Consider the following 43,682-nt stretch of genomic DNA (forward strand, 5'->3'; position numbering starts at 1 on the left):
GAGCGACCGTCTACCGTTATCCGCGTGAGTGCATTTCCCTGCAGTGATGATGTCCTTCCGGAGTCCGTGGCACTGCTGCCGCTGCCCGAGGTGGCCGACAGACTCGGGCTCGTGGTGACCCGCGTCCATCAGATGCTGCGCGACCACCAACTACTCGCCGTCCGCCGTGACGGCGTCGTGAGCGTCCCCGAACGATTCTTCGACGACGACGGGGTGGTCAGGTTCCTGCCCGGCCTGATCACCGTGATGAAGGACGCCAAATACACCGACGAGGAGATTCTGGAATGGATCTTCACCGAGGACGACAGTCTTCCCGGTACGCCGGTCGACGCGTTGCACGGGCCGCTGGCGCGTGAGGTCATCCGTCGCGCCGCTGCTGACCCGTTCTGAGTAAGCCGCGCACATAGCACAGAGTCATATGGTCGCTGAACGATCTAGACCAGCGACCATATGACTCTGATCTTCACGCGCCCCTCCGGGTGGCAGCGGCGAAGTGCCGTGCGGCCACGCGGAGGCGGTGGTGGCGGGGAACTACGGCGCGGTGGCTGAAGATGGCGTAGTCGGCGGCTTCGATGCGGTCGAGGATGTTTGCGTAGAGGACGGCGGCGGTGCGGATTGCCGGGCGGACTCGTGGTTCGAGTAGGTCTATGCCGGGTTCGGCGTTGCGGTAGATGTCGCGGTTGATCGCGATGAGGTGGGCCAAGGCTCGGCGGACTCGGGGATCGGTGCGCCGGGTGTGGCGGCAGTGCATGAGCAGGTTGTGGTCTACGCCGAAGGCGGCGAGCTCGTCGGTGGGGAGGTAGACCCGGCCGCGGTCGAGGTCTTCGGCGACGTCGCGCAGGAAGTTGGTGAGCTGGAACGCTTCGCCGAGGGCGGCGGCGGGCGGTTCGGCTTCGGCGATCGGGCACACGGTGCCGAGGATGGGTAGCACTTGGAGGCCGATGGCGGCGGCTGAGCCGGTCATGTATCGGCGCAGCTCGATCATGGTGGCGTAGCGGTCGCGGAAGTGCGCGGTGCCGGGGACGTCCATCCGCATGGAGTCCAGGAACGTCCAGAAGTGCTGTGCGCCTATGTCGTAACGGTGGATGGTGTCGGCGACGGCGAGCAGGATCATGGAGCGCGGGGTTCGATCCCGAGCGGTCGGTGCCGAACTCTGCCAAACCTCTTGCGGCCCAGCAGCTCCCTGATCGGGCACACCGAGTTCCAATGCGATCCGCAGCTGCTTCTCGATCAGATCGAGCTCACCGGCCGGACCGTGCTCGGGTAGTTCGCGCTCCCGCGTATCCCCCGGATAATGCTGTGCGACATCGGTTTCCGCATGATCGACGATGTCGTCCACCATCCGGGCAAACGCATACAGCGCATGCACCGCCGGCCGACGTTCCGCCGACAGTAACCGCGTCGCCAGAAAGTAGGTCCGCCCGTGCTCCGCCGCGATCCGCTTGCATTCCCGATACGCGTGCGCGAGCTCGGTGGTGTGCCGGCTTGCGGCGTACGGCCGGCCCGCGGCATGCGGCCCGCCGCGAATCATGACCGTGCGTGCGTGGCCGGGTCGATGCTCGGCGGTGTGGCCCGCAACCGCAGCGGGTCGACCTTGCGCAGCGACATCGCGGCCACCACGGCGGCGAAGGTCGCCAGCGCGACGTGCATGAAGCTGTACAACCCGATCGAGCCGTCCGGTTGGAACACCAGCATCAGCCAGGTACACAAGCCGACCAGCACCATCAATGTCGTGGTGGAGAGCGCGAATCCGGCGGCGAGCGCCAGCGGCCACGAGTAGTACCAGGGCAGCGCGGCGGGGGAGAGGATGACGATCCCGACGAACGCGATCAGGATGCCGAATACGGCCTCACGCTCGCTGTGCCGGAAGCGCCACCAGGCCCACACGAGCACGGCCACCAGGGCGATCGCACAGATCCCCCTGGTCACCGCGAGGACCTTCCCCGAGTCGAACGAGGTCACCCAGCCGACCGCGTGCATCATGATCGTCGGCAGCGACAGCCAGTTGATGATCTTCTTCGATCCGGATAGCGCGGTGAGCCAGCCGATGCCGACGCCCGCGATGGCCGAGGCGGCCGCGAAGACGAGGGCGAACACGGTCAGCCCGAGCCCGGCGATCTTGGCGAACATCAGCGCGGGGTGCGGCATGTCCTCGGTGGGTTTCGCCGCGTCGTGTGGTTTCTCGCTCTCCGGCAGGTTCTCCGGGTCGCGCCCGGCGCGCTGCGCGGCCCGCTTCTCGCGTTCGTGCAGCATCCAGATCCACACCAGGAACGGCAACGCGATGCCTGCCGTGGCCTTGATCGCCACCCCGATGGCGACCACCACGATGCCCGCCACATGGTGGCGTTCCAGCACCAGCGCGATGCCCGCGCACATCAGCCCGACCATCAGCATCTCGTTGTGCACGCCGCCGAACAGGTGGATGAGCACGAGGGGGTTGAGCACGGCGAGCCACAGGGCGACGGTGGGCTTGCCGCCGAGGTGTTTGGTCAGATAGGGCACCGCCCACATCATCAGCGCGAGGCCGGGCAGCATCACCAGCCGCATCGCGATGGTGCCCGCGACCACGTTGTCACCGGTGATAGTGGTAATGCCGCGGCCGAGCAGCAGGAAGATCGGGCCGTACGGCGCGGTGGTGAGCTTCCACACCGGGCTGACGTTGTCGAGCAGCACGCCGGGGTTCTTCACCGGTGCGTCGACGTAGGGGTCGTAACCGTCACGCAGCAGCGCGCCCTGCGCGAGATACGAGTAGACGTCCTGGCTGAACATCGGCACCGCGAACAGCAGCGGGGTGATCCAGATACCGACGATCGCGCGTAACTCGTTGAGCGTCACGCCCGCATCGAGCCGGTCGCCCTTGCCGATCGTGGTGCGGCCGAGTCGCACCCATGCGGTGATCATCAGCAGCACGCCGATCCAGATCACGATGGTGGACAGGGCGTACCCGTGGCCGAACCGTAGCCAGGACAGGTGCAGCGCCTCGAGAATCGGGTCGCGCTTGCGCGTGCTACCCGCGCCGAAGCCACCGAAGGTGATCATGATCGCGCCGTAGAAGCCGAGCATCGCGGCGTGCCCCTCGGGGCTGCGCAGGAAGACGGCGACTGTGCGCATCCACGACCGCACACCTGGTGGCTCGGCGGTGGCCGATTCGCGCTTCGCTGCGGTGTTGGGTGCTCGGCCGGTGATTTGTGTCAATGTGGCCTCTGCGGCGCGCGTTTCGGGGGATGCCATCTGGTGTCGGTCCCCCCGAATGGTCAGCGGTCGCAACCGCGAGTGAATAGGTCGGCGCCTAGTTTACGGCGTCGCCGGGAACACTATCTCGCTGGTACGCGCGGTTTCATCTCGAGCAGGATGCGTATCGCCGGTAATACGGTTTGCCGCCAGTTTTCCGGACAGCACCGCGGTTGGCACCCCGACGCCCGGCGTGGTGCCGCAACCAGCGATAACTACGTTGTCGCTGGTGCGCGGAAAATTGCGCGAGCGAAATGGCCCGGTCTGCCGGAACAGGTGCGCCGCGGAGAACGGAGTACCGGCCAGCATGCCCTGGTCACGCCAGGTCTGCGGGGTGTCGAGATGGTCGACGGTGAATTGTGTGGCAATACCGTCGTAACCCCGCCTTTCCAGTTCGTCGAGCAGCTCACGCAGGTACGCCGGGCCGATTCGGGCCCAGTCCAAGGGCGCGGCATCCAGGTTCGGGCAGGGCGCCAGCAACGAGAACGGTTCGTGTTGTCCGTCGGCCCGGCTGATGTAGAGGCCGGGGTCGGTGAGCGCCGGACGGGTCAGCAACAACGACGGGTCGCTCATCAACCGGCCCCGTCGCCCCGCGATCTCGGCGAAGGTCTGGTCCCACGCCGCACCGAACTCGATGGTGTGGTGGGCCTGGACCGGCCAGGTGCGCGCGATCTCGGCGGGCACCGTGCCGTGCGCGACGACCGCGGAGGGTGCCGCGCGCAGCCCGCGACGGCGGCGCACGCCGTAGCGGTCGACGGAGCCGAGGTCGACGGTCAGCACCAGGGCATCGCAGTCGAAGGCGCGGCCGTCCGCGGTGCGCACCCGCTCGGCCCGCCGGCCGGCGTAGTCCACCGTGGTCACCTCGGTGCCCAGTTCCAGCGTGCCGCCCGCGGCGGTGAACGCCTCGGCCATTGCCGCCGCGATGGCCCGCATCCCGCCTTCGGGGTAGTAGACACCGAGCGAGGTGTCCATGTGCGGGATCGCGCCGTACACCGCGAGCGCCTGCGCGGGCGGCAGTCCGGCGTAGAGGGCCTGGAAGGTGAACAGGCGCGCCAGACGCGGGTCGTTCAGGATCCGGTGCACCTTCGGTCCCAGCCTGCCGAACCCGCCGAGGCGCACCAAAGCCGCCAGCGCCCTGCGCTTTTCGGGCACCCGCAACATGTCCAGTGGTGAATCGAAGTTGGTGTCCATGAACTCGGCGAACTCCGCCGCGTAGATCCGCGCCAGCCAGTCGCGTAGTCGCCGATAGCGCCGCGCCTCCGCCGGGCCGCACACCAGGGCGACCTCCTCGGCCATCGCGTCGGGGTCGGCGAACACCCGCAGCGTCGCGCCGTCGGCGAACTTGGCGTGATAGCTCGGCGCCAGCTGATGGATGCGCAGCGCGGGCTTGCAGGTCTGCGGCGTCCGCCCGACCGCGGCCAGCGCGTCGGTGATCAGCTCCGGCAGCGTCAACACGGTTGCGCCGGAATCGATCTCGTAGTCCGGACCCTGGTAGCGCCCGACCCGTCCGCCCGGATGGTCGGCTCGCTCCAGCAGCGTGACCTTGCGGCCCGCGCCGGTGAGATACAGCGCGGCGGAGAGCCCGGCCAGCCCGGCACCGACCACGACAACGCGATCCGTGGGCCCGGCAACGGTTTTCACCGAATGGGTGGTGCGCTGCCGGTCACGATCGGGTGTGACGATCGGCATACCCCGGACGAGCAGTGGAAGATCGGCCTCGCGTCGTCGCGGCGCGCGAGTGCTCTGTGCGGTCTCGGGCTTTCCCGTCTCGGGATAACCCTGAGCGCCACCGTCTTTCATACAGTTCTCCTCTTCACGCACGCATCGGGTCGACGCCGGCACCGAGCCGGGTTACCCAGCCGGCCGGTCGCGCAACCACTTTCAGGCTGTGCGTTTGGTCGCCGCCAAAGCCATGGCGCGCAACCGCTCCTTCGCGGCCGGTGTCGCCGTGCTGGATTCGATGGCGGCCAGTCCGGCGTCGGTGAGCTCGGTGATCCGGCGCTCCACCTCGTCCACGGCACCGAGATCGGTGATGACGGCGCGCAGCCGCGCGACCTCCTCCGGTGCCAGATCGGTGCCGATGCTGGTGCGCAGCAGCTTCGCCGCGGCCGGGTCGGCCTCGTCCGCCCTGGCCAGCGCCTCGGCGAGTAGCACGGTGCGCTTGCCCTCGCGCAGGTCGTCGCCGGACGGCTTGCCGGTGACGGCGGGATCGCCGAACACCCCGAGCAGGTCGTCGCGCAGCTGGAAGGCGATGCCGATGTCGGTGCCGAAGGTGCGGTAGGCCTCGACCAGCCCCTGGTCCGCGTCGGCGATGGCCGCGCCGAGGTGCAGCGGGCGTTCGACGGTGTAGGCGGCGGTCTTGTACCGGTTGATCCGCAGCGCGGCCTCGACCGATTCGTCGGCGCCCGCCTCACCGTGGATATCGAGGAGCTGGCCACCGAGCACCTCGGTGCGCATGCCCGCCCACACCGGCGCGAACCGGGCGATCGCCGCCGGGTCCAGCCCGGAGGCGTGCACCATGTCGTCGGCCCAGGCCAGCGCCAGGTCACCGACCAGGATCGCGACGCTGGCGCCGAAGTGCGCGGAGTCGCCCGCCCAGGCGCGGTCGCGGTGGCGCTGCTCGAAGTCGACGTGCACCGTCGGGAAGCGGCGGCGGGTCCGCGAGGAGTCGATGATGTCGTCGTGGATCAGCGCGCAGGCCTGCACGAGTTCCAGCGCCGAGCACGCGGTCAGCACCGCGTCCGCGTCCGGTCCGCCTGCGTCGCCGCCCGCGCCGAGCCAGCCGGTCCAGGCGAACGCGGGCCTGGTGCGCTTGCCGCCGCGCAGCACGAACAGCTCCAGCGCGTCCGCGGCCTCCACGAAGACCGGGCCCAGCTGCTGGACCAGGCCGCGCCGGGTGGCGAAGAACCTGGTCAGGGCGTCTTCCACGGCGGCGACGAAGGCCGGCGTACCCGGCTGGGGTGCGACGAGCTCCGCCGCGGAGGTGCGGTGAGGCGTCTGGGTACCGGATCCGGCGGACAGGGGAGCCTCCAAGGTCGTGCGGTCGTGGACGCGTGGTGCCCGGCACTGCCTGTCGCGTCCCGGTGCGGTCTGGTCCGAAGAATACGCGTACTCGTCGGTACGACCCGTGAGGGCCACCGGCGGTCACCACTACACTGAATCAGTGACTTTCGACAATGCGCGGGGACGCTCGACCCCAGGCCGTCCGCCCCGGACGCACCCGAACGTCTCTGGAACACCGTCGGTTGTACAGAGTCTGCGGGCCCACTCCGGTGCGGCGGTGCCGTTCTCGGTCGAGTTCAATCCGCCCCGCGATGCCGCCGCGGAGGCTCGGCTGTGGCGTGCGGTACGCCAGTTCGAGCGGATGCATCCCGCGTTCGTCTCGATGACCTACGGCGCGGGCGGGTCCACCCGCGACCGCACCGTGCGGGTCACCGGCGAGCTGGCCCAGGAGACCACGCTGCTGCCGGTGGCGCACCTGACCGCCGTCGAGCACAGCCTCGGCGAGCTGCGTTCGCTGGTCGGCTCCTACGCCGATTCGGGCATCCGCAACATCCTGGTGCTGCGCGGCGACCCGCCCGGCGACCCGCTCGGCGAATGGCAACAGCACCCCGAGGGTGTCGCCTACGCCGAGGAGCTGGTGCGCATCGTGCGCGATCTCGGCGACTTCCACGTCGGTGTCGCCTCGTTCCCGCAGGGCCACCATCGCTCGCCGGACCTGGACTCCGATACCGCCTTCCTGGCCGCGAAACTGCGTGCGGGCGCGGAGTATTCGATCACCCAGATGTTCTTCGACGTCGAGCACTACCTGCGACTGCGCGACCGGATCGCGAAGTTCGACCCGATCGAGGGCGCCAAGCCGATCATCCCCGAGCTGATGCCGATCACCTCGCTGCGCACGGTGGCGCGGGCCGAGGAGCTCTGCGGTCGTGCGCTGCCCGCCGCGGTCCTGGACCGGCTGAACAAGGCCGCGGGTGACGCACCCGACGACAACCAGGCCGCGGTGCGCGAGGTCGGCATCGAGATCGCCACCGAGATGGCGCAGCGGCTCATCGATGAAGGCGCGCCCTGCCTGCACTTCATCACCCTGAACTTCGCCAAGGCGACCACCGAGGTGCTCACCAACCTCGGCTACGGCGTCACCGCCGCGCCCATCAGCGCCTGACCACCTTCTGATTTCCCGCACCGGCAATCGCATGCGATTCGGTATGCGGGAAATCGGAAGGTGTGCGGTTACCAGCCCGGGTTACCGCCTAGAGGGACGTTGACATAGCTGGGTGCTAACGGATCCAGTTGCAGGTGTTGAGGTTTGAGCTCGGTCGCGTCCAGCATCGGACGGATGGGCAGGCCCTTCGGGTAGTTGCCCGCGAAGAGGTCGATCCGAAGCCGGTGTCCCGGTTGCAGGATCGCGTCGGTGGGGGCGAGGCCGAGGTCGAGTTGGGTGGGTTGGCCGGGGACCATGGGCTGCCGGGCGGCCAGCGACATTACCGGGAACGGGTCGGTGTAGGCCCCGTCGGGGGAGCGGCGGCTCTTGCCGTCGTCGACGGCGCGCATCGAGGACAGCAGCTGCCCGGTCGTCAGCGTGACCGAACGGCCGTCGGGGGCAACATCGTTCAGCGTCGCGGTCCAGTAGCCGTCGGTGGCGTCGTGCACGGTATTGAGGTGCACCGCGATCGGTCCGGAGATCGTGGTCGGCTCGGCCACCGGCGGGCTGGTGAAGGTGAGCCCGCTGATCTCCTGCACCCTGGCGTCTTTGCCGCAGCCGGAGAAGACGAGGATGCCCGCGGTGCCCTGCACCGCGTCGGTCGAGCACAGACTGGCCAGGCCGGGCGCGACGGTGAGGCGCGTGGTTTCGGAAGTCGGTGCCGCCGTGAGGGTTCCGTCGTGCGCGCTGATGGCCGAGGTGCCGCTCGGTGCCGCGGACAGATACAGCCGCCGGTGGTCGGCCTCGGCGCGTGGGAACTGCTCGGCGCTGGTCCAGCCCCCACCCTGCTGCCACAGCGTCACCGGACCGTACCCTTCGATGCCGTTGTCGATTCCCTTGAGCCATTTGTCGAACCAAGCGCGCTGCAACACGTCGATCCGCGGCGGTTCGCCGTGGCGGCCGCGCATATCGAAGCCGGTGTTCACGTGGTAGCTGTTGCCCATGATCAGCTGCTTCTGCCCCGGCGGCAGTGGAATGTCTTGGTAGATCCGGGGTTCCCCGTTGGCGAAGTTGTCGTGCCAGCCGCCGATCACCATGGTCGGCACGGTGATGCGCTCGGGATGTCCGAGCCATGCCTGGCGGATCGGGCTGTCCGGGTCCAGGACTCGCTGAAGCTGTGGCTGGACCGCGTCGAACGAATCGGTGCTCATCGTCTGGATGCCGACGTCCATGAACGACATCGGGCTGGCCAGCCGGTCGGTCAGCCATTGCATGTCGAAGTTGCCCTGCATCAGCGACATCAGGTCGGGCAGGAACTTGGCCACGTTCACCGCGAGCAGGTAGGGCAGCAGGATGCCGATGGCCGCGCCGCCGGGGGCGATCATGTCGCGCACCAGATCGTTGCCCGGCACGACCGGGACGATGGCTTTCAGTGCGGGCGGCTGCTTTTCGGCGGCCTGCACCTGATTGATCCCGGAGTACGAGGCGCCGGTCATCCCGATGTTGCCATCCGACCAGGGCTGCGCCGCGGCCCACGCGATCACCTCGGGGGTGTCCTGCTGGTCCTTCGGCCCCCACGGCTCCCAGATCCCTTGGGAGAAGCCGGTTCCGCGCACATCCACGACGACCTGGGTGTAGCCGCTGCGAATCAGGTTGGGGTCCACCGCGAACGCCCGCCCGAACCCCCCGCCGGCCACCCGCGTCGCATCCGTCAGCGCCTCCAGCGGTGTCCCCGGCAACTCGAAGTCCCGCAGGAACCCGACCACGGCGTCGGAGAGCATCGGCACGGACAGCGCCGTCTGCGCGACCATCGACAACAACTTGGTGTAGGGCGTCAGATTGACGATCGTCGGCAGCGGCGTCGCGATCGGACCGTTCGCATCCGCCGGGCGATACACATTCCCCTTCAGCACCGTGCCGTCGCTCATGGTGATCGGCACATCCCAGTCGATGTGCATCCCGGGGTACCGCTGCGGACCATCGTGCACCGCCGCCCACGCCGCAGCACCCTCGGGCGCGGCGGGGGCGACGGGCGCCACCAGTACCTGCGAAACCGCAAGCAGCGCAAGCAGGCCGACGAAAACCCGGGTCCATCGGCGGGCTGGAGCAATCCTCATTGATATCTCCCTCTCCTGATCCGCCAGAAGAATACATGCACGCCTGTATGTTTCTGGTCGATCGTGGGAAATGTGGAGAAATGACGAAGAGCTCCACCTCGACCTGGGCAATCCGCCGAAGGCCTCCGCCCGCGGCATAGCGAAATCGGTTTTCGGCGCTGCCAATTTGTCCCGTACCTATTCGCCTCGTGTACAGGAGGCGAATAGGTGCGGGACGGGGATCAGGCGGCGCGGGCCGCGCGGATTCCCCAGGCGTCGGCTAGTAGGCGGTGCGACTCCAATCGGTCTTCGTGGCGGTGGGTGATGCTGGTGACGAGGAGTTCGTCGGCCCCGGTGACACGCTGGAGTGCATCCAGCCGTTCCGCCACAGTGCTGGGCGCACCGACGAATTGGGTGGCGAGTCGGTCGGCGACCAAGCGGTGCTGCTCCGGGGTGAGTGGGGTGGCGATGGCGGGGTCGAGGTAGTCGGCCGCGCCCGCGCCGCTGCGGATGCTGTGCACCCAGTGGCCGTAGGTGGCGGCGTGGTGCCGCGCGGTGGCGTCGTCCGCGGCGACGACGACATCCGCCGAGACCACCACGTACGGCTCGGCCAGCAGCGCGGACGGCCGGAAGGCCGCGCGGTAGGCGTCGACACCGTCCAGGGCGGTGCCCGGCGACACGTGGTACGCCGCCGCGAACGGCAGTCCGAGCTGTCCGGCGAGCTCCGCGCTCTCGCCGCCCGAGCTGCCGAACAACCACAGCTCGACCTGCGCACCCTCACCCGGAACGGCATGCAGCGCAACGCCGTTCTTGCTGACGAAGTGGCCGCCGAGCAGTGCCCGCACCTCGTCGACCTGCTCGGCGAAGTCCAGTGCCTGCGCACCTTCCTGCTGCAACGCGGCGGCCGAGGCGAGGAATTTGGTCCGGTCGGCGATCCGGCCGGGATCGAAGGGCGGCGGAACCACCACGCCGTCCCGGATCTGGGTCCGTCCGGTTGCGGTGTCCACCTTGGGATGTCCGCCCTTCGGGTGCGCCGGTTCCGCGCCGTACTGGCTGCGCCGGTGCCCGGACCGCCCGAGCCCGAGGTCGAGGCGGCCGGGGTACAGCGCGTCGATGGTGCCGAACGCTTCCACGATCGATGCCGAGGTGTGGTGACCGACCTGAACGGCCGCCGACCCCACCCGAATTCGTGAGGTGGCCGCGGCGACGAGTCCGATCAGGGTGATCGAAGCGGAACTGGCCACCGACACGAAGTGGTGTTCGGCCAGCCAATACCGGTGGTAGCCCCACTGTTCCGCGTGCTGCGCGAGGTCGACGGTGTTGCGCAGCGCCTGCTGCGCGGTCGATCCGGCGCTGATCGGGGACAGGTCGAGGATCGATAGCGGGACACTCATGAATTCCGCCCCAACCGTGGATCCTGCTCGCCCGCCTCGATCGCGACGCGCAGCCGGTTCTCGGCGGGCGCGACCGGGCAGGTCGCGAAATCGGTGAAGGCGCAGGGCAAATTGGCCGCCCGGTTGAAATCGAGGCGCACCGTGCCATCCGCCTCCGGTGCGCCGATCGCGAGCGAGCGGGCCGCGGGATAGGTGGTGATGCCGCTGGTCGCGTCGGTGAACAGCAGCCGTAGGTCGGTCGGGTCACCGAACGCGACGACCCGCTCGGTGGCCTCGCCGATGGTGAACTCGATGGTGCCCGCGGCGGCATGGTGGTGTTCCAGGCCGTCGACCACGGCACCGGTGGTCACCGTGCGCTGCTCGTCGAACGGTGTGAACCGCCCGGTCACCACCCAGCGCGGATCCGGTGCGTAACTGGGGATTCCGTCGAAACTCGCCAAGGTCGGTGCCGCCGGGTCGTGCACCCGGACGGCGTACAGACCGCTCCGGCGGATCACCTCGAGCACCCGGCGCTCGTGCCGCACAGTGAGGCCCGGCGCGCCCTCTTCGGGCTTGATGATCCGCACGCCCGCGATGCCGACACCGTCGACCTCCAGGCGGTCGGCGGGCTGCGCGGTGATGAACACCTTGTTGTCGGTGACCCACCAGGTGCCCGGCACGTCCGGCAGCCGCTCGGGTTGGTCGGTGAGCCAATGCAATCCGGTCAGGCTGAGGAAGCCCAGCGGGTCGCGCAGCTGCGCCACCCTGGTGTGCTGCCAGTCTGCCCACTCGGTGGCGAAATCGGTGCTGATGCTGGTCGTCATGACGCTCGTGCTCCTTCGTGGACGGTGCGGTGGCGGTGCGGATGGCGCAGCCCGAGATGCTCGCGCAGGGTCGTGCCGGTGTATTCGGTGCGGAAACTGCCGCGCTCCTGCAGTTCCGGGACGACCTTGTCGACGAATTCGTCGAGCCCGCCCGGCGTGAGGTGCGGCACGAGGATGAATCCGTCGCTGGCGTCGGCCTGGACGTAGGTGTCGATCTGTTCGGCGACCGCGGCGGGCGTGCCGACGAACTGCTGGCGCGCGGTGACCTCGATGATCAGCTCACGGATGCTGAGGTTCTCGGCCTCGGCCCTCGCCCGCCAGGTTTCGGCGACCGCGCGAGGGTCCTTGGCGTGGCGCACCCGGCCGCGGGTGATGTCGACGTTGTCGGTGGGCTCGACGTCGGGCAGCGGTCCATCCGGGTCGTAGCCGGAAAGCTCACGGCCCCAAACCTGTTCGAGGAAGGCGATGGCGGTCTGCGGGCCGACCTGCTGGAGGCGGATATGGCGGGCCCGCTCCTCGGCGTCCTGCGCGCTGTCGCCGAGCACGAAGGTGGCCGCGGGCAGGATCTTCAGTTCGTCCGGTGTCCGGCCGTATTTCGCCAGCCGGCCTTTGACGTCGGCGTAGAAGCGTTGTCCCGCTTCGAGCGTGCCGTGCCCGGTGAAGATCGCGTCGGCGGCGGCCGCACCGAACTCCCGGCCGTCGTCGGAGTCGCCCGCCTGCAACAACACCGGGTGCCCCTGCGGGCTCGGCGGCAGCACGAACCGTCCGGCGATGTCGAATTGCGCGCCGCGGTGCCGGGTTTCGGGGACCTCGCGGGCGAACACTCCCGCGGCCCGATCGATCACCAGGGTGTCGGCGGCCCAGCTGTCCCACAGCTTGCGGGTCACCTCGACCACCTCGGCGGCGCGCTGGTAGCGCTGGCCGTGTTCGAGATAGCCACCGCGGCGGAAATTTTCGCCGGTGAACGCGTCGGAGGAGGTGACGACGTTCCAGGCGGCGCGGCCGCCGGACAGATGGTCCAGCGAGGCGAACTGCTTGGCCAGCTCGAACGGCTCGTTGTAGGTGCTGTTGATGGTGCCGGCGAGGCCCAGCTTGTCGGTCACCCCGGCCAGCGCGTTGAGCACCGTGAAGGTGTCCGGCCTGCCCACCACGTCGAGATCGTGGATGCGCCCGCGGTGTTCGCGCAGCCGGAGACCCTCGGCCAGGAAGAAGAAGTCGAACAGGCCGCGTTCGGCGGTCTGCGCCAGGTGCACGAACGACTCGAACTCCACCTGACTTGCCGAGGCCGGGTCGGCCCAGACGGTGGTGTTGTTGACGCCGGGGAAGTGGGCGGCGAGGTGGATCTGCTTGCGGGGTTTGCCGGTCACGACGGCGTACCTTCCTGGATCGTGGTGCTGTCGGCATACCGGCTGGCCGGCCGGGGGAGACCGAGGCGCTCGCGCAATGTGCTGGCGGACAGTGGTTTCCGGGTCGACGCGCGGAGCCGGTCGACTGTCGCGGGCACGGCGAGCGGGCAGAGAACGACGCCGTCGGCGGCGGCGGAAGCGTCGATGGCGCCCAGCAATTCGCGCAGTGTCGCTGGAGTGCCGATGTGGCGCAGGCTGGTCGAGGTGCCGGGGTCGGCCCACCGATCGAGCTGGATGACCTCCGCATGTGCGGAATCCAATGAATCAGCCAGGTGGAGTTCGATATCCAGCAGCACTCGCACGGCATCGGGGTCGCGGTCCGCGGCACGCACCGCCGTCCGCAGTGCGGTCCGCAATACTCGAGCAGCCTCGAGATCGTCTGCGGCGATGCGGATCAGGTCGGCCCGCTGTACCGCGACGCCCGTGCTCGCGTCGTCCTGCGCCCGCACCGCCACGATCGACTGACCCTGCGGCGAGCGCGGCGTGATCGACGGCCCCTTCACCGAGAAGTTGTCCCCGGCGAAGTCGATGTAGTGCAGCTTGTCCCGGTCGATGAAGCGCCCGGTGGGCACATCGCGGATCTCCGCGTCGTCCTCCCAGCTGTCCCACAACCGGGTGACCACCTCGATCGCCTCGTCGGCCTCGTGCCACAGCGACGCCGCGTCCTGCGCGTCCTTACGGCCGAATGCGCGTGCCTGCTCCACACCTTCGGATACGGTCACCTCCCACCCGGCGCGCCCGAACGAGGCGAAATCGAGACTCTGGATGGCCTTGGCCAGATGGAACGGCTCGGTATGCGTCACGGCGCCCTGCGGAAGCAGGCCGATGTGACGCGTGGCCGCCGCGACCCGGGCGGCGATCGCCACCGCGTCGAGCCTGCCTCGCGTCGCGGCGGGCCCGCCCGGCTGCAAGCCGAACGAGTCGGGCACGAATACCGCGTCCACTCCGGCCTTTTCGGCCGCGGTGACGGCGTCGACCCAGTACGCGCCGGTGAACAAATCCTCGGCCCGTGAGTCGTCCCGCCGCCACGACGCCGGGTGAATTCCCGTCCCCGCCAGCTCGACCGCGAGGAAGAAGTCGGAATCGGCCATCAGTAGGTTTCCTTCCAGTTCAAGCACTGCCGGGCCGCGGGATGCACACCCGCCGCGTCGGGGGCGAAGAAGAATGCGTGCTGCCACAGGTCGGTGGCCGCGGTGCGCTCCGGCACATGTGTGCGCCACCAGCGCTTCGCCCGGGCGGGCAGCGATCCCGGGCGTTCCGGCCTGCTCCGGCAGCACGCGGGCCGGTCGGTGCGGACGAGTATCCGGCTGTGGCGGTAGTTCGATTCCGACATCAGGATGGTCCTTTCGCGGCGGCGGGCGTGGGTATGGCGGACAACAGCTCACGGGTGTACTCGTGCTGCGGGTTGTCGAAAATCGCTGCGGTCGGACCGGATTCGACGATGCGGCCGTGCCGCATGACCGCGACATGGTCACTGATCCGGCGGACCACCGCGAGGTCGTGCGAGATGAACAGATAGCTCAGCGCCAGCTCGGCCTGTAGCCGGTCGAGCAGCTCGAGGATCTGCGCTTGGACGGAGGCGTCGAGCGCGGAGACCGGTTCGTCCAGCACCAGCAGGTCCGGGTGCAGGGCGAGCGCGCGGGCGATGGCGACGCGCTGACGCTGTCCGCCGGACAGTTCCGCGGGCCGGCGCTGTGCGAAGTGCTCCGGCAGTGCCACCTGCCTGAGCAGTTCGGCGACCCGGGCCTGCCTGGCCGCGCGGTCACCAACTCCGTACGCGCGCAACGGTTCTTCGATGATGGTGCCGACCCGCCAGCGCGGATCGAGCGAGGAGTACGGGTTCTGGTACACCACCTGGAATCGTTGGCGCAGGGCCCGCAACCGGGTGCCGCGCAACCGGGTCAGTTCCTGCCCGTCGAAGGTGACCCGGCCGCTGTCGGGTTCGGTGAGCCGCAGCGCGATTCGGGCGGTGGTCGACTTGCCCGAGCCGGATTCGCCTACCAGCGAGAGAGTTTCGCCACGACCGAGCTCGAAGCCGACCCCGGCCACCGCAGTCACCGAACCACCCGCCTGTGCGCGAAAGCGCTTGCGCACCTCGCGCAACGCCAGCAACGGCGCACCCTCGCGCGGCTTGGGTGTCCGATAGGCGACCGCGGGCGCCAGGCTCGGCGAGGCGGCGAGCAGCCGCTTCGTGTAGGGATGGCGCGGAGCCGCAAGCACCGTCGCGGTGGGCCCGCTCTCCACGATCTCGCCGCCGCTGAGCACCACGATCCGATCGGCGCGCTCGGCGGCCACCGCGAGATCGTGGGTGATCAGCAGCACCGCGGTGCCGTTGGCCGCGATCTGCGCGGCGAGCTGATCGAGCACCCGCCGCGCCACCGTGGCGTCCAGCGCGCTGGTCGGCTCGTCCGCGATCACCAGCTCCGGCCGGCAGGCCAGCGCGGACGCGATGAGCACCCGCTGCCGTTGCCCGCCCGAGAGTTCGTGCGGGTACTGCACTTCCCGCAGTTCCGGACGGTCCAGGCCCGCGTCGGCGAGCAGTTGGACCGCACGCTCACGCGCCGAATGCCGGTCGGCCAGCCGGTGCACCAGCAGCGCCTCGGCCACCTGTTCGCCCACGCGCCGTACCGGATTCAGCGACAACCCGGGATCCTGTGGCACGAACCCGATGCGCGCGCCGCGCAGCCGTTGCAGTGCCCGCTCGGATCCGGTGTCGACGACCTTGCCGTCGAACGCGATGGTCCCACCGGTGATCTCGGCATCGGCCCCGAGCAAGCCGATCACCGACTGCGCGAGAGTGGACTTACCCGAACCGGATTCGCCGACCAGGGCCACCACTTCGCCACGGGACACACTGAGCGAGACTCCGGCCAACGCGGTCACATCACCGGAGTCGGACCGGTAGCGGACGCGCAGATTGTCGATCCGCAACAGTGGACCGGGGTACTGTCCCGCGGCAGTCGAGGGCAGCTGTTCTTCGGTTGGTGCCGCCTGCGGCGAAGTAGTGCTGGTCATAGCTGTTCGTTCCTTCCAACGGCGCGCCCGAGACGCTGGGCGGCCACGACCACCGCGATGATGACCAGGCCGGGCAGAGTGGTCATCCACCACGCGGTGGCGAGGTAGTTGCGGCCCTCGGAGATGAGCGAACCCCATTCGGGCGTAGGCGGTTTCGCGCCGTAACCGAGGAAACTCAGGGCCGACACCGACAGCACGGCCATCCCGAACTCGACGGCGGCGAGCGCGAGCACCGGCTGATACGAGTTGGGCAGCACGTGCCGCAGTAACACCGTGTACCAGCGGACCCCCGACGCGTGCGCGGCCTCGACATACACCGCGTGCCGCACCCGCAGCACCTCCGACCGCATCACCCTGGCGAAGTTGGCGACCAGCGAAACCCCCACCGCGATCGCCACATTGCGAGTGCCGAAGCCCAGGGCGGTGACCAGCGCCAGCGACAACAGCAGCGCCGGAATCGACAGCAATACATCCACGACGCGCATGACAACGGTGTCGACGATGCCGCCCGCCGCACCCGACAGCAGTCCGAGGACGGACCCGGCGATCAGCGCGATACCCACCGCCGCGAGCGTCGCGGTGAGCGAGAGCCCCGCGCCGTGCACCATGCGCGTGTACAGGTCGCGCCCGAGATTGTCGGTCCCGAACCAGTGCTCCGCGCTCGGCCCGCGAAACTTGTGCGCGGGCACGCCGGTCAGTGGATCGCCACCGGCGAACAGCGAAGGGAACAGCGCCCAGCCGACGGCGAGTGCCGCTACGAGACCGGACAGGATCAGGGCCACGTTGCCGCGCAACCACTTCCAGCGCAGCACAGGCTTGCGCAGCCGCGGGAGGGCGGCACCTCGCCGCTCATCGATGACGTCAACCATGAATTGCCACCCCTTCGGCAGTGCCGCCGACCTTGTCGTTTGTCTTCTCGGGCGCCACCGCGCGCCGAGCACGCGCGGCGATGCGCGGATCGAGCAACGGATAGATCAGGTCCACCGCGAGATTCACCGTGACGAACACGGCCGAGGTGAGCAGCACGATGCCCTGCACCACCGGAATGTCCTGGGCCAGTACCGCGGTCTGGGTGAGGCGGCCGACGCCCTGCCTGGCGAAGACCGTCTCCACCACGACCGATCCGGCGAGCATGTTGCCGATCAGCACCCCGGCGATGGTGAAGGTGGGCACGCTGGCGGGGCGCAGCACATGCTTGCGCTGCACCCACCAGCGCGAACCGCCCTTCGCCAACGCGACGTCGACGAACGGCTGCCGCCAGGTCGATTCGAGACCCGCGGCCAGCACCTGGGCGATCACCGCGCCGATCGGCAGGGCCAGGGTCAGGGCGGGCAGGACGGTGCCCGCGAAGCCGTGCCCACCGAAGGCCGGAGCGAGGCGCCATTGGAACGAGAACAATTGCAGCAGAAGCAAACCGGTCCAGAAGGTCGGCACCGAAACCCCGAGCGAAGGCAGGGCTTGGAGCACGGTGCGCAGCCACGGCCGCCGCGTGTAGGTCGCGGCGAACGCCAGCGTCACGCCACCGACGGTCGCGAAAAGCAGTGCCAGCCCGGCCAATCCGAGCGTTGCGGGCAGCGCGTCACCGATCGCGCCGGTCACCGGCTGACCGGTGCCGATCGAATGCCCGAGATCGCCACGCACCGCGTGCCCGAGCGCGGTCCAATACTGTTCCCACAGCGGCCGATCCAGCCCGTAGCGCGCCTGCAACTCGGCGATGGCGGCCTTGTCCACCGGCGTCCCCGCGCCGCCGCCGTCGGCCGCGATGGAGATCGGGTCGGCGGGCAGCAGGTAGAGCACCACGAAGGAGATGGTGAACGCCGCCCACAGCACCCAGACCGCCTGCAGGACCCGCAGAGCCAGATAGCGCGCCATCGCTACCGCCCGCTCAGCCAGGCGTCGAAGAACTGTAGTCGCGCCGAGGCCTCGAACTTCAGATCCTGGGCGGTGCTGCCCGCGTCGATCGCCTGGGACAGCTCCACCGTCGGGATCAACAGCCCGGCGTCGAGCACCTGTTGCTGGGCCGTGTGGATGAGGCCGTTACGGACGGTGGTGTCGACTGTGCTCAACTGGCCGTTCAGTGCGTCGTCGAGCGCCGGAATAGGCCCTCGCACATTGAGATTGCGGCCGTCCAAACCGAACGAGGTGCGCAGGATGTCCCCGTCCGCGCGGGTGGTGTTGCCGTAGCTACTGTCGAAGTCCTTGGCGTTCTGCCGTGCCGTCGACTCGGCGCCCGACACCAGGTCCAGCTCGAGCTCGACCCCGACCTGCCGCAGCTGTTGCTGTACCAGTTCGATGATCGCCTGGTTGCCCGCGAACACCTGACTGAACAACACCGAGAACGACAGCCGCTCACCGTTTTTCACCCGGATGCCGTCACCACCGGGCACCCAGCCCGCCTGGTCGAGAATGTGGCGGGCCTTGCCGGGGTCGTAGGCCAGCCGGTCCGAAAGGTCCTGGTAGCCGGGCGTGCTGCTGGCCAGCGGACTGGTCGCCGGCTTGAACTGCGGCCCGAGCACGGTCTCCACCAACTGCTTACGGTCGATCGCGGGTAGCAGCGCCCGACGCACCGCCGGATCGCGCAGCGGGCCGCGGGTCACATTGGTCTGGAAGCCGAACGGCACACCGGGATTCGCGGTGCTGAGCACCCGTCCGCCCGCCGCCTCGATCTGTGCTGCGTCCTGCGGCAGCGCATCGCTGATCGCGTCGAGCTGCGCCGAGGCGAGACTGCCGGTGCGCACGCCGGATTCGGGCACCACGGTGAATTCGATCTTGTCCAGGTAAGCCTCGCCGCGGTGCGCGAACACCGCCGAACCCCACTGATACCCGGCGCGCTTGGCCAGCGTGACCGAGGCGTCCTGGCGGTAGCCCGCGTAGGTGAACGGCCCGCTGGCGATATTGTCGCCGAGGCAGCGCTGCTCGGCCGGCTTGGCGGTGGTGGCCTCGGCCAGAATGCCGAGCTGGGTGGTCGAGGACGCCTGCAGGAACTGCGCGTTCGGCTTGCTGAACTCCACTCGCGCGGTCAGCCGGTCCACGGCGGTGGTGGCGACGTAGTTGGTGAGGTAGCTGGACGCCAACGGCGATTTGGCGGACCCGAGTTTGATGATCGAGTCGAAGGTCTTACCCACCGACTCCGCTGTGAGCGGCGTGCCATCGCTGAAGGTGACGCCGTCGGTGAGATAGAAGGTGAACACCTTCGCATCGGGCGTGACCTCCCAGCGCTGCGCCAGCCACGGCTTCAGCTCACCGGTCTTCGGATCCTGATCGGTCAGCGAGTCGACGATCTGGCGAGTCACGTACAGGGTTTGGTTGGTGCCCGACTGTGCGGGATCCGAGCAGGTGGGGGCCTGCGACAGGCCATAGCGCAGGGTGCCGCCCGGCTTCGGCGGTCCCGCGTCGCCGCCCGGCGCGGCCGAATCAGTGCCGCAGGCAGCCATCGTGGTAGCCGTGGCCAATGCGCCTGCCAGCGCGGCAATTCGGTGACGGGAACGGATCACGATGTGACTCCAGAAGTTTCGGTAGGGACGAGTTCGGCGCCGGCGGCCAACGGGCGGCTCGGGATTCGGCGGCGCAACTCCGGCGCCACCTCGGTTTGGAACAGCGCGAGGCTGTCCAGGTAGTCGATCTCGGGGCGACCGTCCCGCTCGGCGGACAGGTGGATCACCTCGTGCCCGAAGTGCTCGTGCTGCCTGCCGACCTTGTCGATCACCTGCTCCGGGCTGCCGACCAGAGCCGAACTGCGAGTGACGAAGTCGTCGAGCGTCTCGAACACGATCGGCAGGCCGAGGGTGCGCGCCAACGCGAGACGCGCCTCGAAGATCGGCCGATAGGTGTCGAGCGCCTGCTGGGACGTGCGGGCGACATGGAATCCCGCCGTACCCGCGCCGACCAGCGCATCGGCCGGGTTGTGCCCGTAGAACTCCCAGCGCTCCCGATAGTGGCGGACCAGTTCGGCGTACGGCTCGATCGGGTTGGTCACATTCGCCGAGAACAGCGGATCACCTTGGCGTGCGGCCAGTTCCACGGAATCGCGGCTGGTCGCGCTGCCGTGCCAGATCCGGATCTCGGGCTGCCACGGCCGCGGCAGCGCCTTGGCGTTCGTCAGCGCAGGCCGGAACCGGCCGGACCAGGTGACGTTCTCGCTGTGCCAGAGCGCCCGAAACAGGTCGTAGCCTTCGTGATTGCGGTCCCACTGATCGTCGGTGGTGACGTGGAACAGCTCGGCCTGTGCGGCCCCGTTGCCCTTGCCGATGATCAGCTCCAGGCGGCCGCCGGACAGATTGTCCAGCGTCGAGTAGTCCTCGAAGGCGCGCACCGGATCCAGCAGGCTGAGCGTGGTGACGGCGGTGAACAGCGTGATGCGGGAGGTGACGGCGGCGATGTGACTGAGGATCACCGGGGGAGCCGAGGACAGGAACGGATCCTCGTGCCGCTCGCCGACGGCGAAGCCGTCATAGCCGAGATCCTCGGCCAACCTGGCCTGTGCGACAACGTCGCGCAGCCGCTCCCTGGTGCCGGGCAGCCTACCGGTCGTCGGATCGGGCACCCGGGTGACCAGGGTGAACAGGAGAAACTTCATGCGGATGCTCCCAGTGCGTCGGTGACCGCGGGCAGTCGCTTCTCGAACGGGTGCTTGCCGAGCTCCTCGGCGGGCACGGCCGGGTCGTAGAGCGCGGTGTAGCCGGCGGCGAGGTAGAGGCCGACGGCTTCGGGTTGCCGCGGACCGGTGGTCAGGTAGATGCGCCGGTAGCCGCGCCGCTCGATCTCGGCCTCGAGCTGTGCGAGCACGAACAGCCCGAGTCCCTGCCTGCGGTGTTCGCGGGCCGTCCAGATCCGTTTGAGCTCAGCGGTTTCCGCGTCGTAGCGCTGGAAGGCCCCGCCGGCCACCGGCTCGCTGTCGCGGGTGACGACCAGCAGCGCGCCGTGCGGCGGCGCGAACTCGGTGGCCGGATAGTCGCGCAGCGACGCGTGCATCTCACCGGGGCTGCGGCCGTAGCGGCTGCTGTACTCGACGGCGAGTTCGGCGAGCAGCGGCGCCGCCAGTGGGTCGTCCTGGGCGACCCGGTGCACCCGCAGGTCCTGTGCCGAAAGCTGTTGCGTCACCGGGTCACCGCTGCTTCGGTAGGCCGGGCGGGTTGATCCGCGACTCGGTGACCTGCTCGCTCTGCAGGCCCCACCGATCGATCACCTGCTGGTAGGTGCCGGTTTCGATGGCGTGGTTCAGTGCCCGCTGGACGGCGGTGACCAGCCCGCTGTTCTTCTTGGTGAGCACCGCGATCTCGCCCTGCAGCGCGTCGCCCGCGCCGGAGAAGGTGCCGAGGATCTTGGTCTGCTTCGCGGTGGCCGTGTGGTAGATCGCGGTCGGGTTGGGGCCGATGAAGCCGTCCAGCCGCTGCGAGGCGAGCGCCAGGTAGTAGTCGCTGGTCTGCTGGAAGTAGGCGATGTCGATGGGCGCCAGGCCTTGCGCGCGGTTCTGCTCGTTCCATTTCACCAGCAGCTGTTCCTGATTGGTTCCGCTGCCGACGCCGATTCGCTTGCCCGCCAGGCTCGTACGGTCCTTGAACTCGAGGGTGCTCTGCGCGGGTACCTCCAGCGCGACGGTGTCGTGGCGGTAGGTGGCGAAGTCGTACTTCTCTTTGCGCTCCTCGGTCACCGTCACGTTGGAGACGAAGGCGTCGACCTCACCGGAGTCGATGCGCACGAAGTTCTGCGCCCAATCCGCCACCCGCACATCCAGTTTCAGGCCGAGGATATCGGCGACGAGCGACGCGAAATCGATCTCCGAGCCGACCACGGTCTTGTCGTCGTCGGCGTAGAAACGCAGCGGCGGCGCGGTACCTGACGAGCCGGTCACCACGAGGGTGCCGCGGCCCCGAATCGCTTGCGGCACTTCGGCGGCGATGCTGTCCACCTTGGCCGCGCGGACCCGGCCGGTCTGCGCGGCGGAGAGGTCGAAGGTGATCGCACCGGTGGGCGCGGATTCCGCGTCGGGGTCGGTGCAGCCGGTGGCCAGCAGTACGACCGCGGTCGCGGCGGCGGTGGCCAGGGCGGAGAGCTTCATCGGAAACCTGTTCATCAGCGGACTCGGGAGAGGAAGGCGCGGGTGCGCGGGTGGCGTGGGTTATCGAGGACCGCATCGGGTGTGCCCTGTTCGACGATCGCGCCCGCGTCGAGAAACACCACGGTGTCGGCGATCTCCCGGGCGAAGCCGATCTCGTGGGTGACGATCACCAGCGCGGTGCCGCCGTGCGCGAGATCGCGGATCACGTCGAGCACCTCGCCGACCAGTTCGGGGTCCAGCGCGGAGGTCGGTTCGTCGAACAGGATCACCCTGGGGCGCAGAGCAAGTGCTCGCGCGATCGCCACCCGCTGCTGCTGCCCACCGGACAGCCTGCGCGGGTAGGCGTCGGCGAGCTCGCCGATGCCCACTCGTTCCAGCAGGATTCGTGCCTCCGCCTCGACTTCCTTGCGGTCGCGGCGTTGCGCGGAAAGCGGTGCGAGCGTGACATTGTCGAGCACCGTCAGATGCGGGAAGAGATTGAAGTTCTGGAAGACGAACCCGATGCGGGAGCGCTGCTTGCGCACCTCGCGGTCGGGCAGCGCGTGCAAGGTGTTGCGGCGCAGCCGATATCCGATCAGCTCGCCGTCGATGCGCACCGTGCCCGCGTCCAGAGCCTCCAGATGATTGAGCACGCGCAGCAGGGTGGACTTGCCGGAGCCGGACGGGCCGATCACGGTCACCACCTCGCCGGAGCGCACTGTCAGATCGACTCCGCGCAGGACCTCCTGTGCGCCATAGGATTTGCGGACGCCGCGGACCTCGACGGCGGGCGCGGCGGTCATCGGGTCGCTCCACGCGGTGCGGTGGCGCCGGATTCGGCGACTTCACGCAGCTTCTGCCAGGCCCGGTGGACCGGTGACGGCGGTGGCGTGCGTTGAGTGCCTTTGGCGTAGTGCCGTTCGATGTAGTACTGCGCCACCGACAGAATGGTGGTGAGCACGATGTACCAGGCGGTGGCCACCAGCAGCAGCGGCACCACCCGGCCGTTGCGTCCGTAGATCACCTGGACCTGGTAGAACAGTTCCGCGATCGCCATCACCGACACGATCGAGGTGCCCTTGAACAGGCTGATCACCTCGTTGGTCGCATTGGGCAGGATCGACCGCATGGCCTGCGGAACCACGATGGTGCGGAACTGGCGCACCCGTGGAATGCCCAGCGCGGCAGCGGCTTCCAGCTGCCCGGCATCGACGGAGATGATGCCCGCCCGGATGATCTCGGCCGAATACGCCGCCTGATGCAGCGCGAGCCCGATCACCGCCGCGGTGAACCCGCTGATCACGCCGTTCACCTCGAAGGTGAAGAAAGCGGGACCGAACGGGATGCCGACCGACAGCGTGTTGTACAGGTAGGCGATGTTGAACCAGAACAACAGTTGCACGATGAGCGGGATCGAGCGGAACGCCCAGATGTAGCACCAGGAGATCACCCGCAACACCGGGTTGCCGGACAGTCGCGCGATGGCCAGCGCGGTGCCGAGCAGGAACCCGAGAGCGGTACCCCACGCGGTGAGTTCCAGGGTCACCTTCAGTGCGGCGAGCACCGACTTCGCGGTGATGTACTGCGCGAAGGTCGGCCAATCCCAGCCGGGATTCGTGACCAGACCGTGGATGAACTGTGCGAGCAGGATGAGCGCGATCGCACTGACCACCCAGCGCCACGGGTGCCGGGTCTTGGCGACGGTGGGTGCGGCATCCTCGGCATCGGGCAGGTGAGTCGTAGGGGCGACCGGGTCGTCGCCGGCGTCGGTTTCGCCAGGTACGGCGGTGGCGGACGCACTCATGACACTGCCTCGCTGGCGCTCGGCTGCGCCATGACTGCGTTGGCAGCTGTGCCTTTTGCTCGCTCGCTGCGCTCACTCATGTCGAGGTCCTTCGGAAGAACGAACGAGACCGCACCACATCGGGCCGCGGTCACATCACCCGGCCAGCGACGGGTGCACAGACTGGCTGCGGGTCAGCCCCGACAGCTCGCGGACGTCACCTTGCACTGATCGATGTGGCGACGGCCCCAGCGGGTGCCATGGGCAGCGGAAATGATCACTTCGGTTCCTCCATCGGTCCCGGCGGAAGCACCCGCACCCGGTGAACCGGGGGGTTGCTGCGACGTCGACGAGCCAGGTCTCTCGGTCGCTCTGGATGGTTGTCGCCGATCCGGACACCGGCTGATGTCAGGGTCGGGCCGAATTATCATGCCCAGCAGGCGAACCCTGGGACAAGGGAACTAATCACCGTGAGCGTAAACCTCGCCGCGGGACGGATACCGGGGGTGCCGCGGCGGTGCGCCGGTAGGGACACGCCGATGGCTAGCCTGCACCTATATCGCCTGTTCACGGGGTTTTCGGGAGTACCGTCAGCCTTCGATCGCGTCGATGATGAGGGAGGTCTCCGTGGCTGTACCGCGCCGTTCGACCATACTGTCCGCCGTCGCGAGCTGCTCGGTCGCGCTGGCGCTCGCCGCACCGACCGCAGGTGCCGTACCGACGCCGCCCGCCGCAGCGCCGGTTCCGTCCGCCGCAGCCGCAGTTCCGGCCGGCGCAGTACCGGTTCCGTCGGTCGCAGCCGCAGTTTCGCCCGCTGCCGCCCCGGTGCCATCCGCGACGGCTGACCGTCCGGCCCAGCCCGGCACCAGCACGCTCAGCGATCTTTTCGGGGTCTACAACACTGCGGTTGATGGCCTGCGCGCCGCAGGCATGCAGCCCTTCCTCTACCCGACCGCGTCCGCGTACTGCCTGAACGGCACCTCCCTCGGCCTCGCCCCGGCGGTGGCCGCCGCCGTGCCCGGCCCGTGGCCCAGGACCACGATCGCCATCCCGGGTCTGGACCTGACCGCCGTCAAATCGGGCCAGACCATGTTCACCTTCGTGCCTTACGGCCTCGGCCAGGACGGGCCGGACACCACCGGCATGCAGGTCGCCTGGCTGAACCTGACCAGTGGCCGCGGTGGCATGGCATCGATGGGCCCGCTGTCCTCGGTGTTCGGCGCGATGATCCCCGCCGAAGTCCCGGCCGTCCTGCGCCCGATGGCCGAACGCGCCATCCAGGACTTCTTCTTCGCCGCCTTGCCGATGGGCGGAGTCCGCGCGGTACCCGTCGATACCGGGCAGGGCACTGTGCTCGCCGCGGTCTTCGGCACGGTCGAAAACGGCGGTAAGTCCTGCTTCTTCCTGCCGACGGTGGGGATCACCGAGGTCCCCTAGACCGCGCGACCTTTCCAGCGCAACGTGCCCCGTCGTCGAGCGCGATGGGAGCGTGCCCACAGCACGAGGTACGCGGCCACCGAGAACGGATGCGCCAGGGCCGCAAGGACATCGGTGCGGGCGAGTGGGCCGCCGGACTCGGTGGAGCGAGCCAGCAGCCTGCCGGTGACAGCGGCCGCATAGCCGAGGAGACCGACCCGGCGGAGAGCGCCATGGCCACCGAGCGCGGCCAACGGCGGCAGCCAATAGGCCAGGGCGGCAAGGGTTCCCACAGTCGCGCCCCCCGCGACGGTGCCGCCGTACGCCGACCACAGCCAGCGGGTGTAGCCGGCGTCGAGTTCGGCTGCGCCCTCGTACATTCGGGTGCTCGCCAGGCTTCCTGCGGCGACGAGCACAGTGGGTTGCCCTGCGCGGCGCAGTGTTCGGGCGATGTCGAGATCATCGGTCGCGCTGGCGGCGACCGAGGCATGCCCGCCGATGGCACGGTAGGCGGCGGTATCGAACGCCAGAAATTGGCCGCAGGCAACCGAAGTGGACGGTCGTAGGCTGCGATCGGCCACCGCGATCGGCAGTGTCGCAGCCCACGACCAGCACAGCAGCGGTTGCACCAATGCCTCAACCAGCGATTCTGCCCTTTGCCTCGGCCACGGTGAAACCAATGCGACCCGCCGCCTGCGCAATTCGCCGACCGCCGCCGCGATCGCGTCTGGTGCCAGCCGCACGTCCGCATCCACGAAAACCAGCACCGGAGTCACCACCGAATCGGCCAGTCGCACACACGCGGCAGCCTTACCGGTCCAACCGGGCGCAGGCGCGGTCTCGTTGCGCAACACCGTGATTCGTGGATCCCCGCCCGCCGCGTCGACCGCCACCGCGAAGGTGTCGTCATCCGACGCGTCATCGAGAATCACCACACTCATGCGAGTCGCCCCGCGCTGCGCCCGCAGATCCGCGATCAACCCCGGCAGTCGCGTCGCCTCGTTCCGAGCGGGCACGCACACGGTCACCGGCTCGATCACCTCGATCGGGCTCGCTACCAACTGCCGCACCGTAATCCGGTTGTACAGCGCAATCCCAGCGCCGACCACCGAAATCCCGGCACCGGCCCAGGTCAGCCCGAGGCATCCGCTGATCGGGCCCCCGCGCAACGCGAGACGGCCCTCGCTCAGCGACCCTGCTTGACCGTTTTCCACCAGCGACTCCAGGAGAGGCCGGTGGGGGCGCCCGGCGCGGGCGGGTTGCGATCCATGTACGCCATGGCGGCGATGACGGCGGCGACGGCCAGGGTGATGCCGCCGACGATGCCCGCCCAGCCCGCGAACGAGCGAGTGTTGGGGTCGGCGTAGCTGACCTCGGCGCGCAACGGGGAGACGTCGCCCGCGGGCAGTTTCCAGGAGACGATGTTGTCGCCCTCGCGGTTGCCGTTGGTCTTGGCGACGCGGGCCGGGAACGCGACGGTGAACTGGACGTCGGAGCCGTGCGGCGGCACGGATTTCAAGTCGACCCGGCCGGTGAGGCTGACCAGGTCGCCGGTGCGCTGGAATTGCAGTTGGAACATGCCCTGCGTCTGCTCGGACAGCTGACCGAGCTGGCCGACCTCGCCGAACGACATGTCTTCGAAGAACACCTGGCTGCCGACGTAGCCGTCCTGGGTGTACGGCTCGACCCGCACCTTCGCGGCGAGCGAGTCGGGCGCCTTCAGCTGCGGGCCCTTGTCATTGGGTTCGACGGGCACGACCGCGGCGACGATCCGCCCGGACACCCGGTCGTTGGACGACACACCCATCGACACCTGCACCCGCAGGCAACCCGCGAGCACGGGGACCAGCAACGCCGCGAGCAGAACGGCCGCGGCGACACGCACTCCAGGGCGGGGCGTCCGCGGCGACGGTAGTACCGGGGCATCGGGGATCGTGGTGACGGGACTCGGCTGCACGGAGACATCGTGCCAGGCCATCCGTCCAGATGGCCACGCGACGGGCGGAACGGGCCCCGCGATGTGCGTCGGCTAGTCCATCGGATCGGGCCGCGGGCAGAAAAAGCCGAGGTGACGCAGCAGTGGCAGGCCGAGAGCGGCCAGTCCGATCCCGCCGTAACCGGCTGAGAACGGCAGCCCGAGGAACACCGCGTGCGCGAGGACGGACCCGAGCCAGGTCCACAGGAATACGGCCACCGGCACTGCGAACCGGGAAACGGCGTTCAGCCCCGCTGACGGATCCGCCGGCACCGGGGCCGCGCGCTCCCACACGGTCAGCAACCCACCCATTAGGAGAGCCACCGCGAACCAGCCGAGGTAGTTGGTATACGGAATTTCGGCGATACCGGGCAGTCCGGAGCTCTGGTCACACCACGTCCACTGCCCGTCGGCGACCATCTGCGGGTCGAGGAACAGATCCCAGCCGACCGCTCCCACCGCCAGTAGGCCGACCCTGGCCACCGACCCGCGCGCGAGCAGCCCGGCGACCACCCAGATCGGATACAGCCCACCGGTCCAGGCCAGCGGCACGACCAGCGGCACGCCACCGAGCGTGGGCCCCAGCCGATCCACCGCGTACTCATAACACCCGAACGGCAAACCTGTTGCGGTACCGACGATCTCGGCGGCCAGCCCGAGCCCGGAGACGATCACCAGAAACCCGGCCGCATACCGAATTCCGCGCGTCGCCGTCGCATGCGCCAACGCCGTGCCCGCCGACAACAGCACGACCACGACCGTCACCCGATCCCGTCCGTCGCCGGACGTCAGCGGATAGGCGATCTGCACCAGGATCAGCACCCCCGCGAGCACCGCAGGCGCAAGCCCGCGCACCGTCACAGGTGCGCCAACCACTGGCACAGCCGCACCCTTTCGGAGTTCCCGCAGACGTAATCGCATGCGATTCGGTGTGCGGGAAGACGAAAGGTGTGCGTCCGCTCTGGGCTCGGTACGGTTCGTCATCGTTTGCGCAGCAGGGGGAACCGGTTGTGGCGCAGGTCGCGCAGTACGAGGTTGGCGGCGCTGCGCCCGCTGGCGCCGGACACGCCGCCGCCCGGGTGAGTCGACGCGCCGGTCAGGTAGAGACCCGGCGCCCCGGCTACGCGCTGCCCCGACAGCTCCGGCAGCGGCCGCCACATCATCATCTGATCCAGCGACATCTCCACGTGCATCACATTGCCGCCGAGCAGCCCCATCTCCCGCTCCAGATCGACCGGCGTCTGCACGAACCTGCGCAGCACGGAATCGGCGAAACCCGGTGCGTAGGAGTCGACTTCGGCAATGATCCGGTCGCCCTCCCGCTCGGCATGCGCGGCCCACTCGCTGCCGTCGGCCAGCCGGTACGGGTGCCACTGCGCCCACAGCGAGAGCTGATGCTCACCGGGCGGGGCGATACTCGGATCCAGTGCGCTGAAACTCATCGCCAGCACCACCGGCCGCGGCGGCAGGTCCCCGGCCGACGCGGCCCCGTGGGCCAGCCGGAGCTGCCGCCGGTCGGACACGAGAAACTGGAGACCACGGGCGGATTCGTCGACCGAGCTACCGGGATAGTGCGGCAGTGAGCTGGTCGCGACCCGCACCACCATCCCGATCCCGGGACCGACCCGGATGCGCCGCCGCCAGTCGTCGAGTACACCGGCGTCGAATCCGCCCTCGCGCAACAGATCCAGCGTGGTCAGCACGTGCGAGCCCGCGATCACGGTGTCGGCGCGCAGGTTTCGTCCCGAGGCCGTGCGGACCCGCCAGCCCGCACCGTCGCGCCCCAGCGCGGTCACCGCGTCACCCGCGGTCACCATGCCGCCGTCGGAACGCAGCCGGGCAACCAGCGCCGCGGACAGCGCGCCACTGCCGCCGACCGCACGTCCCGGCGGCAGGGTGTGCATCAGCGCGGCGAACCCGACCATCGGTGCGGTGCCCGGCTCCGACATCGGCGGGCCGGACTGCGCGCCGAACCAGGCCAGCGACGCCTTGAGCCGTTCGTCCTGAAAGGTGCTGTCCAGCAGCGCGTCCCCGGATTGCAGGAACTCCCGCGACAGTGCGCTGCCGCCGTCCTTGGCATCCAATCCCCAGAACGAGCGCAGCAACCGGCCCGGCGTGGGCCCGCCGCCGAACGCGCGCATCACCCTGGTGCTGCGCGGACCCCACACTTCGACGAACCGCCGATACGCCGCCGCGTCCTGCTCGCCACAGGCGGCGGCGATCGACGCGCAGGTCGCATCCAGGTCGCGGTGGAACACCAGCGGCGCGTGCTCGCCGCTGGCGGGCGTGAAACCCCAAGGGTCGCAATCGATGTACCGCAGACCGAAGCGGGCGAGATCCAGCTCCTCGATGATCCCAGTGTGCCGCACCATGATGTGCGCGGACGAGCCGCGATCGACCAGATGGCCCGGGAACCGTTCGACGGTCGACACCGCACCGCCGAGTACCTCGTCGCGTTCGAGCACCTCCACCGCGTGCCCGGCGCGCGCCAGATAGCACGCGGCGACCAGCGCGTTGTGGCCCGAACCGACCACCGCGACCGTCACGTGACCCTCACTGCGGTACCTCGCGGGTCCCCCGGATTCCGAGGGCACCAGAGCGTCACAGCGGCAGCCGCCGTCCCAGAATGGCGAACGGCCGATTGTCGCCCGCGAACACGAAATTCCGTACCACGTCGGTGAATTCCTGCCGCCGGTACAGCCGCCAGGCCCGGTTGTCCTCCTGGTCCACCTCCGGGGTGGACAGCAGCACCGCCTGCTCGGGTCGATCCCGCAGCAGCCGTTGCAGCAGTGTCGAACCGATGCCGAGCCCCTGCGCCGCCGGGTGCACGTGCAGCTCGGTCAGCTCGAAATAGTCCGAAAGCAGTTCGCGCGTCGAATGTTCCGGCCAGCCGGACCGCCGCATCCCGCTGTGCACCTGCTGGTGCCACCACTGGTGCGGGGCGCCGTGGTAGCCGTAGGCGATCGCCACGATCGGTGCGGACCGTAGGTCGACATGCCCGGAATCATCGGGGACCACCGCGGCCACGGCCTGCCAGCCGGGGCGGGTGGTGTGCTCGGTCCACATCGGCGCGCGATGGTGTTCGGTGCCGCGCGGATAGTCCATCGCCGCGACATACACCGCCAGCGCATCGTGCAGCCGGGAGCGCAGTGCCGTGACGGACAGGTCGACGACGACAGGTGCGGGGGTGTGATTGGGCTTGACGGCGGTCATGGCTCTCGTCGGGTCCACAGCGGGCGCGGAAGTTTGTCGGTGGGCGTCTCTATATTCAATCTCAATTCAAACGTTCGAATACCTGTTCGGTCACACCAAGGCGGTGTTGGGCACGGGTAAGCGAGGGCGGAGGGACTCCGAGATGTCTAATCGGGTCGAACATCCGGGACAGCCCGGTCGAGCGGGCAAGCTGCTGCAACGCGCCGACGGCCTGCTCATGCAGGCGGCGGGGGAGCGGGACCCGCGTGAGCGGTTCCGCACGGCCTATCTCGCGGCATTACGCGGGGCGGGTGCGGTGATCGCGCTCACCGGCGCCGACAACGCGCCGCGGGCTCGATCGCGCAACGCGTGGGTGCTGATGCAATCCGCCGCGCCCGAGTTCGTGATGTGGGCCGATTACTTCAGCGCGCGGTCGGAGACCAGGGCCGCGCTGGAGGCGGGGCTCGATCGCGACATCGACGACGACGAGGCCGACGAGTTCTATTCGCGGGTAGGAGCATTCCTGCACGACGTCGAAGATCTCCTTACCGCATCGGCTCGATTGCGCCCCGCGCCGGGGTGGACAAACGGCATGACCGGATAGTGACAGGCGGCACGCCCACATAGTTATGGGCGACTAGGTGGTACGGCCCTGATCGAACTCGTATCATTGGTGACAGATAGCCGCCAAGGTCGGCTATCAGTCGCCTACCCGGAGGCGACAGCCACGCCTAGTGCCGGGGGAGGTACCGTGCCACTCTCCGAGCACGAGCAGCGCATGCTCGAACAGATCGAGAGCGCGCTCTATGCTGAGGATCCGAAGTTCGCGTCGTCCGTCCGCGGCGGGCGCCTTCGCTCGACCTCGAGTCGTCGCAGACTCCAGGCCGCGGCCTTGTTCGTCCTTGGTCTGTTTCTACTCGTCGCCGGCATCGCTGCTCCAGTGAAGCCCGGCGGCTTCCCGATCATCAGTTTGGTCGGATTCATCGTCATGTTCGCCGCAGGCGTGCTGCTGCTGGTCGGCAGTTCCAAGGGCATTGCGAAGGGTGATCGGGCCGGCGGAGACGCCGCGCCCGGTAGTCCAGGCGGTGGAACGACCGGACAGCGTGGACGTCAACGCAAGTCCGGCGGTTTCTCCGAGCGCATGGAGGACCGATTCCGGCGACGGTTCGAGCAGGAATAGCTCGTTCGTAGCCTGACAACTCCAGACCACGGCGACGCCGCACCGATCCGGTGCGGCGTCGCCGTCTCGCGTGTGCCTTTCGTCCGCGCGGCCGAGGCGCGCCGCACGGGTTTGCCGCGCTTGCTCCACATCTCCCCACAAGTTCCCCCACTTCGCCCCCTCGCTCGGCTGAGTCAGGGGCGCCTGGGCGTTTGCTGGGTGTTTCCGGGCCTTTGTCCATGCGGACTGTGCGTGTCGGCAGAACACGCAAAAAGTTCTCCACCACAGTGATAGCTGGGATGACCTGCGAAATCGTCTGGGTCGGGAGCCAGATCACCGGCAGTTTCGATTGAAAGTGGGGGAAAGTGGGGTAATGTGGAGCGCGCACTACAGGAAAGGCCGACCATCGAGGTGATCGACTAGGGAGGTATCGAGTTGTTTCTCGGTACCTACACACCTCGGCTGGACGACAAGGGGCGACTCACGTTGCCTGCGAAATTTCGAGACGATCTGGCGGGAGGGTTGATGGTCACGAAGGGTCAAGACCACAGCCTTGCCGTGTACCCCAAGGAAGAGTTCACCGCGCTCGCTCGCCGGGCCGCGGCGGCATCTCGAAGTAATCCGCAGGCGCGCGCATTCGTCCGGGCACTAGCGGCCGGAACGGATGAACAACGTCCCGACGCACAGGGTCGGATCGTGTTGTCGGCCGAACATCGGCGCTACGCAAACCTGCAACGGGATTGCGTGGTAACCGGCTCGGTCGATTTCCTCGAAATATGGGACAAGCAGGCGTGGGACACCTACCTCGCCGAGCACGAGGAGGATTTCTCGCAAGCGAGAGACGAGTCGCTGGGCGGAATCTTCTAGCCCCCCGAGCGAACGAGTGCCGCGCGGCCTCTGCCCGGACGCGGACCCTGACGTACTTCCCCGACGCCAGGTGCCGAGGTTCGGTCAGAGACCACGGGGCATTCGTCTCCGGCAACGGTTTCTTCAGACAAGGCGACCCGTGCGCGGTGCGCGACGAAGCGAGGCAGATCCCGGGAGGTCGAGGTGAACCGTGAGCAGGACGGCCCCCGCCATGTTCCTGTTCTGCTCGGTCGGGCCGACGCGCTGCTCGGGCCCGCGCTCACCGAACCCGGTGCGGTCTATCTCGACGCGACCCTCGGTCTCGGCGGACACGCCGAACACTTCCTGCGCACCTACCCCGGTCTCCGTCTGGTCGGTCTCGACCGGGATACCGCCGCGCTGAAACTGGCCGCCGAGCGGCTCGCGCCGTACGCGGACCGAATCACGCTGGTGCACACCCGATACGACGGGATCGCCGAGGCGCTCGACCAAGCGGGGCTGCGCGCCACCGGATCGGTCTCCGGCATCTTGATGGACCTCGGTGTGTCCTCGATGCAGCTCGACGAGGCCGACCGCGGCTTCGCCTACTCCGTCGACGCGCCGCTGGACATGCGGATGGACCCCACCACCGGGCCCACCGCCGCCGACGTGCTCAACACCTACAGCCACGGCGACCTGGCCCGCGTGCTGAAAACCTATGGCGAGGAACGCTTCGCGGGCCGCATCGCCGCGGAGGTGCTGCGCCGCCGCCAGCAGCAGCCGTTCACCACCAGCGCCGAACTGGTCGAGGTGCTCTACGCGGCGATCCCGGCGGCGACCCGCCGGACCGGTGGGCATCCGGCCAAGCGCACCTTCCAGGCGCTGCGGGTGGAGGTCAACCGCGAGCTCGATTCGTTGCGCGCCGCGTTGCCTGCGGCCCTGGACGCCTTGCGGATCGGCGGCCGCATCGTCGTCATGTCGTATCAGTCACTCGAGGACAAGGTGGTCAAGCAGGAGTTCGCGCCGCGCGCGGCCTCCAGGACCCCCGTCGACCTACCGGTCGAATTGCCCGGCATGGGACCGGAATTCCGGATGTTGACCCGTGGCGCGGAGAAGGCGACCGAGGAGGAGATAGCGGAAAATCCGCGTGCCGCACCCGTCAGGATGCGCGCCGCGGAGCGAATTCAGGAGGTCGGATGAGACATGTGCTTGTCCGGCCGGCCGGGTGTGGGGCCTGGACAAGGGAGGCCGGTAGTCCCGCACAGACTCACGAGGGGACAGTATGAGTATTCGGACGCGGACCGTCGACGCACCCGGGCGGATCGCCCGCCGGGTCCATGACTCCGAGCGGGTGAAATCGGGTGCCGCGCAACGGGCTTACGCCCGCCGCCGGACCCGCGCCGAAACCCGTTCGGACACACCGGCGCTGCCGAAGCGCCAGGGCTCGGTGATGGCCGCGCGCATTCCGTTCGTCGCGGCGATCATCGCGTTGCTCGGTTGTGGTCTCGCGCTCACCCTGCTGCTGACCACCCGCGCCGCGGAGGACAGTTACCAGCTCGGTGACATCAAGGCGACCAACAAGCGACTGGCCGACGAGCGGGCCGCGCTGCAGCGTGAGGTCGAGGCGGCCGATTCCGCCCCCGAACTCGCCGCCCGCGCAAGGGAACTCGGCATGATCCCGGCCAAGGACCCGGCCCGGCTGGTGCTCGGACCGGACGGCACCGTGACGGTGATCGGCAAGCCGACGCCCGCCCAGGGTCCGCCGGTGCCGCCGCTGAACGTCTCGCCCACCGCCCCGATCGGCCCGCAGGCGGGCAATGTGCAGGCCCGCGGTGAGCGTGTGGTTCCGGTGACCACCACGCCACCGCCGCCGGCGCTGCCGCCCGCTCCCGGTAGTGCTGCGGCGAACAACGCACAGGTGAACGCGGCTCCGGCGAGTCCGGTTCCGGTCAGTCCGGTCCCGCAGGCGCCCGCCGAGGCCGCCCCGCAACAGGCCGAAGCTGCGCCGTCCGCTGCGGATGCCGCGCTGGGGCAGGCGGAATCCACTCAGCCACAGGTACTTCCAGACGGAGGGCAGCGGTGACCCAGACCAGGCCCGCGCCGCGCAGGCGCCGCGAGCCTGGTCCGAGCAAGGCCGCCAGACCACGCGCCGCCGCACCCAAGAAGAACCAGCCGCTGCGCAGGCGGCTGGGTGCGGGCCGGATCATCATGCTGATCGCCCTGGGTGTCGTCGCGCTGCAACTGCTGTGGATCCAAACCATCAACGCGCCGAGCCTCTCCGCGCAGGCCGCGGACCAGCGCACCACGCACGAGCCCGACTACGCCATCCGCGGCCCGATCACCGACCGCAACGGCAAGTCGCTCGCCTACACCATCGCCGCGAAACAGCTGCATTTCCAGCCGGTTCCGGTCCGTAAGCAGCTGGCCGACGCGAAAGCCAAGAACCCCAAGGCGCCCGATCCGGACGAGCGGCTCAAGGCCATCGCGAAGACCGTGCACGACAAGCTCGGCAAGGCGGGGCCCACGGAAGCGGAACTGCTCGCGAAGCTGCGCAGCGACGAGACGTTCGTGTACCTGGCGCGCGGCGTCGACCCGCGGATCGCCGCGGATATCCGCACGCAGTTCCCCGAGGTCGGCGCGGATGCGCAGTATCCGAGGGAGTACCCGGGCGGTTCGCTGGCGGCCAACGTCATCGGCGCTACCGGCTGGGACAGTCACGGGCAGATCGGTCTGGAGTCCTCGCTCGACTCGGTGCTCGCGGGCACCGACGGTTCGCGCACCTACGACCGCGGCTCCGACGGCACCGTCATTCCCGGTAGCTGGCGCGACAAGCAGGACGCCGTGAACGGCAACGGTGTCGAGCTGACCCTGGACTCGGATCTGCAGTATTACGTGCAACAGCAGGTGCAGCAGGCCCGCGACCTGTCCGGCGCGAACTCGGCGTCGGCGGTCGTGCTCGACGCCAAGACCGGGCAGGTGCTGTCGATGGCCAACGACAACACCTTCAATCCCAAACTGTCGCCGCAGAATTGGGCCTCCGCCGACATGGACAATCCCTCGGTGACCGAGGTGTTCGAGCCGGGATCGGTGAACAAGATCGTCACGGCGGCCGCGGCCATCGAGTACGGATTGACCAATCCGGATGAGGTGCACCAGGTTCCGGGCAACATCCGGATGGCGGGGGTGACCGTCAACGACGCGTGGCAGCACGACGTCGCGCCGTACACCACCACCGGCATCTTCGGTAAATCCTCCAACGTGGGCACACTGATGCTCGCCCAGCGGGTCGGCGAGGACCGCTTCGCCGACATGCTGCATCGGTTCGGGCTCGGCCAGCGCACCGGGGTCGGCCTGCCCGGCGAGAGCGCGGGCGTGGTCCCCGCCCGGGATCAGTGGTCGGGTGGCACCTTCGCCAATCTGCCCATCGGGCAGGGCCTTTCGATGACGACGCTGCAGATGACGGCCATGTACCAGGCCATCGCCAACGACGGTGTCCGCATTCCGCCGCGCATCATCAAAGCCAAGGTCGCACCGGACGGCACCCGCACCGACGAGACGCAGCCCGACGGCGTGCGCGTGGTGAGCCCCCAGACGGCCGCGACGCTGCGCACCATGTTCCAGTCGGTGGTCCAGCGTGATCCGATGGACGCCAACGAGAACGGCACCGGCGGGCCCGCCGCGATCGAGGGCTACCAGATCGCGGGCAAGACCGGCACCGCGCAGAAGGTCGACCCCAGCTGCGGCTGCTACTCGACCTCGTCGTTCTACATCACCTTCGCGGGCATCGCCCCGGCCGACAACCCGCGCTACGTGATCGGCCTCATGCTCGACAATCCGGTGCGCAGCTCCGACGGCAGCGGCGGCCAGTCCGCCGCACCGCTGTTCCACAACATCGCCTCCTGGGCGATGCAGCGCGACCGCATCCCGCCGTCGCCGGAGCCGTCCAAGCGATTCGTACTGCAGGCCGACTGAATCGGTGCGGTGCCCGACCAGCCGAGTAGACGGTGTGCCGCGTTCGCGGCACCCGTCTGCCCGGCCGCTGGTGCGGCGCGCGCCGCGCAGGCGACGGCATTGTCCGTCGGCGGCACGGCAACATATGGGCGCGTTGCTGACCCGTGATCGGCCGTCGGTAACCTGACTCGTCGTCCCAGTCCCCGCCCGTATCAGAGAGGAGCAATGTGCCTGCGCAGTCCAGCCAGCACGCGCTCCGGCCCGCTCGTCCACCGTCGACCGCGCTGACCGCCGTGCAGGCGCTGACCGGCGCCGCGGCGACCGGACCCGCGTTCGACGAGGTCCAGGTCACCGGAGTCGAGCAGCGGTCACAGGCGGTGCGGCCCGGTGACCTCTTCACCGCCCTGCCCGGCGCGCAGGCGCACGGTGCCCGGTTCGCCGCCGACGCGGTCGAGCGTGGCGCGGTCGCGGTATTCACCGATGCGGCGGGTGCGGAGCTCGCGGGGGAACTGACGGTGCCGGTGCTGGTGCGCGAGGATCCGCGCGCGGTGCTCGGCGAGCTGTCGGCGGCGATCTACGGCAACCCTTCTGAACAGCTGCGCATCGTCGGCATCACCGGCACCTCCGGCAAGACGACCACCTCTTATCTGGTGGAGGCCGGGCTGGCGGCCGCAGGCCTGTCGACCGCGCTGATCGGCACCATCGAGACCAGGATCGGCGGCCGACGAGTACCGAGCGCGCTGACCACCCCCGAGGCGCCGCAGCTGCACGCGATGTTCGCGCTGATGGTCGAGCAAGGCGTGGACGCGGTGGTGATGGAGGTGTCCAGCCACGCGCTGGCGCTGGGCCGGGTGGACGGCGTCCGCTTCGCGGTCGGCGCGTTCACCAACCTGTCGCAGGACCACCTGGACTTCCACGCCGACTTCGAGGACTACTTCGCCGCCAAGCGCAGGCTGTTCGAGCCGACCTCGCCGGTGGCCGCGCGGACCGCGGTGATCTGTGTCGACGACGAGTGGGGCGTGCGCCTCGCCGCGGGGCTCGACGGCCCGATCACGGTGTCCACCACCGGAACCGGGGATTGGCGGCTGGACGGCGCGATCACGGCGCACGGTGGCGAACAGGAATTCAGCGCGGCCGGGCCCGCCGGCAATATCGCTGTGCGACTACGTCTCCCGGGGCGCTACAACGTCGCCAACGGTCTGCTCGCGGTCGCCGTGTGCGCCGCCGCCGGGGTCGACGCCGCGGTCGCCGCGCCCGCCCTGGCCACCGTCGATGTGCCGGGCCGGATGCAGCGGGTGGAGCGCGGTCAGGACTTCCTCGCGATCGTCGACTACGCGCACAAACCCGCCGCGCTGGAATCGGTGATCGCCACGCTGCGTGGCCATCTCGCGGCCGACGCGCCGGAGTCGCCGGGACGCCTCGCCGTGGTGGTCGGTGCCGGTGGTGACCGTGACGCGGGTAAACGTCCGCTGATGGGCGAGGTGGCGGCCCGCGGCGCCGATCTGCTGATCATCACCGACGACAATCCACGCAGCGAGGATCCGGCGCAGATCAGGGCCGCGCTGCGGTCCGGCGCGCTGGCGGTGGCCGAGGACGCGCGCGGTGTCGTGCGCGAGATCGGCGATCGCGCCGAAGCCATTGCGGCGGCGGTGAATTGGGCTCAGCCCGGCGACGTGGTACTGGTTGCGGGTAAGGGGCACGAGGCCGGACAGGAGATCCGGGGCGTGAAGCACCCCTTCGACGACCGCGACGTGCTCGCGGCGGCACTGGACAAGCGAAGTCCGCACAGCGCGGACGCGGAGGACTTGACGGTTTCATGATCGAGATGACACTGCGGGAGATCGCGGACGTCGTCGGCGGCACGCTGCACGACGTCCCCGACCCGGCGGCTCGGGTCACCGGTTCGGTGGAGTTCGATTCGCGCCGAATCGGTTCCGGCGATCTGTTCCTGGCCCTGCCGGGGGAGCGGTCCGACGGCCACGACTACGCCGCCGCGGCGGTCGCGGCCGGTGCGGTCGCGGTGCTCGCGGCCCGCCCGGTGGGCGTGCCCGCCATCGTCGTCACGCCCAATCCCGGCTCGGTGCCGTCGAGTTCGGTTGCGCTGGCGGCCGATTCGGACGGGTCCGGGGCCGCGGTGCTCGCCGCGCTCGGCGACCTGGCCCGCGCCAGCGTGCAACGCCTCACCGCGGCAGGCACTCTCACCGTCGTCGGGGTGACCGGATCCTCGGGCAAGACCTCCACCAAGGACCTGCTCGCCGCCGTGCTCGCGCCGCTGGGCACCGTGGTCGCGCCGCCGGGTTCGTTCAACAACGAGCTCGGCCATCCGTGGACCGCGTTGCGCGCCAACGCCGATACCCGTTTCCTGGTGCTGGAGATGTCCGCGCGCGGGCCGGGTCATATTGCCGCGCTCGCCGAGGTGGCGCCGCCGAGCATCGGTGTCGTGCTCAACGTCGGCACCGCGCACCTCGGTGAGTTCGGCAGCCGCGAGGCCATCGCCAAGACCAAAGGCGAACTGGTGCAGGCGCTTCCGCCGACCGGGCTGGCCGTGCTCAACGCCGACGACCCACAGGTCGCCGCGATGACGTCGCGGACGACCGCCCGCGTGGTGATGGTGGGTCAGTCCGACAGCGCCGCCGTGCGGGCCACCGACATCCGCCTGGACCACGAAGCACGCGCCGGTTTCACCCTGCACACCCCGGCGGGCAGCATCCCGATCCAGTTGGCCGTGCACGGCGAACATCAGGTCGGCAACGCGCTGTCCGCGGCGGCGGTCGCGCTGGAATGCGGTGCCGACCTCGAGACCATCGCCCGGTCGCTGTCCGGCGCGCACGCCGCGTCGGCCCGCCGGATGGATGTGCGGACCACGCCGGGCGGCGTGACCGTCGTCAACGACTCCTACAACGCCAACCCCGATTCCGTCCGTGCCGCCCTGAAAGCCCTGGTCACCATGGCGCGCGCGGGCGAAACGCCGCGCCGCAGCTGGGCCGTGCTCGGCGAGATGGGCGAGCTGGGCGAAGAATCCGTCATCGAACACGATCTGATCGGCCGGCTCGCGGTGCGGCTGGACGTGCACCGGCTGATCGTGGTCGGCACCGGAAGGCCGTCCCGGGCGATGCATCAGGGAGCGGTGATGGAAGGCTCATGGGGCGAGGAGGCGATCCTCGTGCCCGACATCGGCGCGGCCATCGCGTTGCTCGACGACGAAGTCGAGGCGGGTGATGTGGTGCTGGTCAAGGCGTCGAAGTCGGTGGGCCTCTGGGAGGTCGCCGAACACTTGATCAATGCGGAGCCATCCAGCGGACGTACGGGAAGCACGGAGGCAAGGGATTGAGCGAGCGAGTCATCAATACAGCGACCGCTTGGCCGAGCGCTAGCGAGGCTTGGTCGTGAGACAGATTCTATTCGCGGCTGCGATAGCGCTCGCCGTATCGATTCTGCTGACCCCGCTGCTGATCAAGATGTTCGCCAAGCAGGGCTTCGGTCAGGAGATCCGGGTCGACGGCCCGGCCAGCCACCAGGCCAAGCGCGGCACCCCGACGATGGGCGGCGTGGCCATCATCATCGGCATGTGGGCCGGCTACCTCGGCTCGCATCTGATCGGCATCGGCTATCGCGCGGACGGCCCGTCGGCGTCCGGCCTGCTGGTGCTCGGCCTGGCCACCGCGCTGGGCGGTGTCGGCTTCGTGGACGACTTCATCAAGATCCGCAAGCAGCGCAACCTCGGCCTCACCGCCGCGGGCAAGTACCTCGGCCAGCTGACCGCCGCCGTCGTCTTCGGTGTGCTCGCACTGCAGTTCCGCGGCGCGAGCGGGCTGACACCGGCCAGCAGGCAGCTGTCCTATGTCCGCGACATCAGCACGGTGACGATGGGTGTCGTCGTGTTCCTGGTCTTCGTCTGCCTCGTCGTCGTCGCCTGGTCCAACGCGGTGAACCTGACCGACGGACTGGACGGCCTCGCCGCCGGATCGATGAGCCTGGTGCTCGGCGGCTACGTGGTCATCACGTTCTGGCAGTACTACCACGCCTGCGAGATCAAGGCCGAGGTCGGCTGCTACAACGTGCGCGACCCGCTCGACCTGGCGTTGGTCTGTGCCGCGGGCGCCGCCGCGTGCGTCGGCTTCCTGTGGTGGAATGCCGCGCCCGCCAAGATCTTCATGGGCGACACCGGCTCGCTGGCGCTGGGCGGCATGCTGGCCGGACTGTCCATCACCACACGGACCGAGCTGCTGATGATCGTCATCGGCGCGCTGTTCGTGGCCGAGACTCTGTCGGTGGTGCTGCAGGTGGCGGTGTACCGCACCACGCGCAACCGGCTGTTCAAGATGGCGCCGTTCCATCATCACTTCGAACTCAGCAAGTGGGCCGAGACTACGGTGATCATCAGGTTCTGGCTATTGGCCGCGATGGCTTCGGCCATCGGCCTCGGCTTGTTCTACAGCGAATATCTCTCTGCGGTCGGGTGAACTAGCGATGGTCGAACATTCTCCTCGGGCCCTGCGAACACCGGGGCCCATGCTCGAATTCCTGCGTGGCCGTGACGTTCTCGTCGCGGGCTGGGGCATATCGGGGCGCTCGCTGGTCGAGCCGTTGCGCGATATCGGCGCGCGCCCCGTGGTCACCGACGGCGGCGCCGCGGCGCTCGCCGAGGCGGCCGGCCTCGGCCTGGACATCGCCACCTGCGTGGAACTGGAAACCACGGACTGGAGCCGGTTCGCGCTGGTGATCACCAGCCCGGGCTGGCGGCCGGACTCGCCGGTGCTCGCCGCGGCCGTCGCCGAGGGCACCCCGGTGTGGGGCGACGTCGAATTCGCCTGGTGGGTCGATCAAGCCAGGATCTACGGCCCGGTCCGCAAGTGGCTGGTGGTGACCGGAACCAACGGCAAGACCACCACCACGCAGATGACGCACGCCATCCTGCGCGCCGCGGGCATCCCGAGTGTCGCGTGCGGCAATATCGGCCTGCCCATCCTGGATGCGTTGCGGCGCAACCCCGGACCGCAGGTGCTCGCCGTCGAGCTGTCCTCGTTCCAGCTGCACTGGGCGCCGTCGGTGCGTCCGGAGGCGGGCGTGGTGCTCAATGTGGCCGAGGATCACCTGGATTGGCACGGCGGGCTCGACGCCTACGCCGCCGCGAAGGCGCGCGCGCTGGTCGCCGGGTCGGCGTGGTCGGGCTCGACGATCCGGTGGCGGCCTCGCTGGCCCGTCGCTCGAAAGCCCGGCGCACCGTCGGCTTCCGGATCGGCGTGCCCGCCGACGGTGAGCTCGGCGTGGTCGACGGCAAACTGCTCGACCGCGCGTTCACCAAGGCCGCGATCCTCGCCGAGGTCGGCGACATCAGCCCGCCCGGCCCGGCCGGTGTCGCCGACGCGCTCGCCGCGTCCGCGCTGACCAGGGCCATCGACGTGGCGCCGCAGTTCATCAGGGAGGGGCTGATCGAGCACAAGGTCGGCCCGCACCGGTCCGCGTTCGTGCGCGAGGTCGGCGGCGTCGACTTCATCGACGACTCCAAGGCCACCAACCCGCACGCCGCGCGCACCGCGATCCTGGCGCACCCGCAGGTGGTCTGGGTGGCCGGTGGCCAGCTCAAGGGCGCGCAGATCGAGGACCTGGTCGAGGAGGTCGCCGACCGGCTGGTCGCCGTGGTGCTGATCGGGGCCGACGCGCCGGTGTTCGCGGTCGCGTTGGCGCGACACGCACCCGAGGTCCCGGTCATCGAGCTGATCGCGGGAGACGATGCAGGGATGGGTGACGCGTCGAGAGATAAGGCCGACGCCGTGATGGCGCGCGCCGTACAGGCCGCGGCCGGATTCGCCACCCGCGGCGACACCGTGCTGCTCGCGCCAGCGGCGGCCTCGTTGGACATGTTCGCCGACTACACGCACCGGGGCCGCAGTTTCGCGGCGGCGGTGCACGCACTGGAAGACGGTGACGTCGGGCGGCAGCTATGACGGAAACGACGCGGCGTAAGGAACAAGCCGGAGCTGGGGCCAGGTTCGTCGCCTGGCTGGCGCGGCCGCTCGCGTCGTTTCACCTGGTCGTCACCATCGCCACGCTGCTCACCGTGCTCGGCTTGGTGATGGTGCTCTCCGCGTCGAGCGTCGAGGCGTATGCCGATGGGGGATCGGCGTATTCGCTGTTCATCCAGCAGGCACTGTTCGCCGCGATCGGTGCCGTCCTGTTCTATCTCGCTCTGCGTATCCCGTTGCGCCGGTTGCGGCAGTGGTCGTTTCCGCTGTTCGTGCTGTCGGTGATCGGTCTGGTGCTGGTGTTGATTCCCGGCATCGGCTCCAAGGTCCAGGGCGCGCGGCGGTGGATCGATCTCGGCTTGTTCAACGTGCAGCCGTCGGAGATCGTGAAGGTCACCCTGGTGGTGTGGGGCGCGCACCTGCTCGCGTCGCGTCGCTCGGAACACGCCGGGCTGAAAGACATTCTGATGCCGCTGGTCCCTGCGGGCCTGCTGGTGTGTCTGCTGGTCGTGGTGGAACCGAACCTGTCCACGACGATCGCGCTCGGCATCGTGCTCGCCGCGCTGCTCTGGTTCGGCGGCCTGCCGCTGCGGTTGTTCGTGACGATCTCGGTGTCCGGGATGATCGCGGCCGTCGTGCTCGCGTTGTCGGCGGGCTACCGATCGGATCGGATGCGCGCGTTCTTCAACCCCGGTGACGACCCGCAGGGCATCAATTACCAAGCGCGGCAGGCGCTTTATTCGCTCGCCGACGGCGGCATCTGGGGCCGCGGCCTCGGGCAGAGCCGGGCCAAGTGGAGCTACCTGCCCAACTCGCACAACGACTTCATCTTCGCCATCATCGGCGAGGAGCTCGGCTTCCTCGGCTGTGCGCTGGTGCTCGGACTGTTCGCGCTGTTCGTCTACACCGGTCTGCGCATCGCCAGCCGCTCGGTCGATCCGTTCCTGCGGCTGCTCACCGCCACCGCGACCACCTGGATCACCGGCCAGGCGCTGATCAACATCGGTTACGTGGTCGGGTTGCTGCCGGTCACCGGCCTGCAGCTGCCGCTGGTCTCCGCGGGTGGCTCGTCGCTGGCGATCACCCTGTTCATGTTCGGCATCATCGCCAATGCGGCCAGGCACGAACCCGAGGCCGTCTCCGCGCTGCACGCCGGGCAAGACGGTAGGTTCAGCAAGTTGCTGCGGCTGCCCAAGCCGGAGGTGTACTCGCCGGCCAGGGCGAGCGCCGCACGGGCCAGGTCCGCGCAGCGGGGTAAGCCGGCCCGGCCGGGCAGACAGTCGGCGCTG

The 43,682-nt window shown here is 69.1% G+C and carries 37 protein-coding genes, 1 pseudogene and 1 riboswitch; of the genes and pseudogenes, 14 read left to right on the forward strand and 24 right to left on the reverse strand.

Annotated elements, in window-relative coordinates; genetic code table 11:
- The first annotated feature begins 24 nt into the window (after positions 1-24).
- On the forward strand, positions 25-390 hold the full coding sequence (locus NN4_RS21605; protein WP_186818551.1) for an Rv2175c family DNA-binding protein: 366 nt from the start codon (positions 25-27) through the stop codon (positions 388-390).
- Positions 391-463: 73 nt separating this feature from the next.
- Here NN4_RS21605 and NN4_RS21610 read toward each other — a convergent pair whose 3' ends face one another.
- From NN4_RS21610 to NN4_RS21625, 4 genes are all read right to left on the reverse strand, one after another.
- A complete protein-coding gene (locus NN4_RS21610) occupies positions 464-1,531 on the reverse strand; it encodes a phytoene/squalene synthase family protein (RefSeq protein ID WP_147134297.1) in 1,068 nt (355 codons plus the stop codon).
- The gene (locus tag NN4_RS21615; protein ID WP_246180995.1) at positions 1,528-3,111 is read right to left on the reverse strand and encodes an alpha-(1->6)-mannopyranosyltransferase A; all 1,584 of its coding nucleotides are present in this window, start codon (positions 3,109-3,111) and stop codon (positions 1,528-1,530) included. Before NN4_RS21615 ends, NN4_RS21610 begins: the two co-directional genes overlap by 4 nt.
- Positions 3,112-3,294: 183 nt before the next feature.
- Positions 3,295-4,920: a phytoene desaturase family protein gene (gene crtI / locus NN4_RS21620; RefSeq protein WP_147134386.1), complete on the reverse strand. Its 1,626-nt coding sequence runs from the start codon at positions 4,918-4,920 to the stop codon at positions 3,295-3,297.
- 192 nt (positions 4,921-5,112) lie between these two features.
- The gene (locus NN4_RS21625) at positions 5,113-6,264 is read right to left on the reverse strand and encodes a polyprenyl synthetase family protein (protein WP_147134389.1); all 1,152 of its coding nucleotides are present in this window, start codon (positions 6,262-6,264) and stop codon (positions 5,113-5,115) included.
- Between the two features lie 130 nt (positions 6,265-6,394).
- On the opposite strand from NN4_RS21625, the gene NN4_RS21630 reads away from it, so the two are divergent.
- A complete protein-coding gene (locus tag NN4_RS21630) occupies positions 6,395-7,396 on the forward strand; it encodes a methylenetetrahydrofolate reductase (protein WP_147134303.1) in 1,002 nt (333 codons plus the stop codon).
- A 68-nt stretch (positions 7,397-7,464) separates the two neighbouring features.
- Here NN4_RS21630 and NN4_RS21635 read toward each other — a convergent pair whose 3' ends face one another.
- From NN4_RS21635 to NN4_RS21705, 15 genes are all read right to left on the reverse strand, one after another.
- On the reverse strand, positions 7,465-9,492 hold the full coding sequence (locus tag NN4_RS21635) for a CocE/NonD family hydrolase (RefSeq protein ID WP_147134306.1): 2,028 nt from the start codon (positions 9,490-9,492) through the stop codon (positions 7,465-7,467).
- Between the two features lie 221 nt (positions 9,493-9,713).
- Positions 9,714-10,865 carry an LLM class flavin-dependent oxidoreductase gene (locus NN4_RS21640; protein ID WP_147134309.1) on the reverse strand — a complete coding sequence of 384 codons (1,152 nt, stop codon included), beginning with the start codon at positions 10,863-10,865 and terminating at the stop codon, positions 9,714-9,716.
- Positions 10,862-11,668: a DUF1684 domain-containing protein gene (locus tag NN4_RS21645; protein ID WP_147134312.1), complete on the reverse strand. Its 807-nt coding sequence runs from the start codon at positions 11,666-11,668 to the stop codon at positions 10,862-10,864. Before NN4_RS21645 ends, NN4_RS21640 begins: the two co-directional genes overlap by 4 nt.
- Positions 11,665-13,035: an NtaA/DmoA family FMN-dependent monooxygenase gene (locus NN4_RS21650; protein WP_147134315.1), complete on the reverse strand. Its 1,371-nt coding sequence runs from the start codon at positions 13,033-13,035 to the stop codon at positions 11,665-11,667. The genes NN4_RS21645 and NN4_RS21650 overlap by 4 nt, the downstream gene beginning before the upstream one ends.
- Complete coding sequence (locus tag NN4_RS21655) at positions 13,032-14,165, reverse strand: LLM class flavin-dependent oxidoreductase (RefSeq protein ID WP_147134318.1); 1,134 nt, start codon at positions 14,163-14,165, stop codon at positions 13,032-13,034. Before NN4_RS21655 ends, NN4_RS21650 begins: the two co-directional genes overlap by 4 nt.
- Complete coding sequence (locus NN4_RS21660) at positions 14,165-14,407, reverse strand: hypothetical protein (RefSeq protein ID WP_147134321.1); 243 nt, start codon at positions 14,405-14,407, stop codon at positions 14,165-14,167. The genes NN4_RS21655 and NN4_RS21660 overlap by 1 nt, the downstream gene beginning before the upstream one ends.
- The gene (locus NN4_RS21665) at positions 14,407-16,089 is read right to left on the reverse strand and encodes a dipeptide ABC transporter ATP-binding protein (protein WP_147134324.1); all 1,683 of its coding nucleotides are present in this window, start codon (positions 16,087-16,089) and stop codon (positions 14,407-14,409) included. Before NN4_RS21665 ends, NN4_RS21660 begins: the two co-directional genes overlap by 1 nt.
- Positions 16,086-16,958: an ABC transporter permease gene (locus NN4_RS21670; protein ID WP_147134327.1), complete on the reverse strand. Its 873-nt coding sequence runs from the start codon at positions 16,956-16,958 to the stop codon at positions 16,086-16,088. Before NN4_RS21670 ends, NN4_RS21665 begins: the two co-directional genes overlap by 4 nt.
- Positions 16,951-17,961, reverse strand: a complete 1,011-nt coding sequence (locus NN4_RS21675; RefSeq protein WP_147134330.1) for an ABC transporter permease — start codon at positions 17,959-17,961, stop codon at positions 16,951-16,953. The genes NN4_RS21670 and NN4_RS21675 overlap by 8 nt, the downstream gene beginning before the upstream one ends.
- A 2-nt stretch (positions 17,962-17,963) precedes the next feature.
- Complete coding sequence (locus tag NN4_RS21680) at positions 17,964-19,523, reverse strand: ABC transporter substrate-binding protein (protein WP_246181001.1); 1,560 nt, start codon at positions 19,521-19,523, stop codon at positions 17,964-17,966.
- A gap of 56 nt (positions 19,524-19,579) precedes the next feature.
- Positions 19,580-20,665, reverse strand: a complete 1,086-nt coding sequence (locus NN4_RS21685; RefSeq protein ID WP_147134336.1) for an LLM class flavin-dependent oxidoreductase — start codon at positions 20,663-20,665, stop codon at positions 19,580-19,582.
- A complete protein-coding gene (locus NN4_RS21690; protein ID WP_135235867.1) occupies positions 20,662-21,189 on the reverse strand; it encodes a GNAT family N-acetyltransferase in 528 nt (175 codons plus the stop codon). The genes NN4_RS21685 and NN4_RS21690 overlap by 4 nt, the downstream gene beginning before the upstream one ends.
- A 4-nt stretch (positions 21,190-21,193) precedes the next feature.
- The gene (locus tag NN4_RS21695; RefSeq protein ID WP_246180996.1) at positions 21,194-22,147 is read right to left on the reverse strand and encodes an ABC transporter substrate-binding protein; all 954 of its coding nucleotides are present in this window, start codon (positions 22,145-22,147) and stop codon (positions 21,194-21,196) included.
- 14 nt (positions 22,148-22,161) lie between these two features.
- Positions 22,162-22,929 (reverse strand): amino acid ABC transporter ATP-binding protein, encoded by a 768-nt coding sequence (locus NN4_RS21700; protein ID WP_107655148.1) that lies wholly within the window; start codon positions 22,927-22,929, stop codon positions 22,162-22,164.
- Positions 22,926-23,930, reverse strand: coding sequence for an amino acid ABC transporter permease (locus NN4_RS21705; protein WP_147134341.1), 1,005 nt, complete (start codon positions 23,928-23,930; stop codon positions 22,926-22,928). The genes NN4_RS21700 and NN4_RS21705 overlap by 4 nt, the downstream gene beginning before the upstream one ends.
- Positions 23,931-24,197: 267 nt before the next feature.
- Positions 24,198-24,292: riboswitch (SAM riboswitch) on the reverse strand.
- Positions 24,293-24,536: 244 nt separating this feature from the next.
- On the opposite strand from NN4_RS21705, the gene NN4_RS21710 reads away from it, so the two are divergent.
- On the forward strand, positions 24,537-25,346 hold the full coding sequence (locus tag NN4_RS21710) for a hypothetical protein (protein WP_246180997.1): 810 nt from the start codon (positions 24,537-24,539) through the stop codon (positions 25,344-25,346).
- On the opposite strand, the gene NN4_RS21715 is transcribed toward NN4_RS21710, so the two are convergent.
- From NN4_RS21715 to NN4_RS21735, 5 genes are all read right to left on the reverse strand, one after another.
- Entirely contained in the window at positions 25,343-26,479 is a 1,137-nt protein-coding gene (locus NN4_RS21715; protein ID WP_147134394.1) for a glycosyltransferase family 2 protein, read from the reverse strand. The genes NN4_RS21710 and NN4_RS21715 overlap by 4 nt on opposite strands.
- Before the next feature lie 32 nt (positions 26,480-26,511).
- Positions 26,512-27,282, reverse strand: a complete 771-nt coding sequence (locus tag NN4_RS21720) for an LppM family (lipo)protein (RefSeq protein ID WP_147134344.1) — start codon at positions 27,280-27,282, stop codon at positions 26,512-26,514.
- Positions 27,283-27,354: 72 nt separating this feature from the next.
- Positions 27,355-28,176 (reverse strand): carotenoid biosynthesis protein, encoded by an 822-nt coding sequence (locus tag NN4_RS21725; protein WP_246180998.1) that lies wholly within the window; start codon positions 28,174-28,176, stop codon positions 27,355-27,357.
- A 104-nt stretch (positions 28,177-28,280) separates the two neighbouring features.
- Positions 28,281-29,846, reverse strand: a complete 1,566-nt coding sequence (locus NN4_RS21730) for a phytoene desaturase family protein (RefSeq protein ID WP_147134350.1) — start codon at positions 29,844-29,846, stop codon at positions 28,281-28,283.
- Positions 29,847-29,901: 55 nt separating this feature from the next.
- The gene (locus NN4_RS21735; protein WP_107655151.1) at positions 29,902-30,513 is read right to left on the reverse strand and encodes a GNAT family N-acetyltransferase; all 612 of its coding nucleotides are present in this window, start codon (positions 30,511-30,513) and stop codon (positions 29,902-29,904) included.
- A gap of 142 nt (positions 30,514-30,655) precedes the next feature.
- Here NN4_RS21735 and NN4_RS21740 point away from each other — a divergent pair, with 142 nt between their 5' ends.
- The 11 genes and pseudogenes from NN4_RS21740 to ftsW all read left to right on the forward strand — a co-directional run.
- Positions 30,656-31,096 (forward strand): SAV_6107 family HEPN domain-containing protein, encoded by a 441-nt coding sequence (locus tag NN4_RS21740; RefSeq protein WP_167769005.1) that lies wholly within the window; start codon positions 30,656-30,658, stop codon positions 31,094-31,096.
- Between the two features lie 147 nt (positions 31,097-31,243).
- On the forward strand, positions 31,244-31,672 hold the full coding sequence (locus NN4_RS21745) for an SCO2097 family morphological protein (protein ID WP_107655152.1): 429 nt from the start codon (positions 31,244-31,246) through the stop codon (positions 31,670-31,672).
- A gap of 414 nt (positions 31,673-32,086) precedes the next feature.
- Entirely contained in the window at positions 32,087-32,518 is a 432-nt protein-coding gene (mraZ, locus tag NN4_RS21750) for a division/cell wall cluster transcriptional repressor MraZ (RefSeq protein ID WP_107655153.1), read from the forward strand.
- Between the two features lie 183 nt (positions 32,519-32,701).
- Positions 32,702-33,676, forward strand: a complete 975-nt coding sequence (rsmH, locus tag NN4_RS21755) for a 16S rRNA (cytosine(1402)-N(4))-methyltransferase RsmH (RefSeq protein WP_147134353.1) — start codon at positions 32,702-32,704, stop codon at positions 33,674-33,676.
- Between the two features lie 82 nt (positions 33,677-33,758).
- The gene (gene ftsL, locus NN4_RS21760) at positions 33,759-34,559 is read left to right on the forward strand and encodes a cell division protein FtsL (RefSeq protein ID WP_186818553.1); all 801 of its coding nucleotides are present in this window, start codon (positions 33,759-33,761) and stop codon (positions 34,557-34,559) included.
- Positions 34,556-36,448: a peptidoglycan D,D-transpeptidase FtsI family protein gene (locus NN4_RS21765; RefSeq protein ID WP_371865684.1), complete on the forward strand. Its 1,893-nt coding sequence runs from the start codon at positions 34,556-34,558 to the stop codon at positions 36,446-36,448. The genes ftsL and NN4_RS21765 overlap by 4 nt, the downstream gene beginning before the upstream one ends.
- A 206-nt stretch (positions 36,449-36,654) precedes the next feature.
- Positions 36,655-38,247 carry a UDP-N-acetylmuramoyl-L-alanyl-D-glutamate--2,6-diaminopimelate ligase gene (locus NN4_RS21770; RefSeq protein ID WP_147134356.1) on the forward strand — a complete coding sequence of 531 codons (1,593 nt, stop codon included), beginning with the start codon at positions 36,655-36,657 and terminating at the stop codon, positions 38,245-38,247.
- Entirely contained in the window at positions 38,244-39,758 is a 1,515-nt protein-coding gene (locus tag NN4_RS21775; RefSeq protein WP_147134359.1) for a UDP-N-acetylmuramoyl-tripeptide--D-alanyl-D-alanine ligase, read from the forward strand. Before NN4_RS21770 ends, NN4_RS21775 begins: the two co-directional genes overlap by 4 nt.
- 55 nt (positions 39,759-39,813) lie before the next feature.
- The gene (gene mraY / locus NN4_RS21780) at positions 39,814-40,890 is read left to right on the forward strand and encodes a phospho-N-acetylmuramoyl-pentapeptide-transferase (protein ID WP_107660203.1); all 1,077 of its coding nucleotides are present in this window, start codon (positions 39,814-39,816) and stop codon (positions 40,888-40,890) included.
- Between the two features lie 49 nt (positions 40,891-40,939).
- Positions 40,940-42,375 (forward strand): annotated as a pseudogene (murD, locus tag NN4_RS21785) (UDP-N-acetylmuramoyl-L-alanine--D-glutamate ligase).
- On the forward strand, positions 42,372-43,682 hold a 1,311-nt coding region (ftsW, locus tag NN4_RS21790; RefSeq protein WP_147134362.1), incomplete at its 3' end, for a putative lipid II flippase FtsW. The pseudogene murD and the gene ftsW, both read left to right, overlap by 4 nt.

Origin of the sequence: Nocardia ninae NBRC 108245 (genome assembly GCF_007990755.1) — a bacterium.
Classification (GTDB): Bacteria; Actinomycetota; Actinomycetes; order Mycobacteriales; family Mycobacteriaceae; genus Nocardia; species Nocardia ninae.

What these genes read in the sequence shown, in the direction of transcription:
- NN4_RS21610 (WP_147134297.1), bottom strand. Translation starts at nt 1,531, where the DNA reads ATGATTCGCGGCGGGCCGCATGCCGCGGGCCGGCCGTACGCCGCAAGC.
- NN4_RS21615 (WP_246180995.1), bottom strand. Translation starts at nt 3,111, where the DNA reads ATGCGCACAGTCGCCGTCTTCCTGCGCAGCCCCGAGGGGCACGCCGCG.
- crtI (WP_147134386.1), bottom strand. Translation starts at nt 4,920, where the DNA reads ATGCCGATCGTCACACCCGATCGTGACCGGCAGCGCACCACCCATTCG.
- NN4_RS21635 (WP_147134306.1), bottom strand. Translation starts at nt 9,492, where the DNA reads ATGAGGATTGCTCCAGCCCGCCGATGGACCCGGGTTTTCGTCGGCCTG.
- NN4_RS21640 (WP_147134309.1), bottom strand. Translation starts at nt 10,865, where the DNA reads ATGAGTGTCCCGCTATCGATCCTCGACCTGTCCCCGATCAGCGCCGGA.
- NN4_RS21645 (WP_147134312.1), bottom strand. Translation starts at nt 11,668, where the DNA reads ATGACGACCAGCATCAGCACCGATTTCGCCACCGAGTGGGCAGACTGG.
- NN4_RS21655 (WP_147134318.1), bottom strand. Translation starts at nt 14,165, where the DNA reads ATGGCCGATTCCGACTTCTTCCTCGCGGTCGAGCTGGCGGGGACGGGA.
- NN4_RS21660 (WP_147134321.1), bottom strand. Translation starts at nt 14,407, where the DNA reads ATGTCGGAATCGAACTACCGCCACAGCCGGATACTCGTCCGCACCGAC.
- NN4_RS21665 (WP_147134324.1), bottom strand. Translation starts at nt 16,089, where the DNA reads ATGACCAGCACTACTTCGCCGCAGGCGGCACCAACCGAAGAACAGCTG.
- NN4_RS21670 (WP_147134327.1), bottom strand. Translation starts at nt 16,958, where the DNA reads ATGGTTGACGTCATCGATGAGCGGCGAGGTGCCGCCCTCCCGCGGCTG.
- NN4_RS21675 (WP_147134330.1), bottom strand. Translation starts at nt 17,961, where the DNA reads ATGGCGCGCTATCTGGCTCTGCGGGTCCTGCAGGCGGTCTGGGTGCTG.
- NN4_RS21680 (WP_246181001.1), bottom strand. Translation starts at nt 19,523, where the DNA reads ATGGCTGCCTGCGGCACTGATTCGGCCGCGCCGGGCGGCGACGCGGGA.
- NN4_RS21685 (WP_147134336.1), bottom strand. Translation starts at nt 20,665, where the DNA reads ATGAAGTTTCTCCTGTTCACCCTGGTCACCCGGGTGCCCGATCCGACG.
- NN4_RS21695 (WP_246180996.1), bottom strand. Translation starts at nt 22,147, where the DNA reads ATGAAGCTCTCCGCCCTGGCCACCGCCGCCGCGACCGCGGTCGTACTG.
- NN4_RS21700 (WP_107655148.1), bottom strand. Translation starts at nt 22,929, where the DNA reads ATGACCGCCGCGCCCGCCGTCGAGGTCCGCGGCGTCCGCAAATCCTAT.
- NN4_RS21705 (WP_147134341.1), bottom strand. Translation starts at nt 23,930, where the DNA reads ATGAGTGCGTCCGCCACCGCCGTACCTGGCGAAACCGACGCCGGCGAC.
- NN4_RS21735 (WP_107655151.1), bottom strand. Translation starts at nt 30,513, where the DNA reads ATGACCGCCGTCAAGCCCAATCACACCCCCGCACCTGTCGTCGTCGAC.
- NN4_RS21740 (WP_167769005.1), top strand. Translation starts at nt 30,656, where the DNA reads ATGTCTAATCGGGTCGAACATCCGGGACAGCCCGGTCGAGCGGGCAAG.
- ftsL (WP_186818553.1), top strand. Translation starts at nt 33,759, where the DNA reads ATGAGTATTCGGACGCGGACCGTCGACGCACCCGGGCGGATCGCCCGC.
- NN4_RS21775 (WP_147134359.1), top strand. Translation starts at nt 38,244, where the DNA reads ATGATCGAGATGACACTGCGGGAGATCGCGGACGTCGTCGGCGGCACG.